This is a genomic window from Neorhizobium sp. USDA 3394 (genome assembly GCF_056280385.1).
This window is the reverse complement of record NZ_JBWCDU010000002.1, coordinates 1-56,191: the sequence shown is the minus strand read 5'-3', so window position 1 is coordinate 56,191 and position 56,191 is coordinate 1. Positions and strand designations below refer to the sequence as shown.

General features: G+C 59.5%; 58 protein-coding genes and 2 tRNA genes (1 of these 60 cut by a window edge). 44 read left to right on the top strand and 16 right to left on the bottom strand.

All coding sequences use genetic code 11. The annotated features are described in order from the left end of the window. Positions 1 to 182 carry the beginning of a hypothetical protein gene (locus ACZ9EJ_RS21845; RefSeq protein ID WP_255736900.1) on the bottom strand. It extends 202 nt beyond the left edge of the window, so 182 of the gene's 384 nt are visible here — the first part of the coding sequence; its start codon is at positions 180 to 182; its stop codon lies beyond the left edge, outside the window. Positions 183 to 438: 256 nt separating this feature from the next. Continuing rightward, positions 439 to 513, bottom strand: a tRNA-Thr gene (locus ACZ9EJ_RS21840). A 152-nt stretch (positions 514 to 665) separates the two neighbouring features. On the opposite strand from ACZ9EJ_RS21840, the gene ACZ9EJ_RS21835 reads away from it, so the two are divergent. The 3 genes from ACZ9EJ_RS21835 to ACZ9EJ_RS21825 all read left to right on the top strand — a co-directional run bounded on the left by ACZ9EJ_RS21835 (position 666) and on the right by ACZ9EJ_RS21825 (position 3,302). After that, positions 666 to 917: a hypothetical protein gene (locus ACZ9EJ_RS21835; RefSeq protein ID WP_046629739.1), complete on the top strand. Its 252-nt coding sequence runs from the start codon at positions 666 to 668 to the stop codon at positions 915 to 917. A gap of 110 nt (positions 918 to 1,027) precedes the next feature. After that, positions 1,028 to 2,320 (top strand): UDP-N-acetylglucosamine 1-carboxyvinyltransferase, encoded by a 1,293-nt coding sequence (murA, locus tag ACZ9EJ_RS21830; protein ID WP_046642416.1) that lies wholly within the window; start codon positions 1,028 to 1,030, stop codon positions 2,318 to 2,320. A gap of 139 nt (positions 2,321 to 2,459) precedes the next feature. Beyond that, on the top strand, positions 2,460 to 3,302 hold the full coding sequence (locus ACZ9EJ_RS21825; RefSeq protein ID WP_046642414.1) for an oxidoreductase: 843 nt from the start codon (positions 2,460 to 2,462) through the stop codon (positions 3,300 to 3,302). Positions 3,303 to 3,372: 70 nt separating this feature from the next. Here the strand turns inward: ACZ9EJ_RS21825 and ACZ9EJ_RS21820 are convergent, their stop codons facing one another. After that, entirely contained in the window at positions 3,373 to 3,846 is a 474-nt protein-coding gene (locus ACZ9EJ_RS21820) for an SRPBCC family protein (RefSeq protein WP_046642413.1), read from the bottom strand. 39 nt (positions 3,847 to 3,885) lie between these two features. Further along, the gene (locus tag ACZ9EJ_RS21815) at positions 3,886 to 4,755 is read right to left on the bottom strand and encodes an SDR family oxidoreductase (RefSeq protein WP_046629735.1); all 870 of its coding nucleotides are present in this window, start codon (positions 4,753 to 4,755) and stop codon (positions 3,886 to 3,888) included. 105 nt (positions 4,756 to 4,860) lie between these two features. Between ACZ9EJ_RS21815 and ACZ9EJ_RS21810 the strand changes: the two genes are divergently transcribed. From ACZ9EJ_RS21810 to ACZ9EJ_RS21770, 9 genes are all read left to right on the top strand, one after another. Further along, on the top strand, positions 4,861 to 5,751 hold the full coding sequence (locus ACZ9EJ_RS21810) for a LysR family transcriptional regulator (protein ID WP_046629734.1): 891 nt from the start codon (positions 4,861 to 4,863) through the stop codon (positions 5,749 to 5,751). Positions 5,752 to 5,962: 211 nt separating this feature from the next. Continuing rightward, the gene (locus tag ACZ9EJ_RS21805) at positions 5,963 to 6,397 is read left to right on the top strand and encodes a DUF2948 family protein (RefSeq protein WP_046642412.1); all 435 of its coding nucleotides are present in this window, start codon (positions 5,963 to 5,965) and stop codon (positions 6,395 to 6,397) included. A gap of 68 nt (positions 6,398 to 6,465) precedes the next feature. Beyond that, positions 6,466 to 7,779, top strand: a complete 1,314-nt coding sequence (hisD, locus tag ACZ9EJ_RS21800) for a histidinol dehydrogenase (RefSeq protein WP_046642411.1) — start codon at positions 6,466 to 6,468, stop codon at positions 7,777 to 7,779. Between the two features lie 3 nt (positions 7,780 to 7,782). Next, on the top strand, positions 7,783 to 8,256 hold the full coding sequence (locus ACZ9EJ_RS21795) for a UPF0262 family protein (RefSeq protein ID WP_046629732.1): 474 nt from the start codon (positions 7,783 to 7,785) through the stop codon (positions 8,254 to 8,256). 2 nt (positions 8,257 to 8,258) lie between these two features. Further along, entirely contained in the window at positions 8,259 to 8,738 is a 480-nt protein-coding gene (locus tag ACZ9EJ_RS21790) for an arsenate-mycothiol transferase ArsC (protein WP_046629731.1), read from the top strand. A 154-nt stretch (positions 8,739 to 8,892) separates the two neighbouring features. After that, a complete protein-coding gene (infA, locus tag ACZ9EJ_RS21785) occupies positions 8,893 to 9,111 on the top strand; it encodes a translation initiation factor IF-1 (RefSeq protein WP_004435948.1) in 219 nt (72 codons plus the stop codon). 26 nt (positions 9,112 to 9,137) lie between these two features. Continuing rightward, entirely contained in the window at positions 9,138 to 9,758 is a 621-nt protein-coding gene (locus tag ACZ9EJ_RS21780) for a Maf-like protein (RefSeq protein WP_046612711.1), read from the top strand. Positions 9,759 to 9,886: 128 nt separating this feature from the next. Then, the gene (yacG, locus tag ACZ9EJ_RS21775) at positions 9,887 to 10,096 is read left to right on the top strand and encodes a DNA gyrase inhibitor YacG (RefSeq protein WP_046642410.1); all 210 of its coding nucleotides are present in this window, start codon (positions 9,887 to 9,889) and stop codon (positions 10,094 to 10,096) included. Between the two features lie 167 nt (positions 10,097 to 10,263). Then, a tRNA-Phe gene (locus ACZ9EJ_RS21770) sits at positions 10,264 to 10,339 on the top strand. Between the two features lie 108 nt (positions 10,340 to 10,447). Here the strand turns inward: ACZ9EJ_RS21770 and ACZ9EJ_RS21765 are convergent. Continuing rightward, positions 10,448 to 10,663 carry a hypothetical protein gene (locus tag ACZ9EJ_RS21765; RefSeq protein ID WP_046642409.1) on the bottom strand — a complete coding sequence of 72 codons (216 nt, stop codon included), beginning with the start codon at positions 10,661 to 10,663 and terminating at the stop codon, positions 10,448 to 10,450. 171 nt (positions 10,664 to 10,834) lie between these two features. On the opposite strand from ACZ9EJ_RS21765, the gene ACZ9EJ_RS21760 reads away from it, so the two are divergent. Next, positions 10,835 to 11,128, top strand: a complete 294-nt coding sequence (locus tag ACZ9EJ_RS21760; protein WP_046642408.1) for a hypothetical protein — start codon at positions 10,835 to 10,837, stop codon at positions 11,126 to 11,128. Positions 11,129 to 11,204: 76 nt separating this feature from the next. Here ACZ9EJ_RS21760 and ACZ9EJ_RS21755 read toward each other — a convergent pair whose 3' ends face one another. Beyond that, positions 11,205 to 11,471, bottom strand: a complete 267-nt coding sequence (locus ACZ9EJ_RS21755) for a hypothetical protein (protein ID WP_046642407.1) — start codon at positions 11,469 to 11,471, stop codon at positions 11,205 to 11,207. Between the two features lie 128 nt (positions 11,472 to 11,599). On the opposite strand from ACZ9EJ_RS21755, the gene ACZ9EJ_RS21750 reads away from it, so the two are divergent. The 18 genes from ACZ9EJ_RS21750 (at position 11,600) to ACZ9EJ_RS21665 (ending at position 29,815) form a co-directional block, all read left to right on the top strand. Continuing rightward, a complete protein-coding gene (locus ACZ9EJ_RS21750) occupies positions 11,600 to 12,514 on the top strand; it encodes a hypothetical protein (RefSeq protein WP_046642406.1) in 915 nt (304 codons plus the stop codon). Between the two features lie 511 nt (positions 12,515 to 13,025). Then, the gene (locus tag ACZ9EJ_RS21745; RefSeq protein ID WP_046642405.1) at positions 13,026 to 13,736 is read left to right on the top strand and encodes a helix-turn-helix domain-containing protein; all 711 of its coding nucleotides are present in this window, start codon (positions 13,026 to 13,028) and stop codon (positions 13,734 to 13,736) included. Positions 13,737 to 14,468: 732 nt separating this feature from the next. Next, entirely contained in the window at positions 14,469 to 15,248 is a 780-nt protein-coding gene (locus tag ACZ9EJ_RS21740; protein ID WP_046642404.1) for a DUF1796 family putative cysteine peptidase, read from the top strand. Positions 15,249 to 15,650: 402 nt separating this feature from the next. Further along, complete coding sequence (locus ACZ9EJ_RS21735) at positions 15,651 to 17,489, top strand: hypothetical protein (protein ID WP_046642403.1); 1,839 nt, start codon at positions 15,651 to 15,653, stop codon at positions 17,487 to 17,489. Continuing rightward, positions 17,486 to 18,178 carry a WbqC family protein gene (locus ACZ9EJ_RS21730; RefSeq protein WP_046629728.1) on the top strand — a complete coding sequence of 231 codons (693 nt, stop codon included), beginning with the start codon at positions 17,486 to 17,488 and terminating at the stop codon, positions 18,176 to 18,178. Before ACZ9EJ_RS21735 ends, ACZ9EJ_RS21730 begins: the two co-directional genes overlap by 4 nt. Positions 18,179 to 18,544: 366 nt before the next feature. After that, the gene (locus tag ACZ9EJ_RS21725; RefSeq protein WP_476099800.1) at positions 18,545 to 19,723 is read left to right on the top strand and encodes a class I SAM-dependent methyltransferase; all 1,179 of its coding nucleotides are present in this window, start codon (positions 18,545 to 18,547) and stop codon (positions 19,721 to 19,723) included. Next, the gene (locus ACZ9EJ_RS21720) at positions 19,720 to 20,541 is read left to right on the top strand and encodes a phytanoyl-CoA dioxygenase family protein (protein ID WP_046629726.1); all 822 of its coding nucleotides are present in this window, start codon (positions 19,720 to 19,722) and stop codon (positions 20,539 to 20,541) included. Before ACZ9EJ_RS21725 ends, ACZ9EJ_RS21720 begins: the two co-directional genes overlap by 4 nt. After that, a complete protein-coding gene (locus tag ACZ9EJ_RS21715; protein ID WP_046629725.1) occupies positions 20,538 to 21,485 on the top strand; it encodes a glycosyltransferase family 2 protein in 948 nt (315 codons plus the stop codon). Before ACZ9EJ_RS21720 ends, ACZ9EJ_RS21715 begins: the two co-directional genes overlap by 4 nt. Before the next feature lie 401 nt (positions 21,486 to 21,886). Next, positions 21,887 to 22,516, top strand: a complete 630-nt coding sequence (locus tag ACZ9EJ_RS21710; protein WP_046629724.1) for a class I SAM-dependent methyltransferase — start codon at positions 21,887 to 21,889, stop codon at positions 22,514 to 22,516. A 2-nt stretch (positions 22,517 to 22,518) separates the two neighbouring features. Continuing rightward, entirely contained in the window at positions 22,519 to 23,184 is a 666-nt protein-coding gene (locus ACZ9EJ_RS21705) for an acetyltransferase (RefSeq protein ID WP_046629723.1), read from the top strand. Next, the gene (locus tag ACZ9EJ_RS21700) at positions 23,181 to 24,122 is read left to right on the top strand and encodes a glycoside hydrolase family protein (RefSeq protein ID WP_046629722.1); all 942 of its coding nucleotides are present in this window, start codon (positions 23,181 to 23,183) and stop codon (positions 24,120 to 24,122) included. The genes ACZ9EJ_RS21705 and ACZ9EJ_RS21700 overlap by 4 nt, the downstream gene beginning before the upstream one ends. 10 nt (positions 24,123 to 24,132) lie before the next feature. Then, positions 24,133 to 24,519 (top strand): GtrA family protein, encoded by a 387-nt coding sequence (locus ACZ9EJ_RS21695; protein ID WP_476099796.1) that lies wholly within the window; start codon positions 24,133 to 24,135, stop codon positions 24,517 to 24,519. Then, positions 24,516 to 25,403 (top strand): class I SAM-dependent methyltransferase, encoded by an 888-nt coding sequence (locus ACZ9EJ_RS21690; protein ID WP_080954070.1) that lies wholly within the window; start codon positions 24,516 to 24,518, stop codon positions 25,401 to 25,403. Before ACZ9EJ_RS21695 ends, ACZ9EJ_RS21690 begins: the two co-directional genes overlap by 4 nt. Positions 25,404 to 25,488: 85 nt before the next feature. Next, positions 25,489 to 26,376 (top strand): glucose-1-phosphate thymidylyltransferase RfbA, encoded by an 888-nt coding sequence (gene rfbA / locus ACZ9EJ_RS21685; protein WP_046629721.1) that lies wholly within the window; start codon positions 25,489 to 25,491, stop codon positions 26,374 to 26,376. Next, positions 26,373 to 27,509 (top strand): dTDP-4-amino-4,6-dideoxygalactose transaminase, encoded by a 1,137-nt coding sequence (rffA, locus tag ACZ9EJ_RS21680; RefSeq protein ID WP_080954069.1) that lies wholly within the window; start codon positions 26,373 to 26,375, stop codon positions 27,507 to 27,509. Before rfbA ends, rffA begins: the two co-directional genes overlap by 4 nt. A gap of 22 nt (positions 27,510 to 27,531) precedes the next feature. Continuing rightward, the gene (gene rfbB / locus ACZ9EJ_RS21675; protein ID WP_046639984.1) at positions 27,532 to 28,626 is read left to right on the top strand and encodes a dTDP-glucose 4,6-dehydratase; all 1,095 of its coding nucleotides are present in this window, start codon (positions 27,532 to 27,534) and stop codon (positions 28,624 to 28,626) included. Positions 28,627 to 28,856: 230 nt separating this feature from the next. Beyond that, positions 28,857 to 29,531, top strand: a complete 675-nt coding sequence (locus tag ACZ9EJ_RS21670) for an AAA family ATPase (protein WP_046629719.1) — start codon at positions 28,857 to 28,859, stop codon at positions 29,529 to 29,531. Beyond that, positions 29,528 to 29,815 carry a hypothetical protein gene (locus ACZ9EJ_RS21665; protein ID WP_046639985.1) on the top strand — a complete coding sequence of 96 codons (288 nt, stop codon included), beginning with the start codon at positions 29,528 to 29,530 and terminating at the stop codon, positions 29,813 to 29,815. Before ACZ9EJ_RS21670 ends, ACZ9EJ_RS21665 begins: the two co-directional genes overlap by 4 nt. A 356-nt stretch (positions 29,816 to 30,171) precedes the next feature. On the opposite strand, the gene ACZ9EJ_RS21660 is transcribed toward ACZ9EJ_RS21665, so the two are convergent. Further along, complete coding sequence (locus ACZ9EJ_RS21660) at positions 30,172 to 30,618, bottom strand: BA14K family protein (RefSeq protein WP_080954068.1); 447 nt, start codon at positions 30,616 to 30,618, stop codon at positions 30,172 to 30,174. A 755-nt stretch (positions 30,619 to 31,373) separates the two neighbouring features. On the opposite strand from ACZ9EJ_RS21660, the gene ACZ9EJ_RS21655 reads away from it, so the two are divergent. Continuing rightward, complete coding sequence (locus ACZ9EJ_RS21655) at positions 31,374 to 31,508, top strand: hypothetical protein (protein WP_476099792.1); 135 nt, start codon at positions 31,374 to 31,376, stop codon at positions 31,506 to 31,508. Positions 31,509 to 31,895: 387 nt separating this feature from the next. Here the strand turns inward: ACZ9EJ_RS21655 and ACZ9EJ_RS21650 are convergent, their stop codons facing one another. Both ACZ9EJ_RS21650 and ACZ9EJ_RS21645 read right to left on the bottom strand, forming a co-directional pair. Continuing rightward, positions 31,896 to 32,801, bottom strand: coding sequence for a nucleotidyltransferase and HEPN domain-containing protein (locus ACZ9EJ_RS21650; protein ID WP_046639986.1), 906 nt, complete (start codon positions 32,799 to 32,801; stop codon positions 31,896 to 31,898). A gap of 809 nt (positions 32,802 to 33,610) precedes the next feature. Beyond that, the gene (locus ACZ9EJ_RS21645; protein WP_046639987.1) at positions 33,611 to 35,056 is read right to left on the bottom strand and encodes a DUF6880 family protein; all 1,446 of its coding nucleotides are present in this window, start codon (positions 35,054 to 35,056) and stop codon (positions 33,611 to 33,613) included. A gap of 208 nt (positions 35,057 to 35,264) precedes the next feature. On the opposite strand from ACZ9EJ_RS21645, the gene ACZ9EJ_RS21640 reads away from it, so the two are divergent. From ACZ9EJ_RS21640 to ACZ9EJ_RS21585, 12 genes are all read left to right on the top strand, one after another. Further along, a complete protein-coding gene (locus tag ACZ9EJ_RS21640) occupies positions 35,265 to 36,236 on the top strand; it encodes a LysR family transcriptional regulator (protein WP_476099789.1) in 972 nt (323 codons plus the stop codon). A 26-nt stretch (positions 36,237 to 36,262) separates the two neighbouring features. Further along, positions 36,263 to 37,723, top strand: a complete 1,461-nt coding sequence (locus tag ACZ9EJ_RS21635; RefSeq protein WP_046640053.1) for a flavin-containing monooxygenase — start codon at positions 36,263 to 36,265, stop codon at positions 37,721 to 37,723. Between the two features lie 34 nt (positions 37,724 to 37,757). Beyond that, on the top strand, positions 37,758 to 38,675 hold the full coding sequence (locus ACZ9EJ_RS21630; protein ID WP_046629809.1) for an ABC transporter permease: 918 nt from the start codon (positions 37,758 to 37,760) through the stop codon (positions 38,673 to 38,675). Between the two features lie 8 nt (positions 38,676 to 38,683). Further along, positions 38,684 to 39,541, top strand: coding sequence for an ABC transporter permease (locus ACZ9EJ_RS21625; RefSeq protein WP_046640054.1), 858 nt, complete (start codon positions 38,684 to 38,686; stop codon positions 39,539 to 39,541). Then, positions 39,538 to 40,728 carry a M24 family metallopeptidase gene (locus ACZ9EJ_RS21620; protein WP_046639989.1) on the top strand — a complete coding sequence of 397 codons (1,191 nt, stop codon included), beginning with the start codon at positions 39,538 to 39,540 and terminating at the stop codon, positions 40,726 to 40,728. The genes ACZ9EJ_RS21625 and ACZ9EJ_RS21620 overlap by 4 nt, the downstream gene beginning before the upstream one ends. A gap of 7 nt (positions 40,729 to 40,735) precedes the next feature. Next, complete coding sequence (locus ACZ9EJ_RS21615; RefSeq protein WP_046639990.1) at positions 40,736 to 41,746, top strand: ABC transporter ATP-binding protein; 1,011 nt, start codon at positions 40,736 to 40,738, stop codon at positions 41,744 to 41,746. Continuing rightward, entirely contained in the window at positions 41,743 to 42,660 is a 918-nt protein-coding gene (locus ACZ9EJ_RS21610; protein ID WP_046629711.1) for an ABC transporter ATP-binding protein, read from the top strand. The genes ACZ9EJ_RS21615 and ACZ9EJ_RS21610 overlap by 4 nt, the downstream gene beginning before the upstream one ends. 4 nt (positions 42,661 to 42,664) lie before the next feature. Continuing rightward, on the top strand, positions 42,665 to 44,941 hold the full coding sequence (locus ACZ9EJ_RS21605) for a molybdopterin-dependent oxidoreductase (RefSeq protein WP_046639991.1): 2,277 nt from the start codon (positions 42,665 to 42,667) through the stop codon (positions 44,939 to 44,941). Then, on the top strand, positions 44,934 to 45,431 hold the full coding sequence (locus ACZ9EJ_RS21600) for a CMD domain-containing protein (RefSeq protein ID WP_046629709.1): 498 nt from the start codon (positions 44,934 to 44,936) through the stop codon (positions 45,429 to 45,431). Before ACZ9EJ_RS21605 ends, ACZ9EJ_RS21600 begins: the two co-directional genes overlap by 8 nt. Continuing rightward, positions 45,428 to 46,006: a peroxidase-related enzyme gene (locus ACZ9EJ_RS21595; protein ID WP_046639992.1), complete on the top strand. Its 579-nt coding sequence runs from the start codon at positions 45,428 to 45,430 to the stop codon at positions 46,004 to 46,006. The genes ACZ9EJ_RS21600 and ACZ9EJ_RS21595 overlap by 4 nt, the downstream gene beginning before the upstream one ends. 193 nt (positions 46,007 to 46,199) lie before the next feature. Then, on the top strand, positions 46,200 to 47,705 hold the full coding sequence (locus ACZ9EJ_RS21590) for an ABC transporter substrate-binding protein (protein WP_046640055.1): 1,506 nt from the start codon (positions 46,200 to 46,202) through the stop codon (positions 47,703 to 47,705). A 152-nt stretch (positions 47,706 to 47,857) separates the two neighbouring features. Beyond that, positions 47,858 to 48,700, top strand: a complete 843-nt coding sequence (locus ACZ9EJ_RS21585) for an alpha/beta fold hydrolase (RefSeq protein WP_046639993.1) — start codon at positions 47,858 to 47,860, stop codon at positions 48,698 to 48,700. 138 nt (positions 48,701 to 48,838) lie between these two features. On the opposite strand, the gene ACZ9EJ_RS21580 is transcribed toward ACZ9EJ_RS21585, so the two are convergent. The 7 genes from ACZ9EJ_RS21580 to ACZ9EJ_RS21550 form a co-directional block, all read right to left on the bottom strand. Next, on the bottom strand, positions 48,839 to 49,882 hold the full coding sequence (locus tag ACZ9EJ_RS21580) for a sn-glycerol-3-phosphate import ATP-binding protein UgpC (protein WP_046639994.1): 1,044 nt from the start codon (positions 49,880 to 49,882) through the stop codon (positions 48,839 to 48,841). Beyond that, positions 49,882 to 50,730, bottom strand: coding sequence for a sn-glycerol-3-phosphate ABC transporter permease UgpE (ugpE, locus tag ACZ9EJ_RS21575; protein ID WP_046639995.1), 849 nt, complete (start codon positions 50,728 to 50,730; stop codon positions 49,882 to 49,884). The genes ACZ9EJ_RS21580 and ugpE overlap by 1 nt, the downstream gene beginning before the upstream one ends. Before the next feature lie 9 nt (positions 50,731 to 50,739). Then, positions 50,740 to 51,621, bottom strand: coding sequence for a sn-glycerol-3-phosphate ABC transporter permease UgpA (gene ugpA / locus ACZ9EJ_RS21570; RefSeq protein WP_046639996.1), 882 nt, complete (start codon positions 51,619 to 51,621; stop codon positions 50,740 to 50,742). Between the two features lie 66 nt (positions 51,622 to 51,687). Then, positions 51,688 to 52,992, bottom strand: a complete 1,305-nt coding sequence (gene ugpB, locus ACZ9EJ_RS21565; RefSeq protein ID WP_046629703.1) for a sn-glycerol-3-phosphate ABC transporter substrate-binding protein UgpB — start codon at positions 52,990 to 52,992, stop codon at positions 51,688 to 51,690. 105 nt (positions 52,993 to 53,097) lie between these two features. Next, entirely contained in the window at positions 53,098 to 53,919 is an 822-nt protein-coding gene (locus ACZ9EJ_RS21560; protein WP_046640056.1) for an inositol monophosphatase family protein, read from the bottom strand. Positions 53,920 to 53,948: 29 nt separating this feature from the next. After that, on the bottom strand, positions 53,949 to 55,010 hold the full coding sequence (locus ACZ9EJ_RS21555; RefSeq protein WP_046629702.1) for an ABC transporter ATP-binding protein: 1,062 nt from the start codon (positions 55,008 to 55,010) through the stop codon (positions 53,949 to 53,951). Further along, on the bottom strand, positions 55,007 to 56,191 hold a 1,185-nt coding region (locus tag ACZ9EJ_RS21550), incomplete at its 5' end, for an ABC transporter permease (RefSeq protein ID WP_476099783.1). The genes ACZ9EJ_RS21555 and ACZ9EJ_RS21550, both read right to left, overlap by 4 nt.

The following is a 56,191-nucleotide window of genomic DNA, read 5'->3' as shown; positions in this document are numbered from 1 at the left end:
TCGTATCGCCGGTCATACCGTCGATCGTACCGCCGATCATCGTAGCCCGGGCGCTCGATCCGCATTCCACGTTCTCCGAACTCAAATTCGAAGCCTTGGGCGGTAGCAGGCACAGTTTGAATGGCGATGCCGACAAGCAAGGCCGATATGCCGGCCAGCAGTCGGAGTTGTTTCGTTTTCATCTGTTCTCTCCAGCAACGTAATAAGCCAAATTAGCAGAACAAAAATGAACGGCAGCATAACAAGTTCCGTCACCGGGCCTTACCCTTGAGATTATGCTTTATTAGAAGGAAGGGAGGATGAGAAACTGCAAGAAGTTCCCACTGGAGGGCGCCCGGCGCGTGCTGCAATTCGAGGCGGCGCCTCGATCGAAGCGAGGTATCGCTGAAAAGACTTAAGTTACCTGGAGAAGAAACGAAGCGCACTTCGAACGAGAAATGGTGCTGCTAGAGAGATTTGAACTCTCGGCCTCTCCCTTACCAAGGGAGTGCTCTACCCCTGAGCTATAGCAGCGTCAGCCGGCGCGAAAGACCCGCGTCGTCGGCAGCGGCCTATTGCCATAGGTTCACCGGCAGCGCAAGCCGCAAATTTCAAGTTCTTTGCCAACGAGTGGGGAAAACGTCGCCTCCGCTTTCAAGAAGCTCGCTTTTTGGGTATGGAGAGCCATGGTGAATGATGAAGAACGGCACGCTTCGGAAGATATGGATATCGGCGAAGGCCGCGGCGACCGGCACCGCAAGGCGGCCGCGGCGCGGGAGGCGCAGCGCAAGGCAAAGGCTGCGGCCAAGCTTCGCGAGAATCTGATGCGCCGCAAGACCCAGGCGCGGGCCCGTCGGGCCGGCGAGGAGGATCCGACCCAGGGTCTTCCCGCTGCAAAACAGGGGCTGCCTGCCGCAAAAACGGACGAATCATCATAGCCTATGCGCCGGGACAGGTCAGCGGGCAGGCCATTTCAGCAATCATTGAAGTAGCGGCGGATTTCGTCTAAGGACGCCACCTTTCGCGCTCAGAAGGAAGAGTACAACTTATGGATCGCATCAGAATCGTGGGCGGCAACGAACTCAAGGGCACCATTCCGATCTCGGGAGCGAAAAATGCCGCTCTGCCGCTGATGATCGCCTCCCTTCTGACGAGCGATACGCTGACGCTCGAAAACGTGCCGCATCTGGCCGACGTGGAGCAGCTCCTGCGCATCCTCGGCAATCATGGCGTCGATGTTGCCGTCAATGGCCGCCGCGAGCGTCAGGAAGAGAGTTATTCCCGCACCATCAACTTCACCTGCCGCACCATCGTCGATACGACCGCTCCCTATGAGCTGGTCTCCAAGATGCGGGCGAGCTTCTGGGTCATCGGGCCGCTGCTCGCGCGCGAAGGCCAGGCGCGCGTTTCGCTGCCGGGCGGCTGCGCCATCGGCACGCGTCCGGTCGATCTCTTCCTCGAAGGCTTGCAGGCGCTAGGCGCTACCCTGGAGGTCGATGGCGGTTATGTGAACGCCACAGCGCCGAAGGGCGGCCTGATTGGCGCCCGATACGTCTTCCCGAAAGTGTCGGTCGGCGCGACGCACGTGATGATGATGGCGGCGACGCTCGCCCGCGGCACGACGGTGATCGAAAACGCAGCACGTGAGCCGGAGGTCGTCGATCTCGCAAAATGCCTGACCGCCATGGGCGCCAAGATTTCCGGCGCCGGCACCAGGACGATCACCATCGATGGCGTGACCTCGCTTTCAGGCGCGCGCCATCGGGTCCTGCCGGATCGCATCGAGACCGGCACCTATGCCATGGCGGTTGCTATGGCCGGCGGTGACGTCGTGCTCGAGGGCACCGAAGCATCGCTGCTCGACAACGCTCTCGATACGCTGCGGCTGGCCGGCGCCCAGATCACCGAGACGGAAAGCGGGCTGCGCGTCGTGCGCAACGGCAACGGCATCCAGCCGGTCGACATCACCACCGAGCCGTTCCCGGGGTTCCCGACCGACCTGCAGGCGCAATTCATGGCGCTGATGACCCGGTCTTCCGGCGTCTCGAACATTACCGAGACGATTTTCGAGAACCGCTTTATGCACGTGCAGGAACTTGCCCGCCTCGGCGCCAGGATCTCGCTCTCCGGCCAGAAGGCCCGGGTCGAAGGCGTGACGCGGCTGAAGGGCGCTCCGGTCATGGCGACCGATCTGCGCGCGTCGGTATCGCTGGTCATCGCCGGCCTTGCTGCGGAGGGCGAAACCATGGTCAGCCGTGTCTATCACCTCGACCGCGGTTTCGAGCGGCTGGAAGAAAAGCTCACCCGCTGCGGCGCGGTGGTTGAACGCGTCAGCGACTGATCGATCCGCAGGGTTAGATATTTTGCAAAGGACGGCAGGGCGTTGGCCTTGCCGTCCTTTTTTGCGTTTCTATCTCTTTGAGACGTCCATCCTTTCCCGCCTCATATTATTTGATCCGGCACTCCACGGAGATTTTCCCATGACCGATGCACAATCCCCCGTCTGGTTTATTACCGGCTGCTCCACCGGCTTTGGCCGCGAACTGGCCAAGCTGACGATCGAGCGCGGCTGGCCGACCGTGGTGACCGCCCGCGGCAAGGATCGGGTCGCCGATCTGGCCGAAGGCAAGGATCATGTCCTGGCGCTCGATCTCGACGTGACGGACATGAAGCAGATTTCTGATGCGATTTCGGCCGCCGAGCAGAAATTCGGCCGCATCGACGTGCTGGTCAACAATGCAGGCTACGGTTATCAGGCATCGATCGAGGAAGGCGAGGAGGACGAGATCCGCGCTATGTTCGACGCCAACGTCTTCGGCCTGTTCGCCATGACCCGCGCCGTTCTGCCGGGCATGCGTGCTCGCCGCAAGGGTCACATCCTCAACATCACCTCGATGGCGGGTTTCATGGGCCTCCCGAGTTCCGGCTATTATTCGGCGAGCAAACATGCGGTCGAGGGTTTTTCCGATGCGCTCGCCCATGAAGGCGCGCCGCTCGGCATCAAGGTCACCTGCGTCGAGCCCGGCCCGTTCCGCACCGACTGGGCCGGCCGCTCGCTGAAGCAGACGCCGAGCAGGATCGCCGATTATGCCGAGACCGCCGCCGCCCGCATGGGGGCGACATCCGGCTATAGCGGTCGCCAGCCGGGGGATCCGGTGCGCGCCGGCGAGGCGATGATCGCCGCGACTGAGGCGGATCAGACGCCCCGCCACCTGGTCCTGGGGGCCATCTGCTATAACGCCGTCACCCAGAAGCTGAAGGAGCGGCTGGCCCAGATCGAACTCTGGGAGGACATCAGCCTTTCGGCCGATTTTCCCAGCTGAATTTCGGTGACGGTGGGCTGCGCAGGCCGCCTCGCCAAGAGACGGCCCTGCTGTTTGTATCTGGTGACGACTAAAGCCTTCCCTGTGCGAGCAGTTCGCGGGTGCGCTTCAGCGTCGACAGCAGGGCGGACTTGTAGCCGTTTTCGCTGTCGAACTGCATCTGTTCGGCCTGCTCTTCGAGGCCGTTCGGCTGCTTGCCGCGCAGGCCGAGATAGCAATAGAAGCGCAGCTGCAGCGCGCCGGCTTCATCCTCGAACAATTCATTGATGATGGCGCCCTTGCGGGGGCCGATTGCCTGGAAGAAGGTAACCTTGCTCTGAGGCTCAAGAGTGATGATTTCCCTGATGTCGGAGCCGGCGATGGTGGCTTCGCGGACGAAGTGGGTGGCACTTTCCTCCACGACATCGCAGCGCGTGCAGAGGCCGGGCGGGAGGAACAGGCGCGCATCGCGCGCCTTCAGTTCCAGGCCCTTCCAGACCTGCTCCCGAGTAAGCTTCGTTTCCCCCTCCGGGTTCACCGGAACAGTTGCGGTCGAATAGATCATGATAACGGTCCTTTGTTCGGGATTGTGCGACTGCCTGCCTCAGACGGAGGCGGCAGTTTCCGAGGCGAAGTTGCGATAGGAGCGGAGCGGCCGGCCGAGGAGCGTGGTCAGGCGGTCGAGGTCGCCGTCCTCGGGCAGCATCCCGTCGGTCAGGAACCGCTCGCCCATCATGCGCATGTCGTAGGCCATCCATGGCGGCATGAACTGCCTGAGGTTCTGCTCGAAGGCCTGTGTATCGTTGCCGCCGTAGTTGATCGGGCGCGCAAGCACGTCCGACCAGATGGCGGCGATGTCCGTTCCGGTGAGCGTCTCGGGGCCGACAAGGTTGATCCGGTCGAGCGCAAACGGCTCTGCGGCGTGTTCGCGGCGCAGCAGTTCAAGGGCTGCGATCTCCGCAATATCGCGCACGTCGATCATGGCAAGGCCCTTGCCTCCGACCGGCATGGAATAAACGCCGTAGCCGGTGATGACGTCCTTGATCACCAGATCGTTCTGGATGAAGTAGGCCGGGCGCAGGATCGTAGCCTTGAAACCCATCTGCTCGATCATCCGTTCGACGCCGAACTTGCCCGCGAAATGCGGTACGTTCACATAGACGTCGGCGTGGATGACCGACAGGTAGACGATCCGCTCGATGCCGGCCGAGCGGGCAACATTCAGCGCGATCAGAGCCTGGGTGAATTCGTCGGATACCACGGCGTTCAGCAGGAACAAGGTGGATACGCCGTCGAAGGCAATGCGCAGCGTGTCGACATCGAGAAAGTCGCCTTTCACGACAGCAACACCTGCGGGGAAATTGGCCTTGGAAGGATCGCGGACAAGAGCACGAACATCCGCGCCGCGATCGACCAGATGTTGGATAACTTGGCTGCCGACATTGCCTGTGGCGCCGGTAACGAGAATGGTCATGGGATTTTCTCCGGGTTTGTTTGCTTGACACCCCGAATATGGATGGATCATTATTGGTCCAATAGACCATCAATTTAGACGCAGCGTCTCACCAGTGGAACACCAATGGACCTCGTTGCCCTCGCCGATTTCAATCTCGTCGCCCGCCACGGTGGGTTCGGCAAGGCGGCAAGGGCTGCCGGCCGGCCCAAGGCAACCCTATCGCGGCGCGTTGGAGAATTGGAAAGCAGCCTTGGCCTGCGCCTGTTCGAGCGGGGTGCGCGTGACCTGAAACTTACCGAAGAAGGACGGGCGCTCTTCGAGCGGACGGCGAGGCTGCTCTCCGAACTCGACGACACGGCTTCGGCGATTGCTTCGGGCGGCCACACGCCCAAGGGGAGGTTGCGGATCAGCGCGCCGGCGCTTTTCTCCCAGAGCGCGATGGGCAAGATTGCGGCGGGATTTGCCCTCAAATATCCGGAGGTGAGGCTGGAGGTGACGACCGAGGACCGGCCTGTGGACATGATCGAGGAGGGCTACGACCTGGTAATCCGGGTCAATCCAGACCCCGACATAAACCTGGTCGGACGGGCATTTCTGCGCGACCGCCTGGTCGTTGTGGCGAGCCCTAACCTGTCTCGCCCGACCGGTGCGCTCGCTGCCCCTGGTGTTGTGCGCGGGGTCGGCGAACGGCAAACATGGCACGTGAAAACACCCGCGGGCCGATCAACGATCAAGATCGAACCGGTGCTCATCTTGTCGACGCTCATGATGGTCCGGGACGCGGTGCGAGCCGGCGTCGGCGCAGCGCGTCTTCCCATTTCGCTGGTGACCCACGACCTGGCTGACGGCACACTGGTGCACTGGGGGGATCTCGACGAGCCAGAGGTCGCTTTATGGGCGCTCTATCCCTCCCGGCGGCTGCTCAGCGCGCGGGTGTCTGCGTTCCTGGACTTCCTGAAGCAGGTCTTCCCAAATGGGACGCCGGACGAACTGGCCGCCTATATCGGCAGGTGATGGCGATCGAACCGGCTTTCAACAGTAGAAAAGCCCATGCAATGTCTGCCTGTCCCATTTTCCCTCCTTAACCGCGCCTACACATCCGTCCACGCCGGCCGATAAAGGTGCTTCTCTCTCACGCCGCCGTTGCTTCTTGCCGCGTCACATCCTATCTCAAGTCCTAAGAACTTTCGCGTGAATGCGCGCCTCTGGATGGATATTGGAAGCGATGACTGACTTGAAGCTGCTGGCCCTTGATACGGACGACCTGGGCGTCATTTCCGCCCATATGCAGGATGCGGTCTTCAAGGTGGGCGACGTGCGTTGGTCGCAGCCCGAGCGCAACTTCTCGCTCGCGGCCAACCGCTTCGTCTGGGAGAATGCCGCGGCCAAGCAGCGCAAGGGGTTCGAACGCCGTCGTGCGGCGATCGTCTTCAAGCGGGTGGAGGCGGTGCGCTCGACCGGCATCGACCGCGACCGCAAGGACGAGGTCCTGTCGCTGCTGGCGATCACCTTTTCACCGAAGGGCGAGGGACCGGAAGGTACGGTCGAACTGGTGCTTTCCGGTAAATCGACGATTGCGCTTGATGTCGAATGTATCGAAGTTGCTCTTGCGGATGTCGGCGGCGCATGGGAAACGGCGTCCAAGCCCCGTCATCCCTGATCTGGTCCCGTTTGTCCGACCGGCCCGACCGGGATAACATCGTTTTTTGAGCTGGAAGGAATATCCGCTTGGCAATCTGGCTGGATCAGGCGTCGCAGGATTTCGAGGCAAGGTTTTCCGCATTTCTGTCGACCAAGCGGGAGGTCTCGGAAGACGTGAACACGGTGGTGCGTGCCATCATCGACGACGTTCGCGCCCGCGGCGATCAGGCGCTGATTGACTATTCCGCCCGTTTCGACGGCATCGACCTCGCCAAGGTCGGAATAAAGGTGACCGAGGCCGAGATCGACGCGGCGCTTGCCGCGACTGACCGGAAGGTCATCGATGCCCTGACGTTCGCCGCCGAGCGCATCGAACGCCATCATGCCCGCCAGATGCCGAAGGACGACATCTACGAGGACGCGATCGGCGTCGGCCTCGGCTCCCGCTGGACGGCGATCGAGGCGGTGGGGCTCTATGTTCCGGGCGGCACCGCGAGCTATCCGAGCTCGGTGCTGATGAATGCCGTTCCTGCAAGGGTCGCCGGCGTTCCGCGTGTGGTCATGGTCGTGCCGGCCAATGGTGGAACGATCAACCCCGCAGTGCTGGCCGCCGCCCGCATCGCCGGCGTCACCGAGATCTACCGCGTCGGCGGTGCCCAGGCCGTGGCGGCACTCGCCTATGGCACCGAGACGATCGCCCCGGTCGCGAAGATCGTCGGCCCCGGCAATGCCTATGTGGCGGCTGCCAAGCGCCATGTCTTCGGCACCGTCGGTATTGACATGATCGCCGGTCCCTCGGAAGTCCTCGTCATCGCCGACGGCGAAAACGATCCGGACTGGCTCGCGGCCGACCTGCTCGCCCAGGCCGAACACGATGCCGGCGCGCAGTCGATCCTCGTTACCGACGATGCCGGGCTCGGCAAGGCGGTGCAGGCGGCCGTCGAGCGCCAGCTGAAAACCTTGTCGCGCTCGGAAACCGCCGCCGCGAGCTGGCGCGATTTCGGCGCCGTCATCCTGGTGCCGGACCTGAACGCCGCCGTGCCGCTTGCCAACCGCATCGCCGCCGAGCATCTGGAGCTTGCCGTTGCCGACCCCGACGCACTGATGCCCGGCATCCGCAATGCCGGCGCGATCTTCATCGGCCGCCATACGCCGGAAGTGATCGGCGACTATGTCGGCGGTTCCAACCACGTGCTGCCGACGGCCCGCTCGGCGCGTTTCTCGTCCGGCCTTTCGGTCCTCGATTTCGTCAAGCGCACCTCTATCTTGCGGCTTGGCCCCAATCAGCTCCGCCAGCTTGCGCCCGCGGCCATCACCCTTGCCCATTCCGAAGGGCTCGATGCCCACGCCCGTTCCGTTGCGATCCGCCTGAACGGCTTGCCCCTCGATGACGAGGGCTGACGGATGGGGCAAGGGGACTTCCGGCTCTACGACGTCGTTCTGGACGACTCGATCGGGCGCTCGACGCCCGATGTGGAACATGAGCGGGCGGTCGCCATCTTCGACCTCGTCGAGGAGAACTCCTTCGAGCCGCTCGGCCATGCCGGTGGCCCCTACAAGCTGAAACTCTCGCTCGTCGATGCCAAGCTGATGCTCGGCATCACCACTGACAAAGACGAGCAGGTCGCGACCCATATCCTGTCGCTGACCCCCTTCCGGCGGATCATCAAGGATTACTTCATGATCTGCGAGAGCTATTACGAGGCGATCCGCTCCTCGACCCCGAGCCGCATCGAGGCGATCGACATGGGCCGCCGCGGCGTCCATAACGAAGGCTCGCAGACGCTGATGGACCGGCTGGACGGCAAGATCCGCGTCGATTTCGATACCGCGCGGCGGCTTTTCACGCTGGTCTGCGTGCTCTACTGGCGCGGCTGAATATGGAGGCCGTGCCCGCCCCCCTGACGAATGCCAAAAAACCGGGCGCCATTCTTTTCATGTGCGGCTTCAACGCCATCCGTTCGCCGATGGCGGAGGCCATTGCAAAGCGGCTGCTGCCACCCGATATCTACGTCCAGTCGGCGGGTGTGCGCTCCGGCGAGCGCGATCCCTTCGTGGATGCGGTGCTGGAGGAGGTCGGGCTGTCGATCGGTCGCCATCAGCCGCGTACGTTGGAGGAGCTCGAGGACGATTTTTTCGACCTGATCGTCACGCTGACGCCGGAAGCCCACCATGCCGCGCTGGAACTGACCCGTTCAAACGCCGTGGAGGTGGTCTACTGGCCGACCATGGACCCGACCGCTGCGACAGGCACCCGCGAGCAGATGCTGGATGCCTACCGGCAGGTTCGCGACCATCTCTGGAAGTTGATCGACGAGCGCCTTTCCGGCATCAGCCGGCATCCGGCCGAGACCGCCTGAAACCGCTTGCCGCATGCCGCTTGAAGCGACATTGAGAATAGCGCTCAAGCGAGGTTCACAAAGCGGACATGATTGTGTAGTTTCCGCGCAAATTTCCGGGCAGGCGCGAAAAAGCGTTGCCGGCCCAAACCAAACACAGGAAGAAAAACTATAGATGGCTAAAGAAGAAGTCCTCGAATTCCCGGGCGTCGTGACCGAACTCCTGCCCAACGCGACGTTCCGCGTGAAGCTGGAAAACGAACACGAGATCATCGCCCACACCGCCGGCCGCATGCGCAAGAACCGTATCCGCGTTCTGGCCGGTGACAAGGTGCTTGTCGAAATGACACCTTACGACCTGACCAAGGGCCGCATCACCTACCGCTTCAAGTAATCCTTAATCTTTCGCGGTGGGCTCTCATGGCGCTGGAACAAAAGCTGATACTGGCCTCCGGTTCTCCGCGCCGCCTCGATCTCCTCAACCAGGCCGGCATTACGCCGGCGCGGCTGATGCCGATGGATATCGACGAGACGCCGAAGAAATCCGAACATCCGCGCTCGCTCGCCCGCAGGCTTTCGACCGAAAAGGCCGAGGCGGCATTGGCGGCTATCAGAAACGATCCGGCCTGGCGGCACAGCTATATCCTGTCGGCGGACACGGTGGTCGCCGTCGGCCGCCGCATTCTCGAAAAGACCGAATATACACAGGAAGCCTCGTCCGCCCTGCACCTGCTCTCCGGGCGCGGCCACTGGGTCTATACCGGCATCTGCCTGATTACCCCCGGTGGCCAGTTCCGCCAGAAGGTCGTGCAGACCAAGGTGCGCTTCAAGCGGCTTTCCACCCGCGAGATCGAAAACTATATCGCGTCCGGGCAATGGCGCGGCAAGGCGGGCGCCTACGCGATACAGGGTATTGCCGGATCCTTCGTTCAGAAACTCGTCGGCTCCTACACCAATGTCGTCGGCCTGCCGCTTTTCGAGGTGACCGGACTTCTGGCCGGCGAAGGCTTCGACGTGGTGGCGGCCTGGCCGGAAGGCTGATAGAGGCGGGTTCAGATGGCGCAGGCCGATGGAGCAAGCCGAAAGGTGCTCCGGCTGCGCCCGTAGGGTGTCATCGGCGGTCAAAGGCTGCCGAATGCGCCATGCCCCTGTAGAAAGGAGTATTCAAAATGACATCGGAACCGATCAAGACCGGCGGCAAGGTCGAGCCGCTGAGGAAAACGAGACCCTGCCCGGAATGCGGCAAGCCATCCTCGCGCGAAAACTACCCGTTCTGCTCCGACCGCTGCCGCACGCTGGACCTGTCGCGCTGGCTGACGGGCTCCTACGCCATTCCGGTTTCGGAGGACCAGACCAAGCCGGACGGCTCGGACGACTGAACGGGGGCGGGTGCTGTCTGTTTTTGTTCAGGAATTTGCGATTCTCGTAATCCTGTCAAAAAAGTGGGTTCTGGCGCTGGACATGGCCGAACAAGATGTTATAACCCCGCTCGCTCCGGGGGAAACGCCCCCGCCGGCCTCGGGCCGGAAGGCTTCAAAGCCTCGATGCCCGGATAGCTCAGTTGGTAGAGCAGCGGATTGAAAATCCGCGTGTCGGTGGTTCAAATCCGCCTCCGGGCACCATTCTAAGCCCTTATTGTGCTTAGGTTTTTCCATATCCGCATTCTCGCTAATCAAATCGGGTTCGACACTTCTACGAAGTGGGTTTGACAATTTTTGTTTTCCGTCTGTTCATTTCGGCGCTGAGATCCGTGACGGTGGCGGTGTTCTTTTTGACATGTCGGCGCGCCGCGAGTAGTGCTTTGCCGTGGCCTCGGTCTTCTGTCCGAGCGCCTCGGCGATCGTCGCGTAGTCCTTCCCCATTTCCCGGAGAACGGTCGCCACTGTATGGCGGAGGCCCTTGAGGGTTAAGCCAGGCTGGACCTTGCCCTCCTTCTCCAGCTTCATGCGAATAGGTCGCCATGATGCCCTGAACCGGATACGCTCCAGGGCTTGCCGTAGCTGTTAGCGCACAGGGTGAGCGCGTCGTGTTTCGGTGCGGCCTCAATGGCCGTGTACACGGGGGCCACCAGCGGTAGCATGACGGCAACACCCGTCTTGCCTCTCCTGGTGTCGGCCATGACCGTAGCCGTCCCGACCGGCGACGCCGCCGTCATGGAGGATGCCGGGAATAATCGCACCGCCAAACAGGCCGCCGCCCGTGCCGGTTCCCTTGTTGCTGAACAGGCCATCGAGCGCGGAATTGAGCAGTCGATCGCCAATTCTGCCGAGAGCGCTGGCGAGGATATCGGCGCCGCTCTTGCCTTCCTTGAGGTCCGACACAAGGCCCTCCAGAACATCGCGGCTGATATCCCGAAGCTCTTCCATCGCCTCCTTGTTGGCGCGGATCGCGTCACGCTCGGCATGAGATAAAGATAGCCGTCCGCCTGCTGACGGTCATGGTGGCCCTGGATCATTGCTTCCCGCTGAGCCTGCTCGAGTGTCAGTTTCAAAGAATGCTTTCGAGCGCGCAGGCGCTTGAGAACGCTGCACTTCTTGCATAACGCATTTCGAGCGCGGACGGCCCACGCCTTGTGCCCTGACGGTACAAGCCCTCATCACAGGATGCGAGCTGCGTCCGGACATTGGCGATATCGTCTTCGAGGACGTCGAGCGCCTCCTCGCAGTCATCTAGCGTCATGATCTCGTCGAGAAACCAGCCATCGCGAATCTGCCACTGCCGAATCTCATCGTACTCGATATCTTCGGCTGCCATGCCTGATCTCCTGCTTTTCCAGGATTATGGTGTGCGCTTCCGGTGCCCGCCGCAAACGCAGCGGAAATTCACGCTTCGGAAAGCGCGTGCTGATAGGCAGGATGCAATCAAGCAGAGCGGAGACGACGATGGGTAGGATGAAGGAATGGATGCTGTCTGAGCAGGAGATGCACGACGAGGAACCATTCTGGGATTATGACGTCAGCTTCTTGTGCCCCGTATGTGGTCATCCAGGCAAAGGGTACATGGTAACGCCGATTGAGGACGGCGAAACCGTCGAAGAAATCTCCTGCTTGAACCCTGAAGACGAACATTCGTGGTCGGTGAGGATCATACGGATTAACAGTCACACATCAGCAAGGATCGATGGTCAGCCAGAGACACCCGTAGAAGTCGTTCCTGCAGGTTTTCCGGATGACTGGAACGAACCGGAGCCAGAGCCAGATGCGTACGGAATCTTTCTGAAGGCGATCGAGGAGTGGCGTGAAAACGTCGACGACATTTCCCGGATCAGCAGCTCTAACAGCAGAAACCGGATGCTGTTCATAACGCTGTATTCCATCGTCGAAGCCTATTTCTCGGACGCTATCGTCGGCGCTGCGCAGTACGACACCAATCTGCAGCGTAAGATGCTCAAACATAAGTCGCTCAAGGACAAGCAGCTTAGTCTCGAGACTGTCTTGGATAATCCGACAATCGTTCAGGACATGGTGAAGACTGCGCTCCAGGCACTCTCCTTCCACGACTTGAGCTTGGTGAATTGGATCAGCGAACAGGCGTTCCAGAAATCGATCCTGCCCAAGGACAGTGACGACAGGAAGCTGATAATGATGTCGGTACCGAAGCGTCACGACTGCGTTCACCGCAACGGTCGGGACAAAGAAGGCAATCAGATCGAATTCATCGAGAGGGAATACCTCAAGAAGGTCGCGACCATCTTCGAGGGGATGGCAGAGGCTTTGGAAGACGCTATCCGAGACGTCAAAGCGAAGGAATTCTCCGAGGATCTCGACGTCAAGGATGACGTGAAGCCAGATCAATAACGGCAGCCGCAATAACGGAAACCGCCGCCGAGCTGGTGAGCCGGGCGTCACATCCTCCTCGTTCAGTTGCCCACTAGGATGGTGTGCGCTCCCGACGACTGGCGCAAACGCCGGGGGTTTCCACGTGCGCTTCCAATCGTTGCAACACGTTGCGTTCGAAACGTTCACCCTGACGCTTTATCCGTTTCGTCGCGCAGTTGTCGCTGCCAATTGTCGGCAATTGTTTAAATCTCCCATTAATACGAATGACCACACGATGAGTAGGATAATTCCAACGCGTCGAGTTTCTATACGAATGGAATTGCGGCGTTGCGTCCGCCCCGCCGACGTGAACACGCGTAACATGCGGTATTTTCAGTGTTGACAATCTCAGCACCATTCTTGCCGGAATCCTTCCGGTAGCGGATAGGACACACAAAAGACTACTACTTGTCTGGGGAAAAGACCACATCATGAGGGGTATTAAAGATTTAAGGCTTGCCGACGGCGTTAAGATCTGGTTAAAGGCATCATGGATACAACCGACGACATCGATTCTGGCGATAGCCACGAACTGCTCCGCAAGATCGCGAAGTTGCAGCAGCGTCGTGACGAGATGCTTGCGGAGATAAGCGTCCTATCGATCCAGATCGAGTCCTATACCGACGCCGCGAAGATGGTGTACGGCCCACGGTTCAGCCCCCTTATGACCGCATTGACATCGCCGCATCATTACCCCGTTCTTCCGGGATGGCCGGGGTTCGGACCGCCTACGAATTCGGCTGCCACCCATAAGCGGAAGCGGTCAATCTCGATCAACTGGGCAACCGCGCTGGCTCATCTTCAGAACCTCGAATCCTTCGGCTACGCGCAGATCGTCGAGATCTCCGATCTAAAGGACCTCAAGATCACGATAGCGGCTGCCCGCAGCCAGATGAAAACGTATGTCGAGATGGGTCTCGTCGACCGGGTCAACGACGGCGAATTCAAGGTGACGGAAAAGGGACGAGAAGCATCGCAGGAGGCGCTTCGTAAGGTCGTGCCACCGCCGCCTCCGCCGCCGCCCGTGGTGAGGGTTCCGCCCGTTCCGCCGCCGCCACCTGAATACCGGATGCCTACACCTCCGGTGCCACCACCGCCGCCGCCCGCAGAGAACTGGACGTCGGAATGGGTCTCTAACACTGCTCCTGCAGAGAGCAAGCCGACTGACAATTGGTCCTCTGCGGAGGATGCATTCAAGTAATTCGGCCGAGGGCTGAAACGAAAAGAGACCCCGAAAGGGGCCTCTTAAACCGGAAGGGCAAGCCGCAGCGAACGGCCCAACCTTCTATAACATAACCCGCGTCACCCAGGCGCACATGAGAAAGGACAGGTCATGGCATGGCATCGCCGAACCATAATATCGGTGTCCGCCTTTAGGCGGCACCCCTGACCCCTTCCAGAAGGGTTAAGGACGTGTGTCGCAGGGTCTCCAAAACTCTGCGGCGCATTGCATACCTATAGGACACGACGCCCAACGTGTCCAGAGTCGCTACAGGCGCTGTAGCGAGGTCTATCAGGATCGACCGATAACCACCCCGGCAGAGTACTCGCGGTTCTCGCGACACATGATTATGCGCCCCGGCAGAGCGGTGGCCTGCCAGCCCGGCGGGAGCACAGCCAGCACAGCATGGAAGACTTCTCTGGTGGTCGCGGGTTTCGTCTCAAACGTGGGTACAACGGCGTTCACCAGATCCGGGTGAGGTTTCCTGGTCTTGCCCGCTTCGCCCTCGGCTCGCAGAGTGAACGGCAGCTCGGCTCTGAGAGCCTCAAGGACACGCGCTGCCGATACCCCGCCTTTCCGGATCTCGGAAGCGGTCGTTCCCTTCAAGGATTCCTGTAGGCGCAAAGCACAGGTGGGTCGAAGGCGCGGGCTTGAACGCTGCCTAGTCGGAGTGTATGGCTGGGGTCTGCAACGGAAGAGAGCTTGCTTGGGATGGGCGGGACGCTGATAGTGTCTGTGGGCTACAACTGCTACGTCAGTTGGACTCTTAGAAAGATCGGGTTTCAGAAAGGCTCTTACCCGATAGATTGGGTAAATAGCTTCCGATTCTCCCGCCTTCTTGACTTCATTGACGAGTTCTCGATCGACAGCCTAAAGGGTTTCGAGCCGTCCCCCATAGATGCAGACGCCGCAAGCGCAACCTCGTATTACATCCCGAGATATGGCATGCGCTTTCCTCATGAGCATGACGTAAATCCGGAGATCGGCATTCAGGAGATCGGCGAGAGGTACGCGCGACGCTTCGATCGTCTAAGGGCGCATTGTAAGGCGGCCTCGCACGTTGTCTTCTTACGGACGAATGCCGTCAGGACCTACAATCTAGCGCCCGAAGATATTGATGAATATTCGCCTGATGTGATTCTGAAAGCAGCTAGGGTCCTCGGCGATTTAGCTGGACACAACAGGTTCACATTGGCGATTTTGCGAGAACGACTTGCGATTCCCGCCATCGATGCCCCGTTCGTTGCTCAAGCCGAGCTATTGGTGCCATTCGAAAACGGATTCTACGACGCTGACGTGAGTCAGCCGCGTGGATCAGGCGCCTTTGATTTCTTTAGAAGGGGGCTGGCCCCCATCCAGGCGGCCAGGTCGACCGCCGAGGTTAAGAAGGCACTGGTTGGGTTATCCGCGACACCGCCAACGAGGCCTGATCGCGCGCTGAGATTTCGTTGGCTCGATCTTCTCCAAGGACACCAGTCACGAAGGTCCTGAGGGTACCAAAAAATCACTCTTTTCTTCAGACGTTTGATGCCGATTCCTACAGCCGCGCAGTCGAGCGGGTGCAGATGGCCGACCTGGAGGCTTCCTCGTCGATGTCGCTGCGCCGTAGCCAGATCGCAAATTTGTTCATGATATGTTTGGGACGATTGACCGTTCGGAAGGCTCTCATCGCAGGCGGCCCTCCATTGTGGTGTCACCACCGGTAGATGAAGGGCGCGGGTTCAATGTGCCGTTGGACGGTCACTCCGAGAAAAGCATTCTTCCCCCTACTCGAATAGATGGAATCATCGATGGAAACGCAGTAAGAGGTCTCGCCTACTCAGGCGAGAGCGGGTGATCGTGGTTAGACAGATATGAGTTCTTACAGTCGACCGTTGAGCAATGGGTAGCTGAGTGCCTCTGATAAAAGACAATAATAATAGGGTTGTTGCGTTTACGCGCTATGCGACGATGGCCGTCGCGTCGTTGGGAACACTCGCGATCCTGAGCTGGATTCTTAAATATACATTCTATGGAATAGACTTTACCGATGAAAGTTCTTACTTGGTGTGGATTTCAAACCCATTCAGCTACGGCGCTTCCGCGTCGCAATTTGGTTTCATCTACCGCCCTCTTTACATTCTTTTGGGTGGTGATATCGCCGCCCTCAGGCAAGCCAACATATTAATCACTTTCGGATTGGGATGGGCTTTGGCTCATACCCACCTGACGTCACTAGCGCCTGAGGTTGATCAAGGACGCGTCGATCTGCATGTCACTGCAGCAGGGTTAAGCGTCAGTTCCCTCATACTGTTCAATACTTGGCTGGCTACGCCAAATTATAACAGCCTCGCATTTCAGGCGCTTCTAATCACTGCGATTGGTCTGCTTTTAGCCGAAAAAGCGTTTACTTATAGAAGCTCATCGGGATGGATCATTATTGGCATCGGCGGTTGGTTAGCCTTCATGGCAAAACCCAGCACGGCAGTTGCATTGGCCGTCGGTATTTTCATTTGCCTGCTGGTGGCACGCAAGGTGTCGATTCGATTGATGTTGCTTACGGCGGTGACCGCTCTCGGGCTTCTCTTGTCTAGCGCACTGATGATTGACGGATCAATATCGGGTTTTGCCAAGCGGCTGCAGCTTGCAGCCGAATTTTCTCAATATCTAGGCGGCGGTCACACTATCCACCAAATCCTACGGATCGATAACTTTCGAGTTCGTGCCCCGGGACAAATAGCTATTCTGAGCATTCTGGTGGCAGCACTCGTTGCGATCTGGGGTGCCTATACTGAAAAACCGAAAGGGGCGATCGTATCCCTTATCGTAGCTGTGGGTTTTTTCTCGGTCACTGCATTGCTGGCATTCGGCCAAGTCCACAAGACTGCAGGTCTGGGAGAATTTGAGGGCTTGCTGATTTTTGGGGTCGTATTTGCTGCAGCTTTGACTGGCCTGATATTTGGCGGACCCTCGCCGTTGAAAAGTATATCGTCAGTACAATGGGCGGTCTCCATTATCTTTCTTGTAATGCCTCATATCTATGCATTTGGAACCAACAGGAACTATTGGGAGAATGGAGCCTGGGTGGGAATCTTTTGGCTTCTTGCGGGTACTACGCTACTGCGGCCAGTCGTGCGTAAACGGGGAAACTGGTCGTTTGCACTGCCGCTTGCATTGGCTGCTCAGACCGTAACAGCAATCCTCCTGCAAACGGGGCTTGAACGGCCTCAGCGCCAAACTCAGCCACTCAGACTCAACGAAACTCCTTTGGAAATCGGGCCGCACCGATCCGTATTGGTATTATCAGCCGGATACGCGGCTTATCTAACTGACGCCGCGGCGGCTGCTCAAAGCAGCGGCTTCGAAATCGGCACGCCCGTTATCGATCTATCAGGCCAGTCCCCCGGCATCCTCTATGCGATCGGAGCTGAGAGCATTGGTCAGGCTTGGACCATAGGTGGATATCCGGGCAGCCTGAAGCTGGCGAAAGCCGCGCTGGAACGTGTTGCGTGCGAAAAGATTGCAGCAGCCTGGATTTTGTTCGAGCCCGACGGTCCGCGCAGCGTTCCGGTGGAACTCATGCCGAGTTTGGGGGCAGCTTTTCCTGAAGCCTACCAGCAGGTAGGTACCTGGCGAACAGCCCCAGGTGCAGGCGGCTATGATGGTAGCCGTACTCAAGAGCTTTACAAACCGACGGCACCGAGTGAGGTTTTGAACGCCTGTCGAGCCATTCGAGCGAAGGAAATGAAGTGAAGAAGGTGGCCATCGTACAGTCAAACTATATCCCGTGGAAGGGTTATTTCGATATGATCGCTGCTGTGGATGAGTTTATCCTCTACGACGACATGCAATATACGCGGCGTGATTGGCGCAATCGGAATCAGATCAAAACCCCACAAGGGGTTCAATGGCTCACGGTTCCTGTCCAGGTAAAGGGAAAGTACCACCAGAAAATCCGTGAAACCGAGATAGAAGGAGCCGACTGGGCAGCCGTCCATTGGAAGAGCCTTGTCCAGAATTACCGCCGTGCGCCACACTTTAAGGAAATCGCCGTGTGGCTGGAGCCCCTTTACCTAAATGAACCGCCAAGCTACCTTACCCCGCTCAATCGTCGATTCATCGAAGCAATCTGCAATTATCTCTCAATCCAAACTACAATTTCCCACTCATGGGACTACACTTTAGTAGATGGAAAGACGGAACGTCTGGCTGCGCTTTGTGCCCAAGCTGGTGGCACGGAGTACGTATCTGGCCCCGCGGCAAAAGACTACGTAGATGAGGAAGTCTTTAAAGAACGAAGAATAAAGCTTACATGGTTTGACTATGCCGGCTATCCTAGATACCCCCAGCTCTGGGGTGAATTCGTTCATGGAGTGACGATCCTCGATCTTCTCTTTAACTGTGGAAGGGACTCGCGAAATCACATGAGGTACCTAAAATGACTCCGCGCAGCGTCAAATTTCGGGCCTGCTGATGAATTGCGATGCTCGAGGATGGCGTAGATGATTGGGCACCGCTGAGTTTCGAGACTTTTGCCCATTCCCGGTAACTAAGGAACGAGGGGTATCGGCGCTTCGCCATGTAATACCGTGGGTGAGGAATGTGATCCTGCGTGAGAGCCGTGAGTTGACACTTGGACCGGTCGCGTGCGTTTCCTGCCGCAATGCTCTTTAGAGCGTTCGTGTACGCGCGATGAAAGAGGAAAGCGTACCGGCTATTGGCGCCAACCTCCCACATTTTTAAGGCTTGCGCGTGGTGGCAATATTGCGATATTGCGGACCGCTAGCAAGCATTGCGGGGGACTTCGCTTGACGGAATATTTTTCTAGCTGTCCCGCATGTGGATCAGCAGATTTTAGGAATCTACCCATTCCGCATGCAGCCCGCTCGATGGTTAGCGACGGCAAGGTGGTATCGAATCCTCTTGAGCGCAGTTCTTGTAGCAACTGCGGCCATGGCTTCCACGCCAAGAATTTTTCAGAAGAGCAAATAAAAGAGATTTATAGTGCCGATTACTCGATCGGCCTGCGAGACCCGGTAGCGGAGGCTGCGCGCTCTGCCGAATACAGCCGACAGATAGAAGCTTTCTTGAAGCATCAGCTGGGGAATGAAGCCAATTTCCCCAAAATCATAGAGTTTGGATGCGGCAGCGGTACGTTGCTCAGTCATTTGACCGATAGGCTTGGCGCTCAAATTGCAACCGGCGTGGAGCCTAGTTCCCGGGTAGCCGCGAATGCGCGTTTAAACGTGGGAGATCGAATTTCTATCCACCAGGGTTTTGCTGAGCAGTTCGAGGAGACCGCCCCGGATTACAATCTTTGCCTGTCAGTTAACGTGATCGAGCACACGCGTAATCCCCGCGGTTTTTTGCAAGCATGCCGGCGCGTCATCCATAAGACGGGAAATATTGTCGTCATTTGTCCCGACGGAGAAATTGTGGGGTCGGAATTGCTCTTTTACGATCACATTTCCAACTTTACACGCGCTTCCTTGGCGATGATTGCGGCCAGCGCAAACCTGCGGATTGTCGCAAACTCCCCTTTAATGGGCGGCCTGCAGGGCTTTAGGATTTACCTGCTGCGTTTCGGCGACGCTGACCTTGGCAATCAGGCTCGCGGCTTCGAGGTTCTTTCTCAAGAACGCGTAGAGTATGTCAACACCTGGAGCAAGGTACAAGACACGACCTGCGGGATGCTCAAGGGCCGGAAGTATGGCGTCTTCGGCACGGGTGAGTATTCGGACCTTCTTCATGCCTATAGCCCGTCCGTGATCGAAAAAGCAGAGTTTTTTGTAAGGGATCAACCGGTAGAGGCGGATTTCTATGGTAAACCCGTTGTATCAGTCAAAGACTTCTTGAGCCTTCCAAGATTGCCTCTGATCGCGGCTGTGCATGAGCGAAGCTGGCCGCTTGTCCGAGATCGTTTTAAATCGGAGGATGTCCAGATCTTTCATTCTCTCGAAATCGCAAGGCAGGATCTCATCCCATGACGGAAATTTCTCGCTACGGCGTTATTGCGGCCACCGAAGCAAACGACATTTACGATATCCTGGCCGAGGAGGTCAGGCTACTGGGATACACTACGCTAGATTCCGGATTGACCGCGTCAAAGCTCGATGAACTCTCGCGGTTGTTCAATACAGCGGAGTTAGAATACGATACCGAGTCATCAGACCAAGGTTATGATCTTAGCAAGATTAGCGAGCGTGATACGATTCGCCTCCTTCCGATGGTATGCCCCAAGTTCTGGGAGGTCGTTTTCAATCGGCCACTTCATGACTTATTGTCGCGGCTCCTTGGCGGTTACTTTATCCTGAACCAAGTGAACGGCCTGATAAACCGTGGCCACCAAAGCAAATATCACCAGGCCCAGTATCACAGAGATTTGCCGTATCAACATTTCACTAGCTCTCGGCCGCTCGCTATCAATGCACTCTTTGCATTAGACGACTTTACCATCGACAATGGCGCCACACGCGTGATCCCTGGAACCCATCATCGTGAAGCGTTTCCACCTGACGAAGTGGTTCGGCGTTTGGAGACCCACGTCACCGTCAAACGGGGTACGTTCATTGTCTTGGACTGCATGGTTTACCACGCGGGCAGCACCAATAACACCGACAAAAATCGTCGCGCCATCAATCACGTCTTCACGATTCCTATGCTGCGCCAGCAATTCCATATTCCTTCTGTGTTGGGGGAAGCTCCAGATTTTACAGACGAGCAAAAGAAAATACTGGGTTATGGCCTGGAAGAATTCCGTTCAGTTGGCGACTGGTTCAAGTCTCGGTTGCCGAAAGTCAAATGAGTTTCATGACACGCAAGTTATCCATTGTTACCACCCTATTTAGGTCAATGGACACAATCGACGAGTTTATCCAACGTGCCTTGGCCGCGGGGGAGGCGGTGTCGGATGATATTGAAATCGTGATTGTCGACGATGGCAGTCCGGACGGTTCGGCGAACATCGTACGAAATTGGGTTGAGCGCGACGCTCGGATTTCGCTGTTATGCTTGAGCAGAAATTTCGGGCATCACAGAGCAATGCTCGCCGGTTTGGAACATGCTCAGGGCGACTTGATATTCCTAATTGACAGCGATCTCGAGGAGCCACCCGAGTTGCTTTTGGAGATGGCGCAGGTTCTGCAGGGAAAAGCCGTTGATTGCCTATACGGGCTGCAGGAACGTCGGAAAGGCGGCTGGATGGAGCGGATATCCGGGCACCTTTTTTACTGGCTTTTCTCAGTGTTGAGCGAAGTACGCATACCCGAGAACGTATCAACGATGCGATTGATGACCCGTCGGTATGTATCCGCTCTACTTAAATTTCGCGACAAAAACCCAGTCTTCGTTCCATTAAGCATTCTTGCTGGTTATCCCCAGGCATCGTTCCCTTTTGTCAAAGCCAGCACCTCTGATACGACCTACTCGCTAGGAAGGCGGGTTGCTCTGACTGCCCTTGCTATCACGACGTTTTCGGCCAAACCACTGATATTAATGCTATGTTTCAGCTTAATGATGGCTTTCTTGGGTATCGTTTACGGCGGGTTTGTTGTGTTGCGCGCGCTGACCGGACCGGTCCAGGACGGATGGGCGTCACTCATGGCCGTGGTCGTCTTTTTCTTCAGCTTGAATGCTGTTTTTACGGGGCTGATGGGCCTCTATGTTAAACAGATCTTGGAGGAGGTGAAAGATAGGCCCCGCTCAATTGTTCAAGATATCTATTCTCAACGACACTCTTCGGAGAACTAGCCGATCTATTCCGAAAATATTCTCGCGCTTTACAAAAGTTGGGGGGGGCTTTCCAACGCCGCCCGCCGGGCGGTATGCTGTTGCGCTGCGGTGGGCGAGATATTGCCGGGGTGACTACCAGGTGGCATGACCCACAATGGAGTTCATTTTTGACGATCGTCCAAGTCAATTGCAGATACCTCGTCAGGTGAGTATTCGGACCCGCGGCAACCTGCTCAGCGCAAATGACCAAATTGGGACACGAGATGTTGCTGGTCCCCCACAAATGCAAGCGCCCAGAGCGGCGACCGGAGGCGGGCCCGATAGTTCTTTGAGTGGCGGGGCTAGAAATGCATTCATAGGAATTTTCGGGACCAATCAGCGCCGTTAAACATTAGCGCTCTTACAGGTGGTAGACATTCATGGTTGAATCGAGTGATGACATCCTGAAGGATGTGGCTAACTATTACGCGGGGCGTATCGCCGAACATGGCCAAACGGCAGCGGGTGTAGACTGGAATAGCCAAGCGGGCCAGGTCATGCGCTTTAATCAACTTCTCAAGGTGGTCGATTCTTCGCAACCATATTCTATCGCCGATATAGGATGCGGATACGGAGCGTTGCTTGACCACCTCTCGCACTTGGGACACACCACGCGGTATATCGGTGTCGACATTGCTCTGCCTATGATTGAGGCCGCCCGCTCGCGCGCCGCCACGTTGCCGAATGTCACGTTTAGGTTGGGCAACTCGCCAGGTGAGATCGTCGATTATTCCATAGCGTCCGGGATTTTCAATGTGCGGCTTGGTCGGACGGACGAGGAATGGCTTACGTATTTGATGGAAACACTGGACATGATGAACGCAGCAAGCCGAGCAGGTTTTTCTTTCAATTGCCTAACATCCTATTCTGACGCAGACCGGATGAGGGCTGATCTTTTTTACGCCAATCCCCTAGACTTGTTCGATCTTTGCAAACGGCGCTATTCCCGGCAGGTAGCTCTGTTGCATGACTATGAGCTATACGAGTTTACGATGATCGTGAGGAGGTAGCTATGACGCAGAAGCTCATCATTTTTGGGGCAGGTGATATTGCTCAACTCGCGCATTACTATTTTGAAAATGACAGCGATTATGATGTGGTCGCGTTCACCGTGGACGAAGCCTATTTAACTGACCGCGAGTTTTGTGGCCTGCCGGTGGTTGCCTTCGAAAACGTCGCTGATCGCTATCCCCCGGCTGATCATGCCCTTTTTGTCGCACTCAGCTACTCCAAGCTCAATCAAATCCGAAAAGAGAAATTCGAGGCCGGGCTGGCTCTCGGTTACGATCTTGCAAGCTATATCAGCTCTAACGCAACGGTCCTCAACGGGCATTCCTTCGGACGTAATTGCTTTATTCTTGAAGACAATACCATCCAACCATTTTCGCATTTTGGCGATAATGTCACGTTGTGGAGCGGTAATCACATAGGTCATCATTCGGATATCGGAAGTCACACATTCATATCCTCCCATGTTGTGGTGTCCGGTGGTGTCAGGATTGGCGAGCAGTGTTTCATAGGGGTCAATGCCACGCTTCGCGATCACGTTAGTATTGGGGCAAGATGCGTTATCGGGGCTGCAGCGCTCATTCTGTCCGATGCAGAGGCTGATGGAGTTTACGTGTCCAGCGCGACTGAGCGCTCGCGTGTTCCAAGTTCGAAACTGCGTAAGATATGACCAGTAGATGGGTTAAAACCGGCCTGCTCTTTAAGCCGTCGGGTGTTCATCCCAAGCTGAGGAGCCACGCTGCCAACCCGCTCGCACTTCACCTCGAACGTGACATATACAGGGTGTTTTTTAGCGGGCGTGACAGTGAGAATCGTTCCTCTGTGGGCGCCGTTGATATTAATCTCTTAACGCGAGAAGTCATTCACGAACACAAGCAGCCCTTTCTAGTTCACGGCGCTGGCGGCAGTTTCTTTGAAGCGGGTATCAGTATCGGCAACTGCTATTATGCTGGTGCGCAGCGCTATATGCTGTTCATGGGATGGCAGAGGCCTTTGGGAGGGCACTGGCGAGGCGATATCGGCCGCATAAAGGTTCGGCCTGATCTAACGCTTGAAATGGACGGCGACGTAGCGTTTCTGGCCTCAGATGGGGAGGATTCGGTCAGCCTTTCCTATCCATGGGTTGAAAAAGCAGATGATGGAACGTTCAGGATGTGGTACGGATCTACCGTAACCTGGGACGCGGGCAACGGCGAAATGCTCCATGTCATCAAGTCCGCAAGTTCAAAGGATGGCCATATATGGCACAAGGAAGGTGCAGCAATTCCCTATGAAATAGGCAGAGCGCAAGCTTTTTCGAGGCCCACGGTTCTGATTGATGCGGCGCGGGGTTACCGGATGTGGTTCTCTTACCGCAGCGGTCAAGGCGAAGCCTATCGAATCGGGTATTCTGAAAGCCGCGACGGAATAGTCTGGACCTTGAAATTGGACCAGGTGGGCATAGACGTTTCTGAAAACGGCTGGGATAGCGCGATGATCGAGTACCCTTACGTGTTTCGGCACGGGGATAATACCTATATGCTATACAATGGCGATGGCTACGGTAAAACGGGTTTTGGTTTGGCTGTTCTGGACGACAATAAGGTGGAGAGAGCTGATTCTATCTAGAAATAGTATATTGCAGCTGGCCCGCTTTGGATTCATTGGCTTACTGACGAACGGCTTCGGATATATCCTTTACCTCACGGTCACCTTTTCTGGGGTTCCGCCGAAGTTGGCAATGACTATACTTTATTTTGTCGGAGTTTTGATGAGTTTTGCTGCCAATCGGCGCTGGGTTTTTATTCAGGCTGCCGAGCAGCAGGGGGCCCTAGTCCGATATGGAATTATCTATGGCATCGGTTACGTACTAAACTACAGCATCCTCTACGTGTTTGTGGATAGACTCGATTACGCGCACTTCTATGTGCAAGCATTTGGTATAATTGCTGTGGCCGCATTCGTATATCTGGCGTCCAACATTTATGCCTTCCCGTCCACTAGCAAGAGAAAACAAAATCCGTGAGCTCCCGTTGTCTGGTTTGTGGAACGAAATTCGACAGCGAAGCCGGCACGCCTCGTTGCCCCGCTTGCGGTTGGGAGCCTGAAGAAATAGGCGGTATAGCAGCCTACGCTCCACAGTTTGCTAACCAAGGAGGGGGATTTGAGGCTTCTTATTTCAAGGTTTTGTCGGAATTAGAGGCGGCGAATTTCTGGTTCCGATCCCGAAACGATCTTATCCTGTGGGCTTTACGCAAGTACCACCCCAAATTCCGCTCTTTTCTGGAAATTGGCTGTGGAACGGGCTTTGTTCTTGCTGGCGTCACCGAGAAATATCCTGAAGCTGAGATTTTCGGAAGCGAGATATTTATCGAGGGTCTGCGATTTGCTTCTCAGAGATTGCCTAATGCACGGCTGATGCAAATGGATGCGCGGGCGATCCCATTCGCGGAGGAATTTGATGCTATCGGCGCATTTGATGTTCTTGAGCACATCGAGGAAGATGAGACCGTCCTGCAGGAAATGCACGCCGCCTTGAAGCCCGAGGGGACGCTGCTGGTGACTGTTCCGCAACATCCATGGCTGTGGAGTCCCCTTGACGACTACGCTCACCATTGCCGTCGGTACACGTCCAGCGAATTGAGCAGGAAAGTTACTGCCGCGGGCTTCACCATCCTTCGCGACACGTCCTTCGTTTCGCTCCTGCTGCCTGCGATGCTTGCTTCGCGTTTGCTAAGCCGAAATAAATCGGTTGACGAAATCGACGTTCGAACCGAGATGCAACTTCCAAGCCTGCTCAATAACGCTTTCAGATGGATATTGCGGGCGGAAAGCGCTCTGATCCGTACTGGTTTGGATTTCCCTTTGGGTGGTTCGCGACTGCTCGTCGCCAGAAAGATGCGAGGCTGATGTTATCCCTTCCATTTTGTCGAGTGGAAGGGCATCCATCTAACGGACACCGGTGGCGGCGACGCTATCGGTGTGGGAGACATGAATGAAAGCGATTGTTCTTGCCGGCGGGGCTGGGTCGCGCCTGTATCCTCTGACCCAAGTCTCTAGTAAGCAGCTCCAGGCTGTTTTCGACAAGCCTATGATCTATTATCCTCTGACCGTTCTGCTTGCGTCGGGGGTCAGGGAATTCTGCCTCATTGCTACGCCACATGACCTGCCTCGGTATCAGAGTTTGCTTGGGGATGGCAGCCAGTGGGGAGTAGCAATCCAGTATCGCGAGCAGCCGAGACCAGAAGGGATTGCACAGGCGTTTCTGATTGCGGCGGACTTCGTGGGCTCCGATGATGTGATCCTGATGCTGGGCGACAATATCTTTTCGGGCGGCGACGATTTTCCCCGCGCGGTCTCCAGCTTTACGGCTGGCGCAACAATTTTCGCGTACCACGTCAAGGATCCCGAGCGCTACGGCGTGGTGGAGTTCGACCGGACCGGGAAGGCGATCTCCATTGAGGAGAAGCCCCAGCATCCCAAAAGCAGCTACGCCGTCCCTGGTGTGTATGTCTACGATAACAGCGTGCTGGACATTGCGAAGGCGGTAAAACCTTCCATCCGCGGAGAGCTGGAAATAACGGACATCAATCTGGAATACCTGAGACTCGGCAAGCTGCAGGTTCGGCGCTTGAGCCGCGGTTTTGCCTGGCTTGACGCCGGCACCAGTACCGCGCTGCACGAAGCCTCTTCCTACATCGAGGCGATCGAGCGACGGCAAGGCGTGAAAATCGGCTGTCCGGAAGAGGCGGCGCTGGTGAGAGGGTTCCTCAGCATTGCCCAATTTGAAACCTTGATCGAGCGCATGCCGGCATGCGAGTACAGCGACTATCTGCGCGGCGTCGCCGACGAGTGGCACAGGCTTCAAGAGGATAAGCAGTGAGCGAGAAAATCCCGTTCAATCGGCCGTTCATGACCGGCAAAGAGCTATACTACATCGCGGAAGCGAAGTTCGGCAACATGCTCGCTGGTGACGGGCCTTTTACGAAGCGTTGCCATGAGTGGCTGAAAGACAAGAGTGGATGCGTCAAACCGCTGCTGACGCACTCATGCACAGCGGCCCTGGAGATGGCGGCATTGCTTCTCGACATCGAGCCTGGTGACGAGATCATCATGCCCTCGTACACGTTCGTCTCGACCGCCAATGCATTCGTGCTGCGCGGCGGCGTTCCGGTGTTCGTCGATATCCGGGAAGACACCTTGAACCTGGACGAACGCCTGATCGAGTCGGCTATCACCTCGCGCACTCGCGCCATCGCCCCGGTCCATTATGCGGGTGTCGCCTGCGAGATGGACACCATCATGAGCATTGCCAAACGCCACGGCCTCAGGGTCGTGGAAGATGCGGCACAGGGCGTGATGGCAGCTTATAAGGGCCGAGCACTGGGCAGCATTGGCGATCTCGGAGCCTACAGCTTTCACGAAACCAAGAATGTAATCTCCGGGGAAGGGGGAGCCCTGTTGGTGAACGACCCCGATCTGGCGGTGCGCGCGGAAATCATCCGCGAAAAAGGCACGGACCGCGGACGTTTTTTCCGGGGCGAGGTCGATAAATACACCTGGCAGGAGGTCGGTTCTTCGTTCTTGCCAGGCGAGTTGATCGCGGCTTTCCTATGTGCCCAGCTTGAAGAAGCCGACCGTATCACCAATCATCGCCTGGGCATCTGGCAACATTATCACACGCTTCTGGAGCCGCTCGAGGCCAAGGGATTGCTTCGCCGGCCCATCGTCCCGGAAGAATGCCAGCACAATGCCCACATGTATTACGTTCTGCTGGCGCCGGAGATCGATCGTCAGAAGGTACTCAGTGAGCTTAAGAGGAGCGACATCTTCTCGGTCTTCCACTATGTGCCTCTGCACTCTTCGCCCGCCGGAAAACGGTACGGCCGGGCGCAGGGTGACTTGCGGGTGACCAACGTCCAGTCGGAAAGGCTGGTGCGTCTGCCCTTGTGGGTTGATCTGACTGGCGAGCAGCAGGAACACGTTGTCAGGGTTTTGAAAGATGCCATCGGTTGACCCATCAAGAGCGTCGAGGGAAATGAAAATTCTGGTGACGGGCGGGGCCGGTTTTATCGGGTCGGCAGTTATCCGCCATATCATCCAGAATACCGGCGACTCGGTGGTCAACGTCGACAAGCTGACCTATGCCGGAAACCTCGAAAATCTGCGCGAGGTTGATAACTCTGACCGCTACACATTCTCGCAGGTCGATATCTGCAATCGCGGCGAGCTGGAACGGGTATTTGCTCAGCACCGTCCCGACGCTATCATGCATCTTGCGGCAGAGAGCCATGTTGATCGATCCATCGACGGTCCCGCGGCCTTTATCGAGACCAACATCATCGGCACCTACACCCTGCTCGAGGTAAGTCGAGCTTATTGGCAGGGACTGGACGCAGTGCGCCGCCAGGCCTTCCGAATCCATCACATATCTACCGACGAAGTTTACGGCGACCTGCCTCATCCGGCCGATGCCGTTGATGCCCACCACCACCTCTTTACCGAAAAAACCGGCTATGCACCCAGCAGCCCATACTCGGCGAGCAAGGCCAGTTCCGATCATCTGGTTCGCGCCTGGATGCGAACATATGGCCTGCCGGTGCTGGTGACCAACTGCTCCAACAATTATGGTCCCTACCACTTCCCGGAGAAGTTGATTCCCCTGGTGATCCTTAACGCCTTAGAGGGGAAGCCGCTTCCGGTCTATGGATCTGGCGATCAGATACGTGACTGGCTGTACGTCGAGGACCACGCGCGGGCGCTTCACAAGGTCGTCAGCGAAGGGCAGGTTGGATCGACCTACAATATTGGCGGCCATAATGAAAAACAGAATCTGGAGGTTGTCAGGATCATCTGCGATGTGCTCCAGCAGCTGGCTCCTCCCGGCGTCGGCCATCCTGTCAAAGAATACAGGTCGCTCATTACCCACGTGCAGGACCGGCCTGGACACGATCGCCGATATGCCATCGATGCGGGCAAGATCAAACAAGAGTTGGGTTGGCAGCCTACCGAGACATTCGAGACGGGGATTCAGAAGACTGTACGGTGGTATTTGGACAATTTGGACTGGTGCCGTCGCGTACAGGATGGCAGCTATCAACGTGAACGACTGGGGCAGGTCAGGCAGATTTGATAGCCGATGCTATTTGGGCGAACTACTGGCTACGTTGGGGCGGCTCCGAGGAACTGAACTAGCGAGGCTCATCAAAGTTTGCTGCCTATCCGAAACATTTTCGAGAAGGTTTCATCGTTGACGCATCAACGTTAATGCAAAAGAACGCACTTGATGCGTCAACGTTAACGCGGTATCATTGTGATGCTTCGGCAAGCATCCTAACGCATCCAGCGTCAAAGGAGACTCCAATGCCTGTCATTACCGTTGCCAACCCCAAGGGTGGAGCCGGCAAGTCGACGACGACACTAGTGCTCGCAACCACATTGGCCCAGCAGGGCGCCAGCGTCGTCATTTTGGACTGCGACCCGAACAGGCCGATCGAAGGGTGGAGGCGCGGAACCTCAAAGAACCCTGTCATCGTCGATGGTGGGGTCACCGAGAGCACGATCACCGCCAAGCTCGACGAGTATCGCAAGAAATACCAGTTCGTGTTCGTGGACCTCGAGGGCACGGCCAGCCGTCTGATGTCCCGAGCGCTCGCCAGGGCGCAGCTCGTCGTCATCCCCATTCAGGCCAGCCCGACCGACGCTGAGCTCGCAGCGCGAGCCATTCACCTCATTCAAGAGGAGGAGCAGGCCTTCGAGAAGACGATCCCCTACCGGATCCTGTTCACGAGGACGTCCCCGGCAATCGCCACCAAACTCGAAAAGCAGATTACCAGCCAACTCGCGGCGGGAGATGTGCCGACGTTCCGCAATCATCTCTATGAACGGTCGGCCTACAAGGCGCTCTTCTTCCACCAGCTCGACCTGGTCGAGCTCGATCCATCCGAGGTGAACGGGCTGCCGGCGGCCAGGGACAATGCTCTCCGACTCGCTGAGGAACTCGTTGATCTCGTCGCCAGCGTGAGGGCAGCAGCATGACCGGTAAGAATTTTGGCTTTGGCAAGCTTGCCGATATCAAACCGGACACTGAGTCTGGACCTGGGATCTCAGACGACAAGATCGACGAAATCGGGCAGCGTCACGGCTTCATCGCCCGCGAACCGGTCCAGAAGCTGACTCGCCGAAAGCCGGCAGAGCCGTCTGCCAACCTCAATATCCGCCCGTCGATCACTACTTTCAATCGTTTCCTGCAGTTCTGCGAGCAGAACCGGATGTCGTATCCCGAGGGGCTGAAGGAACTGATGGACAGGGCAGGGGTCTGATTGACGCAGCAGCGTTAACGCACAACAACGAACCATGATCTCGGGCCGCTCTACGAAGAGGCGCACCACGCCGCTTTTTTCGAGCAGCGCTTAGATTGGAACTCTGGAACGGATGGCCGGAAATGGCCCTTTTCAAAAAGCAGGTGCGCCTGATCAGCAATGCTGTTTCGGCAACATGGCGGTGTGATCGGCTGACCCCGCCTTTAAATCATGGCATGCGGTGCCTGCGCCGGGGCATCTAACCCCGGTGCAGGATTCTAAAATCCCGGCAATTTGGCCGCTCCACGGCAGGCCTTGCGTCTTCAGCCTCCCGGAATTCATGCGGGTAGGATCCGACATGAAAGGAAACGCTCCAATCAGCTATACGGCGAATTGCACGTCGCACGAACGCCAGCCCGCGGAGAATAGGTGTTGTCGTAGGTCCGATAGGACCGATAGCGGTTCGCGCACCACTGCACGTGGCTGCCGCCACTGCTGGCACGCGGTTGGCTTGCGATTGCGCCACCGATAATCGCAGCGGCACCGAATGCTGCAAGGGGATACCAGAAGCCGTCAGAATGGCGACGGTAGCCCGCGCGCCGGTCACGATATCCCCTTTGACCATTGTAGTAGCCGTCGCGCCGGTACTCACGACGGTCTTGATCGCGCCAGTCCCGGTCACGGCGGAACTGTACTTCCTCGACCGTTGAAACTTGCTTGGGCTTTGCAGTGGGGAACGGAACAGCAAATGCACTGGTCATCGATGTGATGGTCACTGCCACAGCAATGGAAGCTGCGGAAAGCAATTTTGGAATGTTTTTCATTAGGATATTCCTTTTCTATCGGCAAGTAACTCCTGGCGATGAATAGGGTTCCGTTAGATCGAGCGGCCGGCCCGCCTTTCGATTGTGCTGGCTGCAGTAACCGACTGGCCGGATGCTTGCGTAAGGTAACAATCGGTCGATCTATCGTCCGAGCTGCGGCTGCGGCGAAGATTAGGCTAATTGCGTAGACACCCGGATCCTGAGGCCGCTGAATTGTCGCTTTCGCCCTGCAGGGGCCAGTGCGATTGCAAGATATGCGCATTCGGGTCAATCTGCGTTGACGTGAATTGACGCGAATGCGTCCGGCACCGAGTAGGCCCGATGCTCGACAACTCAATCCAAAGGGCGCTTCTCCGTAACCGTAGCACTTCCTTGCACGAACTGAATCAAGCCGCTCCCAATCGGTCATGATTGGGCGGGGCCGGGAAGTCGCCGACGACACTGGTTCTCCCAACCACCCTGGCCCAACAGGGCGCCAGTGTCGTCCTCCGGACTCTTACCCGAACCGGCCCATCGAGGGCTGGAGGCGGGGAGTCTCAAAGGACCCGGTGATCGTCGATGGCGCGAATCAACGAAAGCACCGTCACCTTCCGCAATCAGCTGTCTGAACACTCGTCTTACAAGGCACCTTTGTTGTCAGCCTGAGCTTACGGGCTTGATCCATCCGAGATGAACCGGCTGCCAGCGGCAACGGACAATGCCCTGCGGCTTGCCGAGGAACCCGTCGATCTAGTCGCCAGTCTGAAGGCAGCAGCATGACCCATAAGAACCCTGGCTTTGGCAAGCTTGCCGATATCAAGACGGACACGGAATTGGACCCTCGGATCTCAGGCCGCAGGATCGATGAAATCGGCCAGCGCCACGGGTTCGGCGCCCGTGAGGCGGTCTAGAAACTGACGCGCCAGGCTGCAGAGCCATCCGCCAACCTCACTATCCGACCGTCGATCACCACCTTCAAGCGCTTCCTACAGTTTTGCGAGCGCGACCGAATGTCTTATCCGGAAGGCTGAAGGAATTGACGGGCAGGGCCCGACTACAATAGACGCAGCAGCGTTGACGCACATCAACGCGCAACGACGAGAACTGCACTCACCGCTGGGTTCTGGTGACCTGAGGGGCTGGGCCGACAGCCATGGTTCAAGGGCAGAAGGGCGTGAAAATTCTCCCTCGTGCTCGAATATCAAGGCTAATCACTGGACGCTGCTGAACCGGACAAAGACGCGCGCATCTCGAATGCGTACGGCTCGATCCAATTCGACCCATCGCTTTGCCCCGGCTTACAGCCCCTGCAGTCTTCCGATGTGGTCCCGGCAGACGGAGTTCACCCGTTCGAGCAATACGGCTGTCCGTTCCCCCAGCCACGAGAGAGCCTCCTCGCTGATCTCGTAATGTTTGGAATACCGTGCCTTCACATAGGCTTCGTTGAGCGTGTTGAACCAAGCCCGTTCGCGATGCTGATCGCGCGGGAATGCCTCGGCCAGACGCCGGTCCTGTTCCTCGGCAAGCGAGCGCAGGAACTTGATGTTGTGCGAGGGCAGGCCGTAGTTCGTCAGCGTAAGAAGCACGCAGGAATAGGCCTGCTCGAGCGATTGATGGAGAAGAAACGCGGCCTCGTTGCTCATACCGGCTTGAATCGCTGACATCGCAAGGGTCTTCAGATTCCGCGCTGTCGTAAATCGCTGTTCAAAATGCTCCCTCGCGACCCGCAGCCGATCCACCTGCGAAAGAGCCTGCGGCTCCGCAAGCGGCTCATCGTCCAGTTCATAAAGGACGATGCCTTCCTTGCGGATATCGGAGAAGAAGTACTGTCCCTCCTTCAGATAGGTGTTCACCTCTCGCCTGGAATGGACGATGAAACTCACCGGTGTCTCGATCGACTTGTCGCGAATCAGCCGGTCGGCGGCCTTGTACCAATAGTCGGCGAACTCGCAGAGCCTGCGGTCGTTGACGATGATCAGCAGATCGAAATCGGAGCGATAGCCCTTCATGGTGAACGGCTCGTCGACCCAGCCGCCCTTGGCATAGGAGCCGAACAGGATGATCTTCAGGATCCGGCCGCGCTTCTTGAACTCGGCCGTGCCCTGTTTCAGGGCATCCTCGAACTCCTCATGCAGGATTTCCAGGACCCTGCCGAGTTCCCGTTGCTTCCGCAACGGCATATGGTCGAGGGATGACTTCATCATGAACGGCGATGATCCTCAGGAAGGACAGGAGAGACTCGTGCGTACGAGTGGTTGCGCCATTCGATTCTACACACAGGGGGATGCGCGGGGAAGCGGCGATCGGGAAAGATCGCCGTGCCCGACTTTCGCTTCCTGGCCGTCTCCCGCCAACCCTTCAACGAAATCTGTGTTTGTCCAGCACGCTTGATCTCGTCGACATCTATGAGGCCGTGGCAACCAAGCCTCCCCGTTCCATCCGACGCAGCCGGCTGAATCATCGCGTCACCCGGCCTGGGCGCCAGGTGGTCCAGATCATCGGCGGTGGGAGTTCCCTCGAACCCAGGGCACATCCAATTGCAGCTACATTGCGTGACGATCCGCAAATCCTTGCTAAGCGGAGCATAAATATCGAAATCTGAGCGTGTGATAGACGACAGGCGGTGCGGTTTTCGCCGACGATCCCGCGATAAACCGCCGCCTCATCTTGAGATCCGCGGGGTGTGGCTGGTCAGCCATACCCGCTCCGGCTTCGCCGGAGCGTCCTCTACATCCGGAATCCCCTCGAAAGGTGATCGGCTCCCAACGAGACTGGCGATAACGGTGCGCGCCTCCGTTCGCTCGCCGGCAATGATTTTCGAGGAATCGCAGGATGTAGAAGCATGCTCTTGACCCGCCGACTGTCTGGCAAGTCCCGTCCGAAGACGACTTCCAGCGACGTTTTGCGGCAGTTGCCGGGGGCCACCTACTGAAGGTTCATCCGTGGTTAGTCGCGGTTATATGCGCGCTATGTGGACGACTTCGCAAGGCGATCGCCATCGGGAAAGGAAAGGCTAAATCCGCTGCACCGAATTCCAGAAAGCGGGCTTTTTGCCATGTCGGTCTTTTAGTTCTGAGACATACGCTTCATCGGATCCGGCACTGCCGAAGTCATTGATATGTGGCGCCAACCTCGCGCAGGTGTCAAGATGCTGCGCCGCATAGCGATAGCGGCTGGATCGGGCGTTCTCGAGCGTGAAGTCGATCATGGAGCGCAGCACGATTGTTGCCGCGAGCGGGTGTTTCTCGGCCAGGGCTTCGGCGGCTGGCGTCATCAATTCATAGAGATCGCCATCGAGTTCCGCCTGGCGCGTCAACACGAGCTTGGCCGCTTGGGTGATCGCTGGCCAGCGCAGGAAAAAGGCAAGCGCTCGATGGACCTCCTGAAACGCCTGGGCATAAGCGAATGCCTTTTCCTCGGCCTCCATGTCATCGAAGTCCGGCAGCCGGCGGAGAAAGGCGCGCAGGTGCACGTCGTTCAGCGACTGCTCGAACCATTTCCATCGATCCGCCTGGGCTTCGTCCGCGCGCCCCAGCGATTCGAGCACCTCGACGCGGGCGAGCTGCCATTCGATCGCGACGTCGGGACGTCCTCGGGCATCGACCGCGTCCAGCGTTTGGAGTGCCTCGGCGGCTCGCCCTGCGGAAAGGAGTCGGCGCGCGATGTCCGTCGCCACCAGGGGCATCTTGCGGCTCTTTTCCGGCTGCTGGGCGATATAGGCATCCACGTCGTCCTGGGCATCGGCGATCTCCTGCAGGGCGATGCGCACCGTCAGTTCCCGGCGATTTCCGTAGGCCTGGTCTTCGTAGATCGGCCCCTGGCTGCCCCAGCCGATGACCCGACGGTCGCCTTGGTCGACCGTATCCTGGGGTTCCTTCGACCACTGCACGAATAGACCCTTGAGCCGATCAAGGCCTTCCTTGCCGAGTGCCGGCGCCATGGCCGCGATCAGCGGATCATACTGGCCATGATCATTGTTCTGCACCGCGGCGAAGATCTTGTCGGCTAGGGCATCCTTCTCAACACCGGCCGACTTGGCGATCACGCCGGCGTCCGCGCATGCCTGGTGGAAGCTTTCGATGATCGAGCTGCTTTCGTTGGCCGACCTTTGAAAGATGGGCTCGGCCAGCGCCAGAAAGTGCCAGGCAAGCTCCAGGGCTTCCTTCGGATCGTCGGGGGCGAGGACATCGACGATCGTCTTGCGCTGCGTCTCCAGGTCCGCCGCAACCGCCTTCACCTTGCGCCAGTTTATGACGGTTCGCGAACGGGCAATGCTCGCGAACCGCTTGCGCACTTCACGTGCGATCTCGGCGCCGCTGTGATTGCCGGCAAGCTCCATGCGAAGCCGCCGTTTGTTTGCGGCGCTGCCGGTGCTGATCTCGATGAGCAGTTCGGCGAGACGCGGCGCGCCGAGGGCCTCCAGATTTTTGGCGTTGAGGGTCGTTGTCTTGGCTGCCATGGACTTCCGCTGTCGTTCACATCGGACATTAGCCCTGCGGCCGGATGGCGCAAGGCCTGGGGGATTATTCTCGGCGTCCCACCTCCAGCGGATCAAACTTTCCAAAAGACTACGAAATAGGCACAAATTTTGTTTGCTTAAAAAGATAACCATGCAATATTTGAATTGATAAGGGTCAATGCTGCATTTTGCGCATTATAGGTCGGCGATGGAAATCAAGCAGCTCGAAGTGTTCCTCGCAGTCATGTCGGCAGGCAGCATCACCGCCGCCGCGCGGCTGCTCGACCGCTCGCAGTCGCAGGTGACGCGGCTCATTCAGGAACTCGAATCCTCCGTCGGCTTTGCGCTTTTTGACCGCAACGGTCCCCGCATCACGCCGACATCGAGGGCGATCGCCTTTCATTCGGATGCCGAGCGGTTCCTCACCGGCATCGGCCAGCTCAAGGAGCGCGCCAGAAATATCCTTTCGGAAGAGCCGGCGCCGATCGAGATTGCTGCGATCCCGGCATTTGCCAGTGGATTGGTGCCGCTCGCGCTTGCGGAGATGCCGACCAGCCTCATTCCGCGGAATGTGCATCTGCGCAGCATTTCGGCCGAGGCGGCCGTCCAGTCGGTGCTTGCCCGCACCGCGGATTTCTGCGTCGCGTCGCTGCCGGTCGAGCATCCGGGCCTGGACGTGCACGGCCTGTTCCAAGCGCCTTGCGTGGCGGCCGTGGCGGCGGACGATCCTCTGGCGGACAAGGACATCATCTCGGTTCGCGACCTGGCCGACCGCTGCCTCATCACCATGGCCAATCCCTTCCGGCTGCGTCGCCGCGTCAATCAGGCGCTTGAGGCAGCCGATGTTCGGCCCTCGCGCGTCGTCGATACCAATGCGGCGCTGAATGCGCTGCAGCTTGCCTCCACCGGTTTCGGGGTCTCCATCGTTGAGCCCGCGACCGCCTACGGTCTCCAGCTCAAGAATGTCGAGATCCGCCCGCTCGATGTCGACATCCCGTTTCTCTGGGGCATTTTCTCGGCCGCTTCCAAGCCGCTTTCGGAAGGAGTTCTGGAGCTCATCCAGTTGATCATCAGGATTTCGGCCGCCCGCATACCGGGCTTCGTGGCGCATGATCCCGGCCATATCGAACGTGTGGCGGATGCGACTTTCGGCGCCGGCGCGAACGCACAGGAGCAGTGATTTTGAAGGCGCAGGACGCACAGCGGATGAAAGGCCTGGAAGCGCTTGAACAGCGGCTTGCCGAGGACCTGTCGTTTCTCGAGCTCCCTCCCAAGGAGTGGGTGCCGGCGACCGAATATGAGGGTGTCGACGTTTTCGATACCGTCGTAATCGGCGCCGGCATGTGCGGCCTGGTGGCGACCGCCTCGCTGAAAATGCTCGGCATCCATAACGTCGTCTGCCTCGACCGTTCTCCCGCCGGGCAGGAGGGACCGTGGGTGACGTTCGCGCGCATGGAAACGCTGCGCTCTCCCAAACAGCTGCCGGGGCCGGCGCTCGGCCTGCCGGCGCTGACATTCAGGGCATGGTATGTTTCGCAGTTCGGCGCGCAGGCATGGGACGCGCTCGGCAAGATCCCCAAATCGCAGTGGATGGACTACCTGATCTGGTACCGCCGCGTGCTTCAGCTGCCGGTCCGCAATCTTGTCACCGTCACCGGCATGATCCCGGTCAGCCAGGACCTGATCGCCCTCGACGTTTCGGATGTCCAAAGCGGCAGGCAGGAACGGCTTTATGCCCGGCACGTGGTTCTGGCGACGGGCCGCGACGGCCTCGGCGGCGGTTACGTGCCGGAATTCGTCGAGCGCGTACGGCCAAAATTCTGGGCCCATTCCGCCGACGAGATCGATTTTTCGGCCCTGAAGGGCAAGCGCGTCGCGGTCGTCGGGGCCGGGGCCTCCGCCATGGACAATGCGGCCACCGCGCTCGAAGCCGGTGCCGGCCAGGTCGACATGATCATAAGGCGCAAGGAACTTCCGCGCATCAACAAGTTCACCGGCATCGCCAGCCAGGGTGTCGTCCAGGGTTTTGCCGGCCTCAGCGATGCGTGGAAATGGAAATTTCTCGACTATGTGCTCGACGCCCAGACGCCACCACCGCGCGATTCCACTCTGCGGGTGTCGCAACATCAAAACAGCCGGTTTTTCCTCGGCACGGCGGTGACCGGCCTGCGGGAAAGCGGCGACCATATCGTCGTCGAAACCAGCCGCGGCGATGTCGACTATGATTTCGCGATCTTCGCCACCGGCTTTCGGGTCGATCTCGACCGCCGTCCGGAACTTAAGCATTTCGCGCCTCATATCCAGTTCTGGAGCGACGTCTTTACGCCCGAAAAGGGCATGGAAAATGGCGAGCTCGCCACGTCTCCTTATCTCGGTCCCGATTTCGAGTTTCTCGAAAAGGTCCCCGGCAGCTGCCCGGCGCTGCGTCTCGTCCATTGCTTCAACTATCCGGCCTCGCTCAGCCACGGCAAGTTGTCGGGCGACATACCGGCGGTCAGCGACGGCGGACGCCGGCTTGCACGCGGCATTGCCCGCAATCTCTTCGTCGCCGACCGCGAAACCCATTTCGCCAATCTCGTCGCCTTCGAAACACCGGAGCTGCTCGGCGACGAGTGGACGGATTCCGCCGCGTTGATCCCGGCCATCCTCAAGGGAGCGGCCGAATGACGACCGTCATCCTCCATCGAACGAGGTGCTGGCCGTGACCCGCTATCTTGTCGGCAAGCTGGCAGAATCGCTGCTCGCCCTATGGGGCGTGATCACGATCGTTTTTTTCGTAAGCCGCGTTCTCGGCGACCCGGCCGTGCTTCTGCTGCCGGTCGGTGCCGGCCAGCAGGACCTCGACGCGCTTCGAGCTTCACTTGGCCTCGATCGCCCCATCCTCGAACAATATCTGATCTCCGTTCTGGCCATGGTGCGGGGCGATTTCGGCATTTCGTTCCAGCACCAGCGCCCTGCCATGGACGTCGTTCTCGAACGCATGCCGGTAACCGCCACGCTCGCCGGTACCGCGCTTGTGTTCGGAACGCTGATTGGAGCGGTGGCCGGCGCCATCGCGGCGCTGAAACGCGGCACCATCTCGGAATTCATCGTCATGGTGGCGGCTCTTCTGGGCCAGGCGACACCGGTTTTCTGGCTCGGCATCATGCTGATCCTGGTATTTTCGGTCGACCTCGGCTGGTTCCCGACAGGCGGCTCGGGAACGATCGCGCATCTCGTGCTGCCGGGACTGACGCTGTCGGTCTTCGTGTCGGCCTCGATCGCCCGTCTGCTCCGCTCGTCGCTGCTCGACATCATGCGTGAGGATTACGTTCGAACCGCGCGCGCCAAGGGCCTGCTGCCGCGCACCGTGTTCTTCTGGCATATCGCGCGAAACGCGCTGATCCCGGTGATTACGATGATCGGTATCATCGCCGGCGAGCTTCTCGGTGGATCGGTGGTCATCGAAACCGTGTTCGCCTGGCCCGGCGTCGGGCGCATCATCATGCAGGCGATCCAGGCCCAGGATTTCCCGGTCATCCAGGCGGGGGTCGCACTGGTCGCTGCCATCTTCATTGTCGTCAACCTGTTGGTCGATCTGCTCTATGGCGTGCTCGATCCGCGCATCCGTCGGCGATAGGTGTGGCCATGAAAGCGTTCTTCCTCGCCCTCCTGAAAAGCCGCGCCGGACTGTTCGGTTTCCTGCTGGTCTCGCTCTTCGTACTGGCCGCAATTCTCGCGCCCTATCTCGGCCTGCCGGTGCCGACGCGGTCCAACCTGCTTGCCCGCATGGTGGCGCCCACCTGGACGGGATTGTTTTCGCCCGGCGCCCATCCGCTCGGCACCGATGAACTCGGCCGCGATATCCTGTCCCGCATCGTCCATGGCAGCCGGATCACGCTGGCCATCGCGGCCGCGGCCGTCATTCTTGGCGGCATCGTCGGCACGCTGCTTGGCATTGTCGCCGGTTATTACCGCGGCATGGTCGATCGCGTCCTGATGCGTATTGTCGATATCCAGCTCGCCCTGCCGCTGATGCTTCTGGCCCTTCTGGTGGTTGCGGCGCTCGGACCCTCGACCCGCAACCTCGTCATCGTGCTCGCCCTGACGAGCTGGCTCCGCTACGCCCGCATCATCCGCGGCCAGGTGCTTGCCCTTCGCGAACGCGAGTTCATCCTGTCGGCCCATGCGATCGGTGCGGGGACCTGGCGCATCATGCTCAAGCACTTGCTGCCGAACGTCATGACCCCGGCGCTGGTGATCGCGACGCTGGAACTTGCCCGCATCATCATCATGGACGCGGCGCTTTCGTTTCTCGGGCTCGGCGTCCAGCCGCCCAATCCGAGCTGGGGCCGCATGCTGGCCGACGGCCGCGTCTACATCTCGACCGCCTGGTGGATCGTCACCTTCCCCGGCATTGCCATTCTCCTGACTGTGCTCAGCGTCAACCTTCTGGGTGACTGGCTGCGCGATCATTTCGATCCGAAATTGAGGACCATGCGATGATTGAGCCTTCCCGTTCCACGTTACCGCCCCGCGTCGGACGCCTGAAGGCCGGCATGGCCAGGCAGGGCGTCGATGTCATCGTCTCCTTCAAACCGGAAAACAGTTTCTATTTCACCGGCTTCAATCCGATCATCTATTCCCACCCGGTGATCGCCATCCTGACCCCGGACCATGACCCGATCATGCTCGTGCATGCGCTGCGCGACGATCACGGTCGCGCCAGCGCCTGGGTGCCGGATATCCGCCTTTATGGTTCCTGGTCGACCAAGGTCACCATGGGGCCGAACTGGCAGGATGCGCTGGCCTCGATCCTCGGCGATCTCGGCGTGGCCGGCAAGACCGTCGGCATCGAGGAGGAATTCATCTCGATCCAGCGGGCCGGTCAGTTGCGCAAGGCGCTGCCGGACGCGGCATTCGCCGATGTCAGCCATCTGATCGACCATTGCCGCCTGATCAAGGACCCGGACGAGATCGCCAATGCCCGCATCGCGGCGCGGGCGGCCGATCTTGGCATGGATACGGCGGTCGCAACCCTTGCCGCCGGCGGCAACGAGCGGGAAGTCGCCATCGCCTCCATGCATGCGATGAACAAACTGTGGGCCGCCGAATATCCCGATGTCGAGGTCTGCGACTTCGGCTCGCTGGAAGGCGGGGTCCAGAACGGCATGGCGACCTGGGTGCTTTCGGGGCCGCGCATGTTCTACAATTGCGACAACCCCACCCAGCGCAAGCCTCAGCGCGGCGAGGCCGTCTCGGTGCTGATCTGGACGATCGCCAACGGCATCCACGCCGAAAACGAGCGCACCATCGCGATGGGCCCGCTGCCGGAAGTCAACAAGCGGGCGCTCGACGCCATTCTCGAGATCCGCGAAGAAGTCGATGCCCTGATCAGGCCCGGCACGCCCTACAAGGATCTGTTCGAGAAGACCCGCGAGGGACTGAAGGCGCGTGGTTATGGTGCCAATATTCCGGGCCGCATCGGCCACGGGATCGGGCTTGGCGCGCACGAGCATTCCTCGCTCGACGCGTCGTCTTCGCTGGTGCTCGAACCGGGCATGATCTTCACCTTCGAGCCCAATATCCGCGTTCCCGGCGTCTGCGCGACGCAGATCTCCGATACCGTTCTCGTCACCGAGACCGGCCGCGAGTATCTGACCCGCTCGGCCGGCGGCTATCTGGAGGTCTGAGCGTCCGATGGCACCCCTGCTCGAGGTCCGCAATCTTACCGTCGCGTTCGACACGCCTGATGGCACCGTGCATGCCGTCAACGACGTGTCCTACAGCCTGGAAGAGGGCGAGACGCTCGGCATCGTCGGCGAATCCGGGTCGGGCAAGAGCGTCCATGCCCTGTCGATGGTCGGGTTGATCGCGACACCGCCTGGCCGCATCGTCCGCGGCGAAGTCCTGTTCAACGGCCGCGACCTGCTGGCGCTGTCGCAACGCGAACTGTTCGAAGTGCGCGGCAAGGAGATCGGCTTCGTCTTCCAGGATCCGATGACCTCGCTCAATCCGGTCCTGACCATCGAGCGGCAGATTGCCGAGCCGCTGCGGCGGCATTTCGGCATGTCGGCAAGCCAGGCACGGACGCGCGTCGTCGAACTTCTCGAACTTGTCGGCATCCCCGATGCCGCCCGCCGCGCCAGACAATATCCGCACGAGTTTTCCGGCGGCATGCGGCAGCGCGTGATGATCGCGATCGGCATTTCGTGCAATCCGAAGCTGCTGATTGCCGACGAGGCGACCACCGCGCTCGACGTCACCGTCCAGGCGCAGATCCTCGATCTGGTCCGTGATCTCAAGAAGAAGATCGGCACCACCGTCATCTGGATCACCCATGACATGGGGGTCGTCGCCGGCCTCGCCGATACGGTTCAGGTCATGTATGGCGGCCGGATCATGGAGCGCGGCCCGGTCCGCGCCGTGTTCCACGATCCCCGCAACGCCTATACCTGGGGCCTTCTGAAGTCGCTGCCGCATGGCGGCCGTCGAGGCGTGACCCGGCTTTACCAGATCCCCGGCAATCCGCCGGACCTGACCAAGGAGCCGATCGGCGATCCCTTCGCGCCGCGCAATCCGTTCGCGACCGAGCGTTGCCGCACCGAGACGCCGCCGCTTGCCGAAGTCGAGGGCAGCGTTGCCGGCCACAAGGCGGCCGCCTGGTACGATCTTCGTGCCGCGCTTGCCGCCACGCAGGTGCAGCCATGAGCGAGAGCACCATGAAGCCGCTGGTTTCGGCCCAGAACCTTTGCAAGACCTATGGCGGCGAGAAGCGTTTGTTCGGCGGTTCGACGCAGGCCCTGAAGGCCGTCAACAATGTCAGCTTCGACATCGCCCCCGGCGAGACGCTCGGCCTTGTCGGCGAATCCGGTTCGGGCAAGAGCACGACCGGCCGTGTGCTGCTGCAGCTCGAGGCGCCGACCAGCGGCGACATCCTCTACAAGGGCGAGAATATCACCGGCCTGAGCAAGGCGATGCTGAAGCCTTACCGGCGCGACATGCAGGTCATCTTCCAGGATCCCTATGCCTCGCTCAATCCGCGTATGACGGTGGGCGAATTTGTCGGTGAGCCGCTGGAGGTTCATAAACTGGCGGGTTCGCGCCGCGAGCTCGAGGATCGGGTCGCCTCGCTGTTTACCAAAGTCGGCCTCGATCCGTCCTTCATGAAGCGTTATCCGCACGAATTTTCCGGCGGCCAGCGCCAGCGCGTCAATATCGCGCGGGCGATCGCGCTCAATCCTGCCTTCATCGTGGCCGACGAGCCGATCACCGCCCTCGACGTGTCGATCCAGGCGCAGATCGTCAACCTCTTCCAGGATCTGCAGGACGAGCTGGGATTGACCTACCTGTTCATCGCCCACGACCTGTCAATGATCCGATATCTCTGCCACCGGGTGGCGGTCATGCTGCGCGGGCGCATCGTCGAAATCGGTCCCTGCGACGCGATTTTCGAAAACCCGCAGCATGCCTATACGAAAGCGCTGCTTTCCGCGATCCCGGTTCCCGACCCGGACATCGAACGCAACCGCCGACCGCTTGTCTTCGACGTCGGCGCCAACCTGCCGCCGGAGGAAGCCGTTCTGCGGCCCGTCGGCGATCGTCATTTCGTGCTGGAGGCTTGAGAAAATGACGCACCTGTTCGCAACCCATTTCGGCACTTACGAAGTCGGCACGGATGCGAACGGGAAGCGCAAGCTCCTGCCGTTCCGTCATGATCCTGACCCTTCGGAAACGGGTCTCGGCTACCTGGATCTGGCCGACCATCCGGAGCGGATCCGCGCCCCGATGGTCCGCAAGTCCTGGCTGGAGAAGGGGCCTCTTGCCGGAACAGGCGTTTCGCGCGGCCGCGAGGATTTCGTCGCGATAAGCTGGGACAAGGCTGCAGGCCTGATCGCCGGCGAGTTGCGGCGCGTGCGGGAGAGCCACGGCAACCAGGCGATCTTCGGCGGCTCCTACGGCTGGGCCAGTGCCGGCCGTTTCCATCATGCGCAAAGCCAGCTCAAGCGCCTGCTCAATCTCGCCGGCGGCTTCACCTCTTCCGTCAACAGCTATTCCTATGGCGCTGCGGCCGTCCTTCTGCCGCATATCCTCGGTCCGGATTACAAGGATGCCTGCGATACCTCGCCGTCCTGGAACGACATTGCCGAAGGCTGTCAGCTCGTGGTCGGGTTCGGCGGCTTCCGGCTGAGCAATGCGCAGGTGGAGTCGGGAGGGACCGGCAGCCACCGCGCCGTCGAATGGCTGCGGCGCTGCCAGGACAAAGGTGTGCGCATCATCGTCTTCAGCCCCGCTTCGAGCGATGCGCCCTCCGGTGCGAACGTCCGGCATGTTCCGCTTCGCCCGAATACGGATGCCGCGGTGATGCTCGGCATGTGCCATACGCTGCTCGCCCAAGGCCTGTTCGACTGCGACTTCCTGAAACGCTGCACGACCGGCTATTGCGATTTCGAGAGCTATCTGGTCGGCGAGGCGGACGGCATCGCCAAGGATGCCGAATGGGCCTCGGCGATTTCCGGTGTGCCGGCGCAAACCATCGTCGAGATCGCCGAAGACCTGCATGACGTGCCGAGCCTGGTCAACGTCGCCTGGTCGCTGCAACGGGCGCGGCGTGGCGAACAGCCGTTCTGGGCGGCGATCGCGCTTGCGTCGATGGCGGGGCATGTCGGCAAGCGCGGCTGCGGTTTCGCCTTCGGGCTGACAGCCGTCAATTCCGTCGGCCAGCCGGTGCGGCGCCTGAAAGGGCCGGCATTCGAACAAGGCCCCAACCCGGTTCGCAGCTTCATTCCGGTGGCGCGGATCACCGATCTGCTCGAAAATCCGGGCGGGCGGATCGACTACGACGGACAGGTTCTTCAACTGCCCGATATCCGGCTCGTCTGGTGGGCAGGCGGCAATCCCTTCCACCATCATCAGGATCTCAACCGGCTGGCCGAGGCTTTCCGGCGCCCCGAGACCGTGATCGTCACCGAGAACATGTGGACTGCCACCGCCAAGATGGCGGACATCGTGCTTCCATCGGCGTTTCCCTTCGAGCGCGACGATGTCGCGGCGGCGTCGCGCGAGAACTGGCTGGTCTACAGCCGCCGTGTGATGGATCCGCCGGCCGGTGTCTTGACCGATCACGAAGCCTATTGCCTGATCGCCGAGAAACTCGGTTGCCGCCAGCAGTTCGACGAGGGGTTGACGACTGACGACTGGCTTGCCCGGATCTACGAAGGTTATCGGGAGCGTTATCCGGAATTGCCGGATTTCCAGGCGTTTCGCCTTCGGGGTTATGCCGCGCTTGACGAAGGCGAGCTTGCGCCGGCGCCGGCGAACCATTTTCAAGATTTCGTCAGAGACCCGGATGCGGCCCCGCTGAAAACAGCGAGCGGCAGGATCGAAATCGGGTCGAACGCCGTCCGCGGCTTCGGTTATTCCGACATTGCCGGCCATCCCGTCTGGCTGGCGCCGGAGGAGTGGCTTGGCGCGCCGCTTTCGGCGAAACACCCGTTCCATCTCCTGTCTCCGCAGCCCGCCCACCGCCTGCATGGCCAGCTCGAATATGGCCCCGCGAGCCAGGCGGCCAAGCTTGACGGCTATGAGCGTTTTACGCTGAGCGAGATCGACGCCAGGCGTCTTACCCTGAAACCGGACGACCTTTGCGAGCTTTACAACGACCGCGGCCGCACGATCGCGGCGCTGACGATCGATGATGGCCTGATGCCCGGCGTCGCCGTGCTTCCGACCGGCGGCTGGTTCCGCCCCGATGCGCAGGGCGTCGACCACGGCGGCAACCCGAATACGCTGACAGCAATCACACCCGCCTCGCATCTGTCGCAGGCGACCGCCCCCAATTCATGCCTGATCTCGATCCGTCCATGGACCGGATCCGCAGGTGGAACCTATGATGGGAATGAGTGACTTGGACCAGATCGACATCCTGTCCGGCCTGAAAGAGGGCTCCGAGCTTTATGCGATCCGCCGCGAGCGGCCGGAATTCGTGGAGGGCACGGAATTGTGCCGCGAAACGGTGCTCAGCCCAAACCACGGCTTTGGCCTTAGCCATGCTCTGCGCGCCGCGCTTGCTTCCCGCATGGCCCGCTTCATCGGCCGCGAGGACTTGGCTGCGGTCTACGATTTGATGCTGGACGACGCCGGCAGCGATCCGGATCTCGCCGCCATCGCTTCCGGCGCCGAGACCGCGGCGGCCGATGCCTTTACCAGTGCCGTCATTCGCCATGCCGATCTCGTCACCAAAACGCCGCGCGACAACAGCAGGGCAGATATCGAGCGCCTCGAAAAGGCGGGGCTCACCAATCCGCAGATCATCGCGCTGTCCGAGCTGATTGCCTTCGTCAACTACGAGGCCCGCGTCCTTGTCGGCCTGAGCCTTCTGGAGGAGGTCGAATGAGCATGTCGCGTTTCAAGGTCAAGGCGCTCTCCTGGTCGCCCTATATCGAGCCGGTCGACGTTGCCGCGGCGAGCGAAGAACAGCTGGCTGCGATGCAGGTGACCCCGTCCAATACCAAGGTTTCCGCCTATGTGCGCACGCTTGCGCATGATCCGGAATCCTACGTGGCCCGCACGAAACTGTTCAACGCCATCATGTATGCCAAGGGCGGCCTCGACCGGGCCGAGCGGGAACTCGGCGCGCTCGTCGCCTCCGCCGTCAATCGTTGCGTCTATTGCGCCTCGGTCCATGCCCGCCGTTTTGTCGAACTGTCGGGCCGCGAGGATGTCGTCGAGGAGATCTATGTGCGGGGCCTCGAAGGTCCGTTCGATGCCAGGACCCAGGCGATCGTCGATTTCTGCAAGGCGCTGTCCGAGACGCCGTCGCAGGCCACCAGGGAGCAGGTACAGGCCCTTCGCGATCATGGCATGTCGAAGGCCGAGATCGTCGATCTCATCCACTCCGCCGCCATTTTCGGCTGGGCGAACCGACTGATGCACACGCTTGGTCATTCCGTACCTGTCGAAGCCAAATGAACGGAAGGGAGGAAACAGCATGACCGCCAGCTCGCCGATCGTCGTCCCCGGCAGAGGGATGACCGAAACGTTCTGCGATCTTCGCAAATTCGATCCGCTTATGCTCAAGGACGTCGAATAGAGGAAAAGCGTCTCTTGAGAACGCAGTGTAAGCCCATGAAAACCAACGGGATTTAATCAGAAGGGAATGGACGTGACCAGAAAAACGATCTCCGCGGCAATCGCCGCACTTTCACTCGGCGCCACGATCTCGACATCAGCGCTGGCGCAGGACAAGACGCTGACCATCGCGATCACGAACACGATCAACACGTTCGATCCGCATATGACGGCATCCGTCGGCACCGACCTCAGCCTGCTCAGCCACATCTATCCGTCGCTGGTCCTGCGCGGGCCCGACATGAAGATTGCTCCGGCTCTTGCAACCGAATGGACGAGCGTCGATGACCTGACCTGGCGCATCAAGCTGCGTTCGGACGCCACGTTCAACGATGGCGAGAAGATCGATGCCGAAGTGGTCAAATGGAACTTCGATCGTGTGCGCGACCCGGCCGTCAATGCCCGCATCAAGGCGTGGTTCACGCTGATCTCCGACGTCAAGGTCATCAGCCCGACCGAGATCGAGATCAAGACGAGCTCGCCCTATCCGGCGATGATCGGCCAGCTGTCCATGTTTTTCCTGCTGCCGCCGAAATGGGCCGCCGAGCATAAGCCGGCGACCGAGACCGCCTCGGGCGGCGCCTATGTCATCTCCTCCGTCAAGCCGGGCGAGAGCATCACGCTCGACGCCAATCCGCAATATTGGGGTGCGAAGCCGGACTTCAGCAAGGTCGTCGTCCGCATCATTCCGGATGCCGCCAGCCGTGTCGCCGCGCTGCTTGCGGGCGAGGTCGATTTCATCAACTCGATCCCGACCACGGAAATTACCCGGATCAAGACGAGCGGCAGCGCCCAGGCCGGCGCGGTGCCGAGCACCCGCACGGCCTTCATCAAGTTCAACACACTGAAGCCGCCGCTCGACAACAAGCTGCTTCGCCAGGCGCTGAACTACGCCGTCGACAAGGAAGGCATCGTCAAGGCGATCTTCAACGACCAGGCCGAGATCGCCAAGTGCCAGGTGACGTCGAAGAGCTATTTCGGCTTCAACGCCGATCTGAAGCCTTACGCCTATGACCCGGAAAAGGCGGCCGACCTTTTGAAGAAGGCAGGCGGTGCGCCGGCCGAGCCGATCGAAATCGAAGTGCCGACCGGCATCTACCTCAATGGCGAGGAAGTCGTCCAGGCTGTCGCCAGCCAGCTGGAAGAGATCGGCGTCAAGACCAAGATCGTCGAGATGCAGTTCAGCGCCTATATGGACAAGTATCTGAAGACCAAGGATCTCGGCCGCATGAGCCTGCTCAGCCAGGCCTGGCCGACGATCGATGCCGACGGTCTTCTGACCCTGTTCGCGCCAGGCAACATGTACGCCTATTGGGAGAATGCCGATTTCGGCAAGGCCCTGGCGGACGGCCGCTCGACCATGGATGTGGCCAAGCGCCAGGCCGCCTACAAGAAGGCGACCGAGGTGATGTGCGACGAGGCGCCGGCGCTCTTCCTCTATACCCAGCCCGCCACCTACGGCCTGTCCAAGCGTATCACCTGGACCGCCCGGGGCGACGACTGGGTCCGCGCTTTCGACATGAAGCCTGCGGCCAACTGAGCCCAGGACGCCAAAATTTGCCATCCCGTTTCACAAGAGGCGGGATGGTCTTCCATTGGCTGATGACAGTTGTTGGATCCAGCATCCGCCGGACGATTGGCGATCCGGCACATGCACGTACCCAGACGCCCATATCAGAATAGGATAGTCCCATGCCGACAGTGACACTCAACAACGCCACCTTCGTCTATGACGACATCGGCAATCCCGATGCCGAGCCGATCATTGCGCTGCATGGCGGGCGCGGCATCGGCGACCGCCACGGAGAGTTCAACGCCTACAAGGTCCTGTCGGACCAATATCGGGTCATCGCCTATGATCAGCGCGGCTGCGGGGAGACGAGCCTGACGCCGCCCTATACGTTCGAGCAGCTGGCCGATGACGTCGAAGCCTTTCGTATGAACCTGTGCGGCGGCCGCAAGATCATTCTCGAGGGCGGCTCGTTCGGCGGCATGATCGCGCTCACCTACGCCGTGAAATATGGCCAGAACCTGTCGCGACTGATCCTGCGCGGGACTGCCGCGAGCTATCACCACGAAGACGATGCCATGGTGGTGTTCAAGCAGCGGATCCACAAGGCGACGAGCGCGTCGCTCGACATGCTCGACAAGATGTTCTCCGACAGGGTCAAGGACGATACCGAACTGCGCCTGATCTGGCTGGCGTTGCAGCCGCTCTATTACGAAAAATTCGATCCGGATGCCGCGCTGGAGCGCACCCGCACCATGCATCTGCATGCCGAGACCCACAACGCCTTGTTCAAGGAACGCCTCTACGACCTGCGCGAGAAGCTGAAGGATATTCCGGTTCCGACGCTGGTTGTCTGCGGTGCCGAAGACTGGATCTGCCCGCCGAACCATTCGCGCCTGATCGCCGAAAGCATCCCCGGGGGCGAGCTTCTCGAAGTGCCGAACGCGAACCACGCGGTCCATGTCGAAGCGCATGAGGTCGTGATCGCTGCGATCCGCGAATTTTTGGCACGCACTGCGAACTGAGGTTCGTCGGTGCACGATGCGCGAGCCGCCAGCAGCTTCCATCTCCTCCGTTGCGCCCGTGTGGCAATGAGACGCCTTTGGTGACTTTCTGTGCCAGCCGGCGATCCTGCGGCGGAAGGAAGCTTGACTACTCGTCCCTCAAACCCTCTTTCCGGCAGCATCGAACAGATGGAAGCGGCTGGGGTCCGCTGTCAGGGCCATGGTCTCGCCGATCCGGATCCCGGAGCGGCCTGGGACGCGGAAGACGACAGGATTTTCGTCAGCCGTCATGGCATGGACGTAGCTCTCCGCGCCGACCAGTTCGACCGCCGCCACCTGGACTTCGGCCCTGACAGGCCCGAGAGCATGACCGTTGGCAATCACGATGTCCTCCGGCCGAATGCCGATCGTGGCGGCATTGTTCGGTAGTCGCGCCTCGGGCGACATCTTCCAGCCGGCGCCGTTGCCGAGTTTCATGAGGTTCATGGACGGCGAGCCGATGAAGGTCGCGACGAACGTGGTCGCAGGCTTTTCATAGAGCTCGATCGGCGTGCCGACCTGCTCGATCCGGCCGGCATTCAAGACGACCAGCCGGTCGGCCAGCGTCATCGCCTCCATCTGGTCATGGGTGACGTAGATCGAGGTCGTGGCGAGCGAACGCTGCAGGCGGCGGATCTCGACCCGCATCTGGACGCGCAGCTTGGCATCGAGGTTGGACAGCGGCTCGTCGAACAGGAAGGCGGCCGGCTTGCGCACGATGGCGCGGCCCATGGCGACACGCTGACGCTGGCCGCCGGAAAGCTGGCGCGGTTTGCGTTCGAGGAAGGCCTCGATTTCCAGCGCGCGAGCGGCTTCGGTGATGCGGCGGTCGATCTCGTCCTTTGGCGTGTTGCGGTTCTTGAGGCCGTAGGCGAGGTTCTGGCGCACGGTCATGTGCGGGTAGAGCGCATAGTTCTGGAAAACCATGGCGATGTCGCGCTCGGCCGGTTCCAGCTCGTTGACACGCTTGCCGGCGATCGTCACCTCGCCCGCCGAAATGCTTTCAAGGCCTGCCACCATGCGCAGCAGGGTGGACTTGCCGCAGCCCGACGGGCCGACCAGCACGATCATCTCGCCGTCCTCGATATCGAGCGACACGCCCTTGATCGCCTCGATATTGCCGCCATAGACCTTGCGGACGTCCTTGAGTTCGATTGTTGCCATTACTTCTCGGTCTCCACCAAACCTTTGACGAACCAGCGCTGCATCAGCACCACGACGATGACGGGAGGAATGATCGCCAGGATCGCGGTGACCATGACGTAGTTCCAGGGGGTTGAGGCATCCGCGAAATCGACCATGCGGCGCAGGCCGATGATGATCGTATTCATCTTGGCGTCATTGGTGACCAGCAGCGGCCACAGATATTGGGTCCAGCCGTAGATGAACAGGATGACGAAGAGGGCGGCGATGTTGGTCGTCGACAGCGGCAGCAGGATGTCGCGCATGAAGCGGAATGGCCCGGCATTGTCGATGCGGGCTGCCTCGACCATCTCGCCCGGGATCGTCAGGAAGAACTGCCGGAAGAGAAAGGTGGCGGTTGCCGACGCCATCAGCGGCAGGGTCAGTCCCGCATAGGTGTCGATCAGCCCGAGATCGACGATGACCTTGTAGGTCGGCAGGATGCGCACCTCCACCGGCAGCATCAGGGTGATGAAGATCATCCAGAAGAAGCCCATGCGGAAGGGAAAACGGAAGAAGACGATCGCGAAGGCCGACAGAAACGAGATGACGATCTTGCCGATGGCAATCGCGATCGCCACCACGAAGCTGTTGAACAACAGCCTCTCAAGACTCACGCCGACCACGCGCTCGACGCCGCCTGAAATGGATTCGCCGTAGTTTTCTATCATGTGCCCGCCGGGCAGCAGCGACAGCGGCGGGCGGATGATGGCAGTCGACGTCGCCGTCGAGGCGATGAAGGTATAATAGATCGGGAAGGCAACGATGACGATGCCGAGGATCAGCATCAGATGCCCCATGAGGGTAGCGAGCGGGCGGTTTTCGATCATCAAATGTCCTCAGCCATAATGCACGCGCCGCTCGACGAAGCGGAACTGGAACGCGGTGAGCGCGATGACGATGACCATCAGCACGACGGATTGTGCCGCCGACGAGCCGAGGTTCAGGTTGACGAAGCCGTCATTGTAGACCTTGTAGACCAGCGTTTCGGTCGCCTTGGCGGGGCCGCCGCCGGTCACGGAATGAATGATGCCGAACGTGTCGAAAAAGGCGTAGACGGTGTTGACGACGAGCAGGAAGAAGGTCGTCGGCGCCAGAAGCGGGAAGACGATCGTCCAGAAGCGGCGACTGCCGCGGGCGCCGTCGATTGCGGCCGCCTCCAGCAGGGATTTGGGGATCGCCTGCAGGCCTGCGACGAAGAACAGGAAATTGTAGCTGATCTGCTTCCAGGCGGCGGCGACCACCACCAGCGTCATGGCCTGGTTGCCGTCGAGTAAAGGGTCCCAGGCAATGCCGTTGCGTCTGAGAATATAGGCCAGGGTCCCCATGGCCGGATTGAACATGAAAAGCCACAGCATGCCGGCGACGGCCGGCGCGACCGCATAGGGAATGATCATCATGGTGCGGTAGAAGCCCTTGCCGCGCACCACGAGATCCGCCGCCGTTGCCAGCAGCAGCGCCAGGCCCATCGAGAGCAGGGCGGTCGCGACGCTGAAGACGATCGTCACCTGCAGCGCGTGAAGATAATTCTCGTCCGACAGGATCAACCTGAAATTGGCGAGCCCGACGAAATTGCTTCGCAGGCCGAACGGGTCTTCCCGCATGGCCGATTGATAGAGCGCCTGGCTTGCAGGCCAGAAAAAGAAGATGAGCGTCAGGATGATCTGCGGCGCGACCAGGACGTAGGGCAGGATCTTGTTGGGAAAGACGACGGTTTGCACGGGCAGGCTCCGTTGGAATGCGAACGAGGCCGCCCGTGCCGGGATGGCACGGGCGGCCCGCGATGCTTACTTTTCGATTGCCTGCTGGATTGCTGCGTTACCGCGTTCGACGGCCTTGTTGAGGGCCGTCTTGGCATCCTGCTTGCCGGCGAGCATCGACTCGAACTCCTCGTTCATGATGTCCCGGACCTGCGGCAGGTTGACGAGACGAACACCCTTGGAGTTTTCGGTCGGCGTCTTGCCCATCATCTGAAGGAGCGGCGTCTCGCGGCCGGGGTTCTTGTCATAGAAACCGGATTTCTTGGTTTCCTCATAGGCGACCATCGTCACCGGCATATAGCCGGAAACCTGGTGCAGGCGGGCCTGGATCTTGGTCTGCGACAGGAAGTTGAAGAACTCCGCGGTTCCCTTGTATTCCGCATCGCTCTTGCCGCCGAAGACCCAGAGGCTGGCGCCGCCCGGAATGGTGTTCTGCGGCCGGCCGGCACCCTCGTAATAGGGAAGCTGGCCGATACCGTAATTCATGCCGGTCTTGATGATGTCGCCGAGACCGCCGGAGGATTCCGTCATGATACCGCATTCACCCGAGGTGAAGAGCTGCTTGGCTTCCGACGTGCGGCCGCCATAGCGGAAGGTGCCTTCCTTGGCGAGGTCGGCGATCGTCTGGAAGTGCTTGACGAAGAAGTCGGAGTTGAAGGCAAGTTTCACATCCACGCCGGCGAGGCCGTTTTCATTGCTGCCATAAGAGACGTTGTTCCAGGCGGCGAGATTTTCAGTCTGGATCCAGGTGAGCCAGGTCGAGGTCAGGCCGCAGGGGGCAGCGCCGCTGGTCTTGATCTTCTTGGCTGCCTCGAACACCTGTGGCCAGGTTTTCGGCGGATTGGCGGCATCGAGGCCGGCCTTCTGGAAGATATCCTTGTTGTAATAGAGGATCGGTGACGAGGAGTTATAGGGGAAGGACAGCATGGTGCCGTCCGGCTTCGAATAATATGCGACGATGCCGGGCAGGTACTGCGACTTGTCGAACTTGTAGCCGCCCTTCGTCAGCACGTCGGCGACCGGAACGATGGCGCCCTGCGCACCCATCATCACGCCGCTGCCTGCATCGAAGACCTGCATGATGGCCGGCGGCTGCTTGGCGCGGAAGGCAGCAATGCCTGCATTCAGCGTTTCCGCATAGCTGCCCTTGAAGACCGGAACGATCTTGTAGTCCTTCTGGCCTTCGTTGAACTCCTTGGAAAGCTGCTCGACGACCTCGTTATTGGCGCCGGTCATGGCGTGCCACCATTGGATTTCGGTGACGGCCATGGCGCTCGACGCCATCAGCAGTGATGTGGTTGCGGCAATTGCCGAAGCAAGAACGATTTTCATGGATGTTTTCCTCCCTTTACCATGAACCGAAGATTGGATCCTGCAGGACCCTTTTGGTGCGCGTCGCCCGATCCAGAGGTTCGGGGCAGCGCGCGAATGCAGCGGCTATGCCGCCGCCGAATCTCCTCCGCTGACACCGGCGATGCGTTTGAGGTCGCTGACGGCACCCGGACCGGCCGCGAGCACCGGGGCGCCCTTGGTGAGCCGCCCGCCTTCCGTGGGGAAGGGCAGGAACCAGCCGCCCGCTTCCTCGACGATGCAATAGCCGCCGAGGCAGTCCCAGGCGTGCATGTAGGGTTCGTAATAGCCGACCAGGCGGCCGGCAGCGACATAGGCCAGCATCAGCGCGCCCGACCCAAGCCGAACGAAATTGCCGCCGCCTTCGAGCAGATCGCTGACAATCTTGGCGACGGCTGCCGGCGTGACATGGTGATTGGCGCCGATGCCGGTCAGCCCGTTGCGGATCGTTTTCTTCGCATCAAGCGAAAGTCGCTTGCCGTTCAGCGTTGCGCCCTGTCCGGCCGCTGCCGAATAAATTTCGTCATGGCACGGCACATGGATGACGCCGACGACCGGTTTCCTGTCATGGAGAACGGCGATCGAGACGCACCAGTTCGGCATGCCGCTGACAAACGGGCTGGTGCCGTCGATCGGATCGACAACCCAGGTATAACCGGAACTGCCCTCGGCAAGCCCGTATTCCTCTCCCAGGAAGCCGTCGTCCGCGAATGTTTCGGACACGCGGTCGCGGATGAGGTTTTCCACCTCCCGGTCGGCGATCGAAACGACATCCTGCGGATCGCCCTTGGTTTCGATGATCAGTGTTTCCCGGCGCTTGAAATAGTCGAACGCGACCTTTCCCGCTTCCCGCGCAACCTTTTCGGCAAGTGCGTGACGATCCCTGATATGCTGCTCGTTGTTGTTCATGAAGAAACGTGTCCCTGTCTGCGGGTCTTTCATTCCGCTATGATGGCGATGCCGCGGCTCTTGAGGCCGATGGCGACCTGCGTGCCGGGAGGAAGAGGACGGTCGACCGACGGGTCAACGATGAACAAGGTCCCGCCGCTCGTTTCCGCCTCGTATTCGATATGGTCGCCGAGATAGGCCGTGTGCCTGATCCGCCCGAAAAAGGCGGCGCTTTCGGCCGGTTCGACCGTGATGGCATTCGGCCTTACCGCAAGCTTGCCGCGGCCGGGCCTCGCACCGCGCGCCGGCACGACATGCCTCAGGCCTTCGATGCCGACGGTCGCCTGTGTGCCCGAAATATCGATGATCTCGCAGGGCACGACATTTGCCTCGCCGATGAAGTCGGCGATGAAGGACGAGGCCGGTGCCTCGTAGAGGTCGCGCGGGCTGCCCTCCTGGGCGATCTCGCCGTCCTTCATCACGATGATCTTGTCGGAGACCGCAAGCGCCTCGTCCTGGTCGTGGGTGACGTAGACGGCGGTGAACTGCAGGCGTTGCTGAAGCTCGCGGATTTCGGTGCGGACGCGACGGCGCAGCCGCGCATCGAGATTGGACAGCGGCTCGTCGAGCAAAAGGACCTGGGGTTCGAGGACCAGGGCGCGGGCGACGGCGACGCGCTGCTGCTGGCCGCCGGAAAGTTCGGCGGGAAGGCGACGCCCCATGCCCGCAAGACCGACGAGTTCGAGCCCGTGTTCGGCCTTTTCACGCGCATCCCTCCTGCTCAGGCCGGAGGACTCCAACCCGTAGGCGACGTTGTCGAGCGAATTCATGTGCGGGAAAAGCGCGTAGGACTGGAAGACCATCGAGACATCCCGCTCGTTGGCCGGCAGCATGGTGACGTCCTTGCCGCCGATCAGGATGCGGCCGGAGGTCGGATGTTCGAGGCCGGCGAGCATGCGCAACGTCGTGGTCTTGCCGCAGCCGGAGGGGCCGAGCAAGGTCACCAGCGTGCCGGGCTCGACAGTCAGCGACAGGTCGTGAATGGCCGTGAAGGCGCCAAAAGTCTTGCGGACGTTCTGGAAGACGACGGATCCGGCCTGGGTGAGGCTCATGCGATTTTCTCCTGCTGCAGGGAGGTCGGAACGCGGGCGTGCAAATCCGAGATGCGGTTTTCACGCCGCAGTCGCCGTTCACCGACGATCAGTTGGAAGCCGGCGATGACGGCAATCATCACCACGATCAGCATCGAGGAATAGGCGATCGCCACGCCGTATTCGCCGTTTTCGACCAGGCCAACGATATAGGAGGTCGCCATGTTGTATTGCGCGCTGACCAGGAAGACGACGGCGCTGATCGAGGTGATGGCGCGTACGAAGGAATAGACCAGCGCAGCCGTGATCGCCGGCCTCAAGAGCGGCAGGATGACCTTGCGGATGGTGCGGAAGCTGGTCGCCCCAAGCGTCATCGAAGCCTCATCGAGGCTCTTGTCGAGCTGGCTCATCGCCGCGATGCCACCGCGCACTCCGACCGGCATGTTGCGGAAGACGAAGCAGGCGACAAGGACCAGGGCCGTGCCGGTCATTTCGAGCGGCGGCAGGTTGAAGGCCATGATGTAGCTGATGCCGATGACCGTGCCGGGAATGGCAAAGCTCATCATCAGCGCAAATTCGAAGAGCTCGCGGCCGGCAAATTTCTGCCGCACGATCACATAGGCCGTGGCCAATCCGACGGCGGCCGTCAGCGGCGCCGAGATCAGCGCGATCTCCATCGTCGTCCAGAAGGAATTCCAGGCAACTCCCGTCCAGGCAAGCGAACCGTCGCGGATGGTGACGGAGAAAGCCTTGGCGTAGTGGGCAAGCGTCAGCGTGTTGTCGAGGCCCCAGGTCTTTACGAAGCCGCCGAAGATGATCATGCCGTAGACGACGAGGGTGAAGATCATCCAGGGGATGACGAGCATATGGACGGCAATCGAAAGCGGGCGGGGCAGCGCGATGTGGGCGCCGCTGTCGCCCTTGCCGGTGACGGTCGCGAAATTCTTGCCCGAAAGCCAGAGCCGCTGGGCGAGGAAGGCAGACAAAGTGAAGCAGAGCAGGATCATCGCCAGCACCGCGGCGCGGGCCGGATCGTTCTGCGAACCGACGACGGCGAAGAAGATTTCCGTCGAAAGCACGCCATGGCTGCCGCCGAGCACCAGCGGGTTGCCGAAATCCGCCATGCTTTCGATAAAGCCGATCAGGAAGGCGTTGGCGAGGCCGGGCTTCATCAGCGGCAAGGAAACGCGCCAGAAGGTGCG

Coding starts and splice junctions, on each gene's coding strand:
- ACZ9EJ_RS21595 (WP_046639992.1), top strand. CDS start 45,428: ATGAGCATGTCGCGTTTCAAGGTCAAGGCGCTCTCCTGGTCGCCCTAT.
- infA (WP_004435948.1), top strand. CDS start 8,893: ATGGCTAAAGAAGAAGTCCTCGAATTCCCGGGCGTCGTGACCGAACTC.
- ACZ9EJ_RS21715 (WP_046629725.1), top strand. CDS start 20,538: ATGAGTTTCATGACACGCAAGTTATCCATTGTTACCACCCTATTTAGG.
- ACZ9EJ_RS21580 (WP_046639994.1), bottom strand. CDS start 49,882: ATGGCAACAATCGAACTCAAGGACGTCCGCAAGGTCTATGGCGGCAAT.
- murA (WP_046642416.1), top strand. CDS start 1,028: ATGGATCGCATCAGAATCGTGGGCGGCAACGAACTCAAGGGCACCATT.
- ACZ9EJ_RS21760 (WP_046642408.1), top strand. CDS start 10,835: ATGACCGTAGCCGTCCCGACCGGCGACGCCGCCGTCATGGAGGATGCC.
- ACZ9EJ_RS21555 (WP_046629702.1), bottom strand. CDS start 55,010: ATGAGCCTCACCCAGGCCGGATCCGTCGTCTTCCAGAACGTCCGCAAG.
- ACZ9EJ_RS21835 (WP_046629739.1), top strand. CDS start 666: ATGGTGAATGATGAAGAACGGCACGCTTCGGAAGATATGGATATCGGC.
- rfbB (WP_046639984.1), top strand. CDS start 27,532: ATGAAAATTCTGGTGACGGGCGGGGCCGGTTTTATCGGGTCGGCAGTT.
- ACZ9EJ_RS21765 (WP_046642409.1), bottom strand. CDS start 10,663: ATGAAGCTGGAGAAGGAGGGCAAGGTCCAGCCTGGCTTAACCCTCAAG.
- ACZ9EJ_RS21825 (WP_046642414.1), top strand. CDS start 2,460: ATGACCGATGCACAATCCCCCGTCTGGTTTATTACCGGCTGCTCCACC.
- ACZ9EJ_RS21660 (WP_080954068.1), bottom strand. CDS start 30,618: ATGAAAAACATTCCAAAATTGCTTTCCGCAGCTTCCATTGCTGTGGCA.
- ACZ9EJ_RS21705 (WP_046629723.1), top strand. CDS start 22,519: ATGACGCAGAAGCTCATCATTTTTGGGGCAGGTGATATTGCTCAACTC.
- ACZ9EJ_RS21810 (WP_046629734.1), top strand. CDS start 4,861: ATGGACCTCGTTGCCCTCGCCGATTTCAATCTCGTCGCCCGCCACGGT.
- ACZ9EJ_RS21625 (WP_046640054.1), top strand. CDS start 38,684: ATGAAAGCGTTCTTCCTCGCCCTCCTGAAAAGCCGCGCCGGACTGTTC.
- ugpB (WP_046629703.1), bottom strand. CDS start 52,992: ATGAAAATCGTTCTTGCTTCGGCAATTGCCGCAACCACATCACTGCTG.
- ACZ9EJ_RS21620 (WP_046639989.1), top strand. CDS start 39,538: ATGATTGAGCCTTCCCGTTCCACGTTACCGCCCCGCGTCGGACGCCTG.
- ACZ9EJ_RS21615 (WP_046639990.1), top strand. CDS start 40,736: ATGGCACCCCTGCTCGAGGTCCGCAATCTTACCGTCGCGTTCGACACG.
- ACZ9EJ_RS21650 (WP_046639986.1), bottom strand. CDS start 32,801: ATGATGAAGTCATCCCTCGACCATATGCCGTTGCGGAAGCAACGGGAA.
- yacG (WP_046642410.1), top strand. CDS start 9,887: ATGACATCGGAACCGATCAAGACCGGCGGCAAGGTCGAGCCGCTGAGG.
- ACZ9EJ_RS21750 (WP_046642406.1), top strand. CDS start 11,600: ATGGGTAGGATGAAGGAATGGATGCTGTCTGAGCAGGAGATGCACGAC.
- ACZ9EJ_RS21655 (WP_476099792.1), top strand. CDS start 31,374: ATGACCCATAAGAACCCTGGCTTTGGCAAGCTTGCCGATATCAAGACG.
- ACZ9EJ_RS21805 (WP_046642412.1), top strand. CDS start 5,963: ATGACTGACTTGAAGCTGCTGGCCCTTGATACGGACGACCTGGGCGTC.
- ACZ9EJ_RS21710 (WP_046629724.1), top strand. CDS start 21,887: ATGGTTGAATCGAGTGATGACATCCTGAAGGATGTGGCTAACTATTAC.
- ACZ9EJ_RS21755 (WP_046642407.1), bottom strand. CDS start 11,471: ATGGCAGCCGAAGATATCGAGTACGATGAGATTCGGCAGTGGCAGATT.
- ACZ9EJ_RS21645 (WP_046639987.1), bottom strand. CDS start 35,056: ATGGCAGCCAAGACAACGACCCTCAACGCCAAAAATCTGGAGGCCCTC.
- rfbA (WP_046629721.1), top strand. CDS start 25,489: ATGAAAGCGATTGTTCTTGCCGGCGGGGCTGGGTCGCGCCTGTATCCT.
- ACZ9EJ_RS21605 (WP_046639991.1), top strand. CDS start 42,665: ATGACGCACCTGTTCGCAACCCATTTCGGCACTTACGAAGTCGGCACG.
- ACZ9EJ_RS21745 (WP_046642405.1), top strand. CDS start 13,026: ATGGATACAACCGACGACATCGATTCTGGCGATAGCCACGAACTGCTC.
- ACZ9EJ_RS21640 (WP_476099789.1), top strand. CDS start 35,265: ATGGAAATCAAGCAGCTCGAAGTGTTCCTCGCAGTCATGTCGGCAGGC.
- ACZ9EJ_RS21740 (WP_046642404.1), top strand. CDS start 14,469: ATGGGCGGGACGCTGATAGTGTCTGTGGGCTACAACTGCTACGTCAGT.
- ACZ9EJ_RS21700 (WP_046629722.1), top strand. CDS start 23,181: ATGACCAGTAGATGGGTTAAAACCGGCCTGCTCTTTAAGCCGTCGGGT.
- ugpE (WP_046639995.1), bottom strand. CDS start 50,730: ATGATCGAAAACCGCCCGCTCGCTACCCTCATGGGGCATCTGATGCTG.
- ACZ9EJ_RS21820 (WP_046642413.1), bottom strand. CDS start 3,846: ATGATCTATTCGACCGCAACTGTTCCGGTGAACCCGGAGGGGGAAACG.
- ACZ9EJ_RS21670 (WP_046629719.1), top strand. CDS start 28,857: ATGCCTGTCATTACCGTTGCCAACCCCAAGGGTGGAGCCGGCAAGTCG.
- ACZ9EJ_RS21665 (WP_046639985.1), top strand. CDS start 29,528: ATGACCGGTAAGAATTTTGGCTTTGGCAAGCTTGCCGATATCAAACCG.
- ACZ9EJ_RS21720 (WP_046629726.1), top strand. CDS start 19,720: ATGACGGAAATTTCTCGCTACGGCGTTATTGCGGCCACCGAAGCAAAC.
- ACZ9EJ_RS21815 (WP_046629735.1), bottom strand. CDS start 4,755: ATGACCATTCTCGTTACCGGCGCCACAGGCAATGTCGGCAGCCAAGTT.
- ACZ9EJ_RS21585 (WP_046639993.1), top strand. CDS start 47,858: ATGCCGACAGTGACACTCAACAACGCCACCTTCGTCTATGACGACATC.
- ACZ9EJ_RS21780 (WP_046612711.1), top strand. CDS start 9,138: ATGGCGCTGGAACAAAAGCTGATACTGGCCTCCGGTTCTCCGCGCCGC.
- ACZ9EJ_RS21795 (WP_046629732.1), top strand. CDS start 7,783: ATGGGGCAAGGGGACTTCCGGCTCTACGACGTCGTTCTGGACGACTCG.
- ACZ9EJ_RS21635 (WP_046640053.1), top strand. CDS start 36,263: ATGAAAGGCCTGGAAGCGCTTGAACAGCGGCTTGCCGAGGACCTGTCG.
- ACZ9EJ_RS21600 (WP_046629709.1), top strand. CDS start 44,934: ATGAGTGACTTGGACCAGATCGACATCCTGTCCGGCCTGAAAGAGGGC.
- ACZ9EJ_RS21790 (WP_046629731.1), top strand. CDS start 8,259: ATGGAGGCCGTGCCCGCCCCCCTGACGAATGCCAAAAAACCGGGCGCC.
- ACZ9EJ_RS21560 (WP_046640056.1), bottom strand. CDS start 53,919: ATGAACAACAACGAGCAGCATATCAGGGATCGTCACGCACTTGCCGAA.
- ACZ9EJ_RS21610 (WP_046629711.1), top strand. CDS start 41,743: ATGAGCGAGAGCACCATGAAGCCGCTGGTTTCGGCCCAGAACCTTTGC.